The sequence below is a fragment of the Hymenobacter terrenus genome, from assembly GCF_000972495.1.
GTDB lineage: Bacteria > Bacteroidota > Bacteroidia > Cytophagales > Hymenobacteraceae > Hymenobacter > Hymenobacter terrenus.
Genome location: NZ_LATM01000029.1, coordinates 1 through 55,805 on the forward strand (window position 1 = coordinate 1; position 55,805 = coordinate 55,805).

Annotated in this window: 52 protein-coding genes and 3 pseudogenes; 36 read left to right on the forward strand and 19 right to left on the reverse strand. The window is 57.6% G+C overall.

Going from position 1 to position 55,805, the window contains the following annotated elements; all coding sequences use genetic code 11:
• Nucleotides 1-394: 394 nt before the first annotated feature.
• Complete coding sequence (locus WX88_RS32180) at nt 395-580, reverse strand: helix-turn-helix domain-containing protein (RefSeq protein ID WP_072053081.1); 186 nt, start codon at nt 578-580, stop codon at nt 395-397.
• Between the two features lie 995 nt (nt 581-1,575).
• On the opposite strand from WX88_RS32180, the gene WX88_RS22210 reads away from it, so the two are divergent.
• From WX88_RS22210 to WX88_RS32185, 9 genes and pseudogenes are all read left to right on the forward strand, one after another.
• Entirely contained in the window at nt 1,576-2,412 is an 837-nt protein-coding gene (locus WX88_RS22210) for an AraC family transcriptional regulator (RefSeq protein ID WP_046246628.1), read from the forward strand.
• Between the two features lie 341 nt (nt 2,413-2,753).
• Nucleotides 2,754-3,491, forward strand: a complete 738-nt coding sequence (locus WX88_RS22215; protein ID WP_046246629.1) for an SDR family oxidoreductase — start codon at nt 2,754-2,756, stop codon at nt 3,489-3,491.
• 128 nt (nt 3,492-3,619) lie between these two features.
• Entirely contained in the window at nt 3,620-4,501 is an 882-nt protein-coding gene (locus tag WX88_RS22220) for a helix-turn-helix domain-containing protein (RefSeq protein ID WP_046246630.1), read from the forward strand.
• A gap of 130 nt (nt 4,502-4,631) precedes the next feature.
• The gene (locus WX88_RS22225) at nt 4,632-5,369 is read left to right on the forward strand and encodes an SDR family oxidoreductase (protein WP_046246631.1); all 738 of its coding nucleotides are present in this window, start codon (nt 4,632-4,634) and stop codon (nt 5,367-5,369) included.
• Nucleotides 5,370-5,614: 245 nt separating this feature from the next.
• Nucleotides 5,615-5,752: a hypothetical protein gene (locus WX88_RS30380; RefSeq protein ID WP_156176348.1), complete on the forward strand. Its 138-nt coding sequence runs from the start codon at nt 5,615-5,617 to the stop codon at nt 5,750-5,752.
• 77 nt (nt 5,753-5,829) lie between these two features.
• Nucleotides 5,830-6,096, forward strand: coding sequence for an MDR/zinc-dependent alcohol dehydrogenase-like family protein (locus WX88_RS22230; RefSeq protein ID WP_046246632.1), 267 nt, complete (start codon nt 5,830-5,832; stop codon nt 6,094-6,096).
• Complete coding sequence (locus WX88_RS22235; protein WP_046246633.1) at nt 6,097-6,459, forward strand: zinc-binding dehydrogenase; 363 nt, start codon at nt 6,097-6,099, stop codon at nt 6,457-6,459.
• Nucleotides 6,460-6,894: 435 nt separating this feature from the next.
• Entirely contained in the window at nt 6,895-7,521 is a 627-nt protein-coding gene (locus WX88_RS22240; protein ID WP_046246634.1) for a TetR/AcrR family transcriptional regulator, read from the forward strand.
• Nucleotides 7,522-7,952: 431 nt separating this feature from the next.
• A pseudogene (locus WX88_RS32185) lies at nt 7,953-8,297 on the forward strand (TolC family protein); the annotation flags it as partial.
• Nucleotides 8,298-8,300: 3 nt separating this feature from the next.
• Here the strand turns inward: WX88_RS32185 and WX88_RS32190 are convergent.
• The 3 genes from WX88_RS32190 to WX88_RS22260 all read right to left on the reverse strand — a co-directional run bounded on the left by WX88_RS32190 (nt 8,301) and on the right by WX88_RS22260 (nt 11,289).
• The gene (locus WX88_RS32190) at nt 8,301-8,660 is read right to left on the reverse strand and encodes a transposase (protein ID WP_156176349.1); all 360 of its coding nucleotides are present in this window, start codon (nt 8,658-8,660) and stop codon (nt 8,301-8,303) included.
• Nucleotides 8,661-8,911: 251 nt separating this feature from the next.
• A complete protein-coding gene (locus tag WX88_RS22255) occupies nt 8,912-9,610 on the reverse strand; it encodes a LytR/AlgR family response regulator transcription factor (protein ID WP_046246637.1) in 699 nt (232 codons plus the stop codon).
• Nucleotides 9,607-11,289, reverse strand: a complete 1,683-nt coding sequence (locus WX88_RS22260) for a histidine kinase (RefSeq protein WP_052732984.1) — start codon at nt 11,287-11,289, stop codon at nt 9,607-9,609. The genes WX88_RS22255 and WX88_RS22260 overlap by 4 nt, the downstream gene beginning before the upstream one ends.
• A 111-nt stretch (nt 11,290-11,400) precedes the next feature.
• Here WX88_RS22260 and WX88_RS22265 point away from each other — a divergent pair, with 111 nt between their 5' ends.
• Nucleotides 11,401-13,794: a TonB-dependent receptor domain-containing protein gene (locus tag WX88_RS22265; RefSeq protein WP_046246638.1), complete on the forward strand. Its 2,394-nt coding sequence runs from the start codon at nt 11,401-11,403 to the stop codon at nt 13,792-13,794.
• Nucleotides 13,795-13,819: 25 nt separating this feature from the next.
• On the opposite strand, the pseudogene WX88_RS22270 reads toward WX88_RS22265, so the two are convergent.
• The 3 genes and pseudogenes from WX88_RS22270 to WX88_RS22285 form a co-directional block, all read right to left on the reverse strand.
• Nucleotides 13,820-15,253, reverse strand: a pseudogene (locus WX88_RS22270) (APC family permease).
• Nucleotides 15,254-15,421: 168 nt separating this feature from the next.
• On the reverse strand, nt 15,422-16,000 hold the full coding sequence (locus WX88_RS22280; protein WP_046246641.1) for a YdeI/OmpD-associated family protein: 579 nt from the start codon (nt 15,998-16,000) through the stop codon (nt 15,422-15,424).
• Nucleotides 16,001-16,096: 96 nt separating this feature from the next.
• Complete coding sequence (locus tag WX88_RS22285) at nt 16,097-16,660, reverse strand: Crp/Fnr family transcriptional regulator (protein WP_046246642.1); 564 nt, start codon at nt 16,658-16,660, stop codon at nt 16,097-16,099.
• Nucleotides 16,661-17,053: 393 nt separating this feature from the next.
• On the opposite strand from WX88_RS22285, the gene WX88_RS22290 reads away from it, so the two are divergent.
• The 11 genes from WX88_RS22290 to WX88_RS22330 all read left to right on the forward strand — a co-directional run bounded on the left by WX88_RS22290 (nt 17,054) and on the right by WX88_RS22330 (nt 25,836).
• Nucleotides 17,054-17,638, forward strand: coding sequence for a TetR/AcrR family transcriptional regulator (locus WX88_RS22290; RefSeq protein ID WP_046246643.1), 585 nt, complete (start codon nt 17,054-17,056; stop codon nt 17,636-17,638).
• Nucleotides 17,639-17,759: 121 nt separating this feature from the next.
• Nucleotides 17,760-18,389, forward strand: coding sequence for a pyridoxamine 5'-phosphate oxidase family protein (locus tag WX88_RS22295; protein ID WP_046246644.1), 630 nt, complete (start codon nt 17,760-17,762; stop codon nt 18,387-18,389).
• Between the two features lie 11 nt (nt 18,390-18,400).
• Complete coding sequence (locus WX88_RS22300; protein ID WP_197076898.1) at nt 18,401-19,393, forward strand: alpha/beta fold hydrolase; 993 nt, start codon at nt 18,401-18,403, stop codon at nt 19,391-19,393.
• 91 nt (nt 19,394-19,484) lie between these two features.
• Entirely contained in the window at nt 19,485-19,907 is a 423-nt protein-coding gene (locus WX88_RS22305; RefSeq protein ID WP_046246645.1) for a nuclear transport factor 2 family protein, read from the forward strand.
• 230 nt (nt 19,908-20,137) lie between these two features.
• Nucleotides 20,138-20,995 (forward strand): alpha/beta fold hydrolase, encoded by an 858-nt coding sequence (locus WX88_RS22310; RefSeq protein ID WP_046246646.1) that lies wholly within the window; start codon nt 20,138-20,140, stop codon nt 20,993-20,995.
• 79 nt (nt 20,996-21,074) lie between these two features.
• Nucleotides 21,075-21,869, forward strand: coding sequence for a sulfite exporter TauE/SafE family protein (locus tag WX88_RS22315; protein WP_046246647.1), 795 nt, complete (start codon nt 21,075-21,077; stop codon nt 21,867-21,869).
• A 166-nt stretch (nt 21,870-22,035) separates the two neighbouring features.
• Nucleotides 22,036-22,620 carry a reprolysin-like metallopeptidase gene (locus WX88_RS29025; RefSeq protein ID WP_072053082.1) on the forward strand — a complete coding sequence of 195 codons (585 nt, stop codon included), beginning with the start codon at nt 22,036-22,038 and terminating at the stop codon, nt 22,618-22,620.
• Nucleotides 22,621-22,670: 50 nt separating this feature from the next.
• Nucleotides 22,671-22,922, forward strand: a complete 252-nt coding sequence (locus WX88_RS30395; RefSeq protein ID WP_156176350.1) for a hypothetical protein — start codon at nt 22,671-22,673, stop codon at nt 22,920-22,922.
• Nucleotides 22,912-23,652 carry a peptidase inhibitor family I36 protein gene (locus tag WX88_RS22320; RefSeq protein ID WP_052732987.1) on the forward strand — a complete coding sequence of 247 codons (741 nt, stop codon included), beginning with the start codon at nt 22,912-22,914 and terminating at the stop codon, nt 23,650-23,652. Before WX88_RS30395 ends, WX88_RS22320 begins: the two co-directional genes overlap by 11 nt.
• Before the next feature lie 460 nt (nt 23,653-24,112).
• Entirely contained in the window at nt 24,113-25,072 is a 960-nt protein-coding gene (locus tag WX88_RS22325; RefSeq protein ID WP_046246648.1) for a GlxA family transcriptional regulator, read from the forward strand.
• A gap of 23 nt (nt 25,073-25,095) precedes the next feature.
• Entirely contained in the window at nt 25,096-25,836 is a 741-nt protein-coding gene (locus WX88_RS22330; RefSeq protein WP_156176351.1) for a hypothetical protein, read from the forward strand.
• A gap of 473 nt (nt 25,837-26,309) precedes the next feature.
• Here WX88_RS22330 and WX88_RS22335 read toward each other — a convergent pair whose 3' ends face one another.
• Nucleotides 26,310-27,047, reverse strand: coding sequence for a LytR/AlgR family response regulator transcription factor (locus WX88_RS22335; RefSeq protein ID WP_046246650.1), 738 nt, complete (start codon nt 27,045-27,047; stop codon nt 26,310-26,312).
• Nucleotides 27,037-28,083, reverse strand: a complete 1,047-nt coding sequence (locus tag WX88_RS28180; protein ID WP_197076899.1) for a sensor histidine kinase — start codon at nt 28,081-28,083, stop codon at nt 27,037-27,039. Before WX88_RS28180 ends, WX88_RS22335 begins: the two co-directional genes overlap by 11 nt.
• Nucleotides 28,084-28,251: 168 nt before the next feature.
• On the opposite strand from WX88_RS28180, the gene WX88_RS22345 reads away from it, so the two are divergent.
• The 4 genes from WX88_RS22345 to WX88_RS22355 all read left to right on the forward strand — a co-directional run bounded on the left by WX88_RS22345 (nt 28,252) and on the right by WX88_RS22355 (nt 33,051).
• Nucleotides 28,252-28,959, forward strand: a complete 708-nt coding sequence (locus WX88_RS22345; protein WP_156176352.1) for a hypothetical protein — start codon at nt 28,252-28,254, stop codon at nt 28,957-28,959.
• A gap of 68 nt (nt 28,960-29,027) precedes the next feature.
• Nucleotides 29,028-30,101, forward strand: a complete 1,074-nt coding sequence (locus tag WX88_RS22350) for an alpha/beta fold hydrolase (RefSeq protein WP_046246652.1) — start codon at nt 29,028-29,030, stop codon at nt 30,099-30,101.
• A 373-nt stretch (nt 30,102-30,474) separates the two neighbouring features.
• Nucleotides 30,475-30,609 (forward strand): hypothetical protein, encoded by a 135-nt coding sequence (locus WX88_RS31840; protein ID WP_262489856.1) that lies wholly within the window; start codon nt 30,475-30,477, stop codon nt 30,607-30,609.
• A 1,500-nt stretch (nt 30,610-32,109) separates the two neighbouring features.
• On the forward strand, nt 32,110-33,051 hold the full coding sequence (locus WX88_RS22355) for a replication initiation protein (protein ID WP_077068281.1): 942 nt from the start codon (nt 32,110-32,112) through the stop codon (nt 33,049-33,051).
• A 186-nt stretch (nt 33,052-33,237) separates the two neighbouring features.
• Here WX88_RS22355 and carB read toward each other — a convergent pair whose 3' ends face one another.
• The 7 genes from carB to WX88_RS22395 form a co-directional block, all read right to left on the reverse strand.
• Nucleotides 33,238-36,480 (reverse strand): carbamoyl-phosphate synthase (glutamine-hydrolyzing) large subunit, encoded by a 3,243-nt coding sequence (gene carB, locus WX88_RS22360; protein WP_046246653.1) that lies wholly within the window; start codon nt 36,478-36,480, stop codon nt 33,238-33,240.
• A gap of 120 nt (nt 36,481-36,600) precedes the next feature.
• Nucleotides 36,601-36,924: a DUF7677 family protein gene (locus tag WX88_RS22365; RefSeq protein ID WP_231590768.1), complete on the reverse strand. Its 324-nt coding sequence runs from the start codon at nt 36,922-36,924 to the stop codon at nt 36,601-36,603.
• Nucleotides 36,925-37,187: 263 nt separating this feature from the next.
• On the reverse strand, nt 37,188-38,267 hold the full coding sequence (carA, locus tag WX88_RS22375) for a glutamine-hydrolyzing carbamoyl-phosphate synthase small subunit (protein WP_046246672.1): 1,080 nt from the start codon (nt 38,265-38,267) through the stop codon (nt 37,188-37,190).
• Nucleotides 38,268-38,401: 134 nt separating this feature from the next.
• Nucleotides 38,402-39,625 carry a 5-(carboxyamino)imidazole ribonucleotide synthase gene (locus tag WX88_RS22380; RefSeq protein ID WP_156176353.1) on the reverse strand — a complete coding sequence of 408 codons (1,224 nt, stop codon included), beginning with the start codon at nt 39,623-39,625 and terminating at the stop codon, nt 38,402-38,404.
• A gap of 23 nt (nt 39,626-39,648) precedes the next feature.
• Complete coding sequence (gene purE / locus WX88_RS22385) at nt 39,649-40,182, reverse strand: 5-(carboxyamino)imidazole ribonucleotide mutase (protein WP_046246656.1); 534 nt, start codon at nt 40,180-40,182, stop codon at nt 39,649-39,651.
• 53 nt (nt 40,183-40,235) lie between these two features.
• Nucleotides 40,236-41,513 (reverse strand): dihydroorotase, encoded by a 1,278-nt coding sequence (locus WX88_RS22390; protein WP_046246657.1) that lies wholly within the window; start codon nt 41,511-41,513, stop codon nt 40,236-40,238.
• A 101-nt stretch (nt 41,514-41,614) separates the two neighbouring features.
• Entirely contained in the window at nt 41,615-42,595 is a 981-nt protein-coding gene (locus WX88_RS22395) for an aspartate carbamoyltransferase catalytic subunit (protein ID WP_046246658.1), read from the reverse strand.
• Between the two features lie 775 nt (nt 42,596-43,370).
• Here WX88_RS22395 and WX88_RS28185 point away from each other — a divergent pair.
• Entirely contained in the window at nt 43,371-43,733 is a 363-nt protein-coding gene (locus WX88_RS28185; RefSeq protein WP_052732989.1) for an SDR family NAD(P)-dependent oxidoreductase, read from the forward strand.
• Between the two features lie 84 nt (nt 43,734-43,817).
• On the opposite strand, the gene WX88_RS28190 is transcribed toward WX88_RS28185, so the two are convergent.
• Entirely contained in the window at nt 43,818-46,001 is a 2,184-nt protein-coding gene (locus WX88_RS28190; protein WP_197076900.1) for a T9SS type B sorting domain-containing protein, read from the reverse strand.
• A 737-nt stretch (nt 46,002-46,738) separates the two neighbouring features.
• On the opposite strand from WX88_RS28190, the gene WX88_RS22410 reads away from it, so the two are divergent.
• From WX88_RS22410 to WX88_RS22425, 4 genes are all read left to right on the forward strand, one after another.
• Nucleotides 46,739-47,524: a helix-turn-helix domain-containing protein gene (locus WX88_RS22410; protein WP_197076901.1), complete on the forward strand. Its 786-nt coding sequence runs from the start codon at nt 46,739-46,741 to the stop codon at nt 47,522-47,524.
• A 52-nt stretch (nt 47,525-47,576) separates the two neighbouring features.
• On the forward strand, nt 47,577-47,966 hold the full coding sequence (locus tag WX88_RS22415) for a VOC family protein (RefSeq protein ID WP_231590769.1): 390 nt from the start codon (nt 47,577-47,579) through the stop codon (nt 47,964-47,966).
• Nucleotides 47,963-48,346: a VOC family protein gene (locus tag WX88_RS22420; RefSeq protein ID WP_046246660.1), complete on the forward strand. Its 384-nt coding sequence runs from the start codon at nt 47,963-47,965 to the stop codon at nt 48,344-48,346. The genes WX88_RS22415 and WX88_RS22420 overlap by 4 nt, the downstream gene beginning before the upstream one ends.
• A gap of 121 nt (nt 48,347-48,467) precedes the next feature.
• A complete protein-coding gene (locus WX88_RS22425; RefSeq protein WP_046246661.1) occupies nt 48,468-48,845 on the forward strand; it encodes a hypothetical protein in 378 nt (125 codons plus the stop codon).
• A gap of 292 nt (nt 48,846-49,137) precedes the next feature.
• Here WX88_RS22425 and WX88_RS22430 read toward each other — a convergent pair whose 3' ends face one another.
• Complete coding sequence (locus WX88_RS22430; RefSeq protein WP_046246662.1) at nt 49,138-49,515, reverse strand: VOC family protein; 378 nt, start codon at nt 49,513-49,515, stop codon at nt 49,138-49,140.
• A 181-nt stretch (nt 49,516-49,696) separates the two neighbouring features.
• On the opposite strand from WX88_RS22430, the gene WX88_RS22435 reads away from it, so the two are divergent.
• The 6 genes from WX88_RS22435 to WX88_RS22460 all read left to right on the forward strand — a co-directional run bounded on the left by WX88_RS22435 (nt 49,697) and on the right by WX88_RS22460 (nt 54,805).
• Nucleotides 49,697-50,548: an AraC family transcriptional regulator gene (locus WX88_RS22435; RefSeq protein WP_046246663.1), complete on the forward strand. Its 852-nt coding sequence runs from the start codon at nt 49,697-49,699 to the stop codon at nt 50,546-50,548.
• 589 nt (nt 50,549-51,137) lie between these two features.
• Entirely contained in the window at nt 51,138-51,725 is a 588-nt protein-coding gene (locus WX88_RS22440; protein WP_052732992.1) for a Crp/Fnr family transcriptional regulator, read from the forward strand.
• 79 nt (nt 51,726-51,804) lie between these two features.
• Nucleotides 51,805-52,263 (forward strand): tautomerase family protein, encoded by a 459-nt coding sequence (locus tag WX88_RS22445; protein WP_046246664.1) that lies wholly within the window; start codon nt 51,805-51,807, stop codon nt 52,261-52,263.
• 4 nt (nt 52,264-52,267) lie between these two features.
• A complete protein-coding gene (locus WX88_RS22450; protein WP_052732993.1) occupies nt 52,268-53,278 on the forward strand; it encodes an MFS transporter in 1,011 nt (336 codons plus the stop codon).
• Between the two features lie 186 nt (nt 53,279-53,464).
• A complete protein-coding gene (locus WX88_RS22455) occupies nt 53,465-53,773 on the forward strand; it encodes a hypothetical protein (protein WP_052732994.1) in 309 nt (102 codons plus the stop codon).
• 807 nt (nt 53,774-54,580) lie between these two features.
• A complete protein-coding gene (locus tag WX88_RS22460) occupies nt 54,581-54,805 on the forward strand; it encodes a hypothetical protein (RefSeq protein ID WP_046246665.1) in 225 nt (74 codons plus the stop codon).
• Nucleotides 54,806-55,033: 228 nt separating this feature from the next.
• Here WX88_RS22460 and WX88_RS29635 read toward each other — a convergent pair.
• Nucleotides 55,034-55,678, reverse strand: a pseudogene (locus tag WX88_RS29635) (IS5 family transposase); the annotation flags it as partial.
• Between the last annotated feature and the right edge of the window lie 127 nt (nt 55,679-55,805).

The window sequence follows — 55,805 nt, forward strand, 5'->3', positions numbered from 1 at the left end:
CAACGCAGTGTACGCGAATACATCGCCTTTGCGACGGCCTTCTAACAACACCTACGTGCCCCTACTGGTGGAAACGAGCCTGCTGGACCGTGCTACCTGGGATCCTCTCAGGAAGCGGAGAGTATAGCACGTTAAGCGATGGCAGTTCGCTTGTTAAGAGCAGGTTATTGCAACGCGAAACGGCCGTGGCTGTTGCAGAACTCTGCAAAAAGCCTCACAAAGTGGACTGCCGCACTCGTAGGTGCCTGAAAGGGCCTTATTCCAAGTCTTTTTAGCGGCTTAGCACCTGCTCAAGCGGCTTTTCAGACTCCCGATGGAGTTCGGCAACAGCCACGGCCGTTATGCTGCGCCATTTAGCTGGTCCCTTTTTGCAGGTCGATGACCGTAAAACAGTTCAGAGAACCTGGTTACTTTTTTGGACGGTCTCGGGCAGCTTCGGCGGCCGGTCGGCGCGATGGCCTTCGGCAAGGCCGACTACGCCGTGTTGCTGCCAGGCCCCGAGCCAGTCGTAGACCGTGGCGTAGTGCACGGCGAACACGGCCGCCAATTGGGGCAGCGACTGGCCTCGGTGGTGGCCCAAAATAGCCAGGGCCCGCTGCCGCTAGCGTGGGTGCAGTCCGCGTAAATTATTGACAATAAGCGGGTTGACTGGTAATAGCATGGTCCAAAACTGCTCTACAAGCACTACACGGTTACTTTTGCTTGACTACTCAATGGTGCTGTTGACGCAGCAAGTTAGCCTATTGGCAGATGACAGAAACCGAATTTGAGCGGGAACTGATTCGAGAGGGTACCCCCGCCGAGTTAGCATCTGTCCAGGCCTGCGGCTGGGTAGAGGGTCGGCACCAGGGGCTTTCCGAAAAAGCCGAGCACTTGGCCATCATGGCGGAGACGCTCTATTGCGAACGGAAATTGGGAGTGAAAGAGATTGCCCAGCTTTTACGCATCCCCAAGGCGACAATCTGCCAATATAAAAATTTGTTTCACAGTAGTTTTTTCATCCACAGCTGTCGCGGGCAAATTAACCGGGCAAATTCTTTAACGTGCCACATTCTCCGTTTTCTGAGAGGATCTTTAACAACTCCTTGTCCTCGGTCCTAATTTTTTGGTGCTGCGGTAAAGCCGGCTGCGCCGGGACGTATCGACCAGTGGCTGGTACTAGTGGATACCTGTTTCAAGCACGTAAGAACCACCGTTATCGACCCAGTAGCCACCCATTCCGCCGAAACGTCGATGGTCACCAGGTCACCGTGCAGCAGCATACGGCCGATAACGAAAGAGCAGCCAGCTCGGCGCTAGGGCAACTGACGAGCCTGTTCCTACAGGTAGGCTGGGTAGCTTTAGTAAACAATGTGCTTTATAGGCTGGCGTTTCAAGTCGCGGTTACCACCTAGGTGGCACAGGTGGCGCCCCGAAATGCTTGTTTGCCGCCTCTCCACTGATCTGGACTATTGAGTAAAGCATATTCGGCCTTTTAAACAAAGCCCCCCCGTGCTGGGCGGCCTAATTTTGCTTTGTCAATCAATGCTTCACACCGGAGCAAGCTGCCGAGTAAACCTCTAATCGCACTCCTCTATGACCTCAAAGCAATTAAACCGTTACGCGGAAATAGTGGCGGTTTGTAGCGGCGACCAGCGTTACGGCGGCGAGTTGGCTCCCGATGACCACATTCTGGTGGGGGTCCTGGCAGGCGAACTGAAGGTGGTCCAGTCCGACCGCATGTGCTACTGCGGACCAGGCGAAACGGTGCTGTTGCCCCGCAAGCAGCCAGCTACTCTGCTCAAATATCCCAAGGACGCCGTCGCTTACCAAGCCGTGATCCTGAAGCTGCCCACGGCCCTGGTGCGGGCGTATTACACGGAGAATGCCCCGGCGCCGGCCCGGCCGGCGGGTCCTGGCCTGCTGCACTTTCCGAAAAGCCCGCTGCTAGCGAGTCTGTTTACCTCCCTGCTGCCCTACCTGGAACTCAAGCAGCGCTTGCCGGAAAAGCTCCTGGCCGTTAAAATAGCCGAGGTGATGGAAATATTGCGCAGCCTCGACCCACACAGCGATGGGGTACTGGCCGACTTCTCCGAGCCCGGCAAACTGAACCTGGTCGAGTTCATGGAGGCGAATTACATGTTCAACATGCCCTTGGCCAAGTTCAGCTACTTGACCGGCCGCAGCCTGACTACCTTCAAGCGCGACTTCAAGAAAGCCTTTCAACTGAGCCCCCAGCGCTGGCTCACCCAGAAACGGTTGGCGTTGGCCCATTACCAGCTCGCGGAGAAAAGCAGAAAGCCCGTCGAGCTGTACCTGGAAGTGGGTTTCGAGAACCTGGCGCACTTCTCCTACGCCTTCAAAAAGCACTTTGGCTATTCCCCGTCGGCCCTGGCAGGGTCACGAGTCCACCATCTAGCAACGACCGGCTGAGCCGGTGAGGCTCCGGTCGCCAAAGTGCTCCGACTACTAACCGGCAGCAACAATAGCAGCAGAAAGTGTGGTTGCCGGTGGCTCTTCTCCGCCAGTCGCTGGTTGGTGGCCAGCCAGGGCCAGTACCCCAGCCTGAGGCGCTACTCTCGCAATTGTAATGCTTCCCGCCCTCTGAGAGACGAAGCCCGTCACGCCGCGCCTTCGGGACACGCTGCGCACTTTTAAACCTGTCTACATCACTGCATAAAAACCTTTATGTCAAATACTTACTCGCAATAAAATAAACCATTCAGAATAGTTCTGCTCGTTACTTTTTCTCCTACATTTCATTAATCAAGCACATGAAGTCAGCATTAATAACCGGCGCGAACAAAGGCATTGGCCGGGAAGTCGCCAAACGACTCGCTCAGCAAGGGTATTTCGTGTACATCGGCAGCCGCGACCTAGAAAACGGACAAGCCACGGTGCAAGAGCTTAACGCCGCCGGTCTCACCAACCTCGAAGCCGTGCAATTGGACGTCACCAGTCCCGACTCCATCCGGGCGGCCCGGGCGGCGATTGGCGCAAAGACGCCGATGCTGGATGTGCTGGTTAACAATGCCGGCATCTCCGGCGGCATGTCCCAATCGGCGCTGAACGCCACGTTGGAACAGTTCCAGACCGTGTTTGAAACCAACGTGTTCGGCGTGGCCGGGGTCACGCAGGCGTTCCTCGACCTGCTACAAAAATCGCCGGAGCCGCGCATCGTCAACGTGAGCACCGCCATGGCGTCGCTGACGCTATACGCCGACCTCGATAACGCAAATTTCGCCTACCGCTTCCCCGTATACCAAGCCTCAAAAACGGCCTTGAACATGTACACCGTCAACCTGGCCTACGAGCTGCGCGACACTCTCTTTAAGGTCAACGCAGTGTGCCCGGGCTATACCCAAACCGACTTCACTGGCTACCAGGGCACCAGCACCGTGGAAGAGGCCGGGCAGCGCATCGTCAAGTATGCACTGCTGGGCCCGGATGGCCCCACCGGCAAGTACTTCAGTGAAGAATACTTTCCCGCCCCGGCAACGTGCCCGTGGTAAGTGACAAGAGCTGAATCGGTTATGTATCGGCGGGGGCAGGCTACCCGGCCAGGCGGCAGTTGAACAAGCAGCGCCGATTGCGGGTAGACCAACAGCCGGGCAAGGTTTGATTTTATTAATTTTGTCGCATGAAAACTAACTCACCCGCCGATAGTCTTGCAGTTTACACCTCGGATTTACAATCCAAAGGATTCAAGGTCTACGAGATGGAGGGCACCGTCAGCCCCACGCCAACCCAAGGCCGGCGGGATTTTTATAAGATAGTGTTGGTAAACGGGGAACTGACCATTCATGCGGGAGCGCAAACCATCGAGGCACAGGGGCCCTTCCTGTTTTTAGCCAATCCCCATGTGCCCCATTCGGTGGTAGACCGGTCGGCGGGCGGCAAGCGCTATGCCTGTTTGTTTACCGAAGCCTTTATCGCGGGTCGGCAGCGGACCGAGTTGCTGTACGATTCCCCGCTGTTTCGCGTCGACGCCGTGCCCGTAATTCCCCTGACCAGCGAACAGGCTGGATTTATGACCAGCATCTTTCAGCAGATGCTGGCCGTGTACCGGGGAAACTATGCCCACAAGAACGGGCTGCTCCGCACTTGCCTGGAACTTATTCTGCACGAGGCGCTTCTCATCCAGCCAACTCCCGAAGGGAACAAGAAAAAGAATGCCGCTAAGCGCATCACCCAACTTTTTCTGGAATTACTGGAGCGCCAATTTCCCATCGAAAGCACGGCTAAACCACTCCAGGCCCGCACGGCCCAGGATTTTGCGGCCAGTCTGGCCGTGCATGTCAACTACCTCAACCGCGCGGTGAAGGAAGTGACTGGCAAGCCAACTTCTGTCCATATCGCCGAGCGCATTGCCGCCGAAGCCAAGGCCCTACTGCAGCACACCGATTGGAGCGTCGCCGACATCGCCTACGGCTTGGGGTTTGACTACCCCACCTACTTCAACAACTTCTTTAAGCGCGTGACCGGCCGGATTCCTAAAGCATTCCGAGCAAATAAGGTTTGATTATCATACTTTATGGTTTGATTGTCTTTACGCGGCCCTCCCAGTTGAGCGGGAACTTTGTCGTATCAAAAAGCGGACGAGGACGGCCATGTCGGCTGGTCGGGTTTCCGCAATTTTAATGATAAGGACTATGAAAACCGCATTGATTACCGGGGCCAACAAAAGCATCGGCTTGGAAACCGCCCGCCAGCTCCTGCAGGAGGGCTTTCACGTGTTCATCGGCAGCCGCAGCTTGGCAAACGGCCAGCAGACCGTAGCAAAACTGAGGGCCGAAGGCTTGCCCGCCGCCGAAGCCGTGCAGCTAGACGTTACCGACGCGGAGTCGGTGCAGGCCGCTCGCGTCACCATCGGCCACAAGACCGAAGTGCTGGACGTGCTCGTCAACAACGCGGGCGTCAACGGCGGCCTACCGCAAACGGCCACCGGCGTTGCCATCTCCACGTTTGAAGCCGTGTACGCGACCAACGTGTTTGGCGTGGTGCGCGTCACACAGGCTTTCCTCGACTTGCTGCAAAAGTCCGCCCAGCCCCGAATTGTGAACGTGAGCTCGGGCATGGGCTCGCTCACGCTGCATAACGACCCTACCTGGAAATATTACCGCAACAAGAGCGCCGTCTACCACTCGTCCAAGGCGGCCCTGAACATGTACACCATCATCCTGGCCTACGAACTGCGCGAGACGAAAGCGAAAGTCAACGCCGTGGACCCCGGCTTTACGGCCACGGATTTCAACCACCACCGCGGCACCGGCACCGTGGAGCAGGCCGCCACCCGCCTAGTGAAGTACGCTCTAATCGGCGAGGACGGCCCAACCGGCAAATTTTTCAGCGAGGAAAACAACCCCGAAACCGGCGAAATCCCCTGGTAGGAGGGTGTCGTTCAGCAGTCACTGCCTGAAGAAGTCAACTTCGAGGTATGGCTTGAGTGCAAGTGAACCGGGCAACGGCGTCAATATCGCATCGAAGTATTCTGATAAAAATTAGAACAGAATTGGGCCTGGCGCTGGTGACCAAGCCAGCATGAGTAAGGATTCAACTTCTATCGAAAGGGCTATTACTTCAGTGTATTGATGTAATAGTCCAGCATTTATAAGCTCACTTTATCAATAAATCCATGGAAATAGTACAATTTACCGAATTCGGCGCCCCCGAGGTCTTACAGCTTGTGGAAGTGCCTACGCCCCGGCCAGGAGCAGGCGAAGTCTTAATTAAAGTAGTCGCTGCCGGGGTAAACTACGCCGACATCTACTAGCGCAAAGGGACCAGTAGACGGTCTATTTCGCTGCCCTACGTGACTACACGGAGTACGCCCTTGCCCCGGCCACGCAGGTGATTGCGCTGCCGACCAATCTGGGCGAGGCCGAGGCCACAGCACTACTCTCGCAGGGGCCCACAGCGGTGGGCCTGCTCAACATCAACACTTACCCATCGGTGCTGGTGCTGGCTGCCCGCGGCGTGGGCTCGCTGCTGGTGCAGGTGGGCAAAAACCGGGGCCTGCGCGTGATTGCCGCCGTGGGCAGCGTAGAAAAGAAAGCCGCCCTGGCCAGCGGGGCCGACGTGGTAGTGAGCTACGTCGAGACCGATTGGGTGCAGTAGGTGCGCGCAGCCACCGATGGACAAGGCGTGGCCGCTTCGTTTGACGGCGTGGGCGGCCGGGTAGGGGCCGAGGCGCTGCAAGCCCTGGCGGTGGGCGGTATCGGGGTAGTGTACGGCGAGGCCAGTGGCGAGCCCACTCAGCTGATTGCCCAACAGTTGCTGTGGCAGCATCAGGCGGTGCGGGGCTATTCACTCTTTGGCGAAATGGCCCATATCGGGTTCTATATCACCGAGTTGCTCGGCTACTTCCAGGCCAGCCAGCTGCAACTACCCGTGCAGACTTACCCGGTGACCGAGGTTCAGACGGCTCAGCGGAATATGGAGTCGCGCCGGACGCAGGGCAAAGTGGTGCTACTTTTTTAGTTGTTGGAGCAGCCGAAAAGCAATTCTTTGGCCGGGTATTACTGAACAGTACCGAGCGTGATTTTGCCCAAGGCAAAGCGCATCTTGACTAAAGTAGGCCGACCGGTTGGGGCGACATTTACAGGGTCATCAACCAGAAAAGATTACCATGAAAGCACCCAGAGTTTATGCCTTTGACGAACCCTCCCCGGCGACGGCAGGTACGCCCATTACTGCGCGGCCAAAGGCAGCAAGTTTGCCCTAAGAGGAAGTAGAATGAGTTAATCGTCAGGTTCTGATATTGGCCTCACTTAAAATTTTGACACAAAAATTTCATTGATACGCTACAGTTTGAATATAATTATTCGCTCAAGTGGTGCGAGCAAAAGGATACGTGGTATCATAATGTGAACGCTGTTCATTATATTTGCATCGTAAACTGGCGAACCCTATTCTGTGGGCATCCGTGAACGTAAAGAGCGCGAGAAAACCGAGCGGCGGCAGGCCATCCTGATGGCAGCGCAGCGCCTGTTCAACGAGCAAGGATTTGAGAAGGTCAGCATGCGTAACATTGCTGAGACCATTGAGTACAGCCCGGCTACTATCTACTTGTATTTCAAGAACAAGAACGAGCTGCTGTTTGCCCTGCAAAGCCAGGCGTTTGGTCAGCTGGCTCGCTCATTTGAGTCGGTTTTTGCCATCGAGCACCCGGCTAAGCAGTTGGAGGCTGTAGGGCATAAGTATCTGGAATTCGCATTTCAGCATCCCGAATTGTTTGAGTTGATGTTTGTCATGAACGGCCCGATGCAGGCCGTGGAGGCGCGGGGTGAAACCACGCCCTGGGCCAGCGGTCGGGCGGCGTTCGAACGGGTAGTACAAGTGATGCAGCACGGCATCGATGCGGGGGTGTTTACCCGCACCGACAACGCCGAAACCGCCGCGCTGATGGCTTGGAGCCAAGTGCACGGTTTGGCTACACTGTATTTGCGCAAGCGGATGATGATTTTCCCCGAAGACCGCCGCCAAGCTATCATGGAAGAAGTCATGGCATTGTTCGCGCAGGTTCTCCAGCACGGTCTGTGACCTTTTTTTGGCCTATTCATGAACACTGTTCACATGTTTACCATTGGTAATAAATATTGTATTTGGTGGCCTCTGGCCAGCGTGCTATTCGCATTGATACTTCCGTAGACAGCGGCTACACAACTAGCCAACCGCACGCTGCAAGCTTACATCGACACCGGACTAGCCCAAAATGTGGCCCTGCGCCGGGAGGGCATTGCCGTGGCCACGGCCGCCCAGCAGGTACGCCAAGCTGCTGGCCTCTACCAGCCACAGGTGCAATTCAATGCCTCGTACACCCTGGCCAACGGCGGGCGCACCATCGACATTCCCGCTGGTGACTTGGTCAATCCTGCTTACCGGGCGCTGAACACACTGACCGGCACCAACAGTTTCCGCAGGTCGCCAACGTCTCGGAACAACTGCTGCCCAATAACTTCCAGGAAACCAAACTGCGCATCATTCAGCCGCTGTTCAACACCAATATCTACTACAACTATAAGGTCCAGCAGGAACTGCTCTCGGTGCAGCAGGCGCGGCAAGCCGCCTACCACAACACCCTACGCCACCAGATTGAGGTGGCCTACTACCAGTACCTGCAGGCCGGCGCGGCCGTGGCCGTGTACCACACCAGCGCCCAAACGCTCGCCGAACTGCTGCGCGTGAACGAGACCCGCCTCCACGAGGGAATCAGTACCTACGACGCAGTGTATACCACCAAGGCTCAGCTGGCCGGCAACCAGCGCGACCTGGCCACGGCCGCCAACCGCCGCCAGCTGGCTCGCACCCAGTTCAATTACCTACTGGGCCGGCCCCTTGACAACAGCATTGCCGTGGAAGAACCCACCGTCAGCATCCTGCCCACGCCCGCCGGTGTCGCGGCTGAGGTGACGCACGTGGCGGCGCAAAGCAGCGAGCAGCTTATCCCAGGTGCCGTCCTCCCGCCAGGCCGCAACCTGCTTATACACCGTGCACCAGGGCGGCAACTCGTGCGGCATCAGGTGCCAGGCACCGCCCGCCCGCAACTGGTAGAAAAGGGCGTTGAGTACCGCGCGTTTACGGTGCAACGGCGGCCGGCCGTAGCCGCTCGTACGCACGTAGGGTTCCACTAGCCCCCATTCAACACCTTTCAAATCAGTGATATAGACTCTGCCTGACATGTTTCAAAATTACATAGCGCTTTCATTTCCCTACTTCCTCTGAGAAGCCAATTGCCCCGGCGGCCCGGGCATGTAAGCCAACTGGGCAGCAGTTGGGCTGGCTAGATGCGATGCGATAGCACTAGTCAGCGGCACACAGAATCCTGCATGCCTTTGCTCTTTGGTCGCTCGCTTAGAGCGACGGTTGTAGTTGACTGTTGCAAGCGCCGTGTGGCCCGGGATTCGTACGCCTTGTCCAGCGGCGGAAATCCTTACAGCAACCGGCCTTTCAGCTCTTTATACCTAGACCGACCAATGGGCACCAGCTCACCATTCTGTAATTGAAGCTGGTACTTGCCGCCTTCCTGCACCAGGATTTTTGCCGCCTGCTCAATCGGGACGATGTAGGATTTGTGGATGCGCTCGAAGGAAGCGGGTAGCAGTTGCTCAAGCTTTTCCAGCGACTTGTCGTGCAGCTCCTTGTGGCCGTTTTTGAGGTGCAGTTCCGAGTAAATGCCGGCGCTTTTGATGTAGCGCAGGTCCTTGATGTCGATTAGGACGATGTTGCCGTGCTTTTTTACGGCCAGGAATTTTAGGCCGCTGTCCTGCTTTTTGACGGTGGCGGCTACGCGGGCAAAGGCTTGGGTTAGCCGTTCTTCGGCAAAGGGCTTGGGCACGAAATCCAGCACGCCGTGGGCGAAGGCGGTAATGGCCTTCTCGGCGTGAGCCGAGATGATGATGGTGTGAAAGGCGCCGGCGCTCACGCTTTCCAGCAGGCCGAAGCCGTCGTTGCCGTTCAGGTTCAGGTCGAGCAGCAGCAGGTCGGGCGCGGCGGTTTCCAGGGCGTGCAGGCCCTGGGTTATCGATTCGCAGGCGACCAGGTGCTCCAGGTCCTTGCCGAAAAACGCCCGCGCCATGCGCTCGATGCGGCGGGCGATGCGGGCCTCGTCTTCTACGATGACTATCCTCATGGCGCTTGGGCGATGGTGATGGAAGTGAGCCAGCCCTCCGGCACGGCGGCCGAGTGAAACGTGTAGCCGGTGCCGTAGCTTTCCTGCAAGCGGGCCCGGATGTACTGAAAGCCCGTGCCGCTGCCCGCTTTGCCGCCTTGCTCGGCGGGCCGGGCGGGGGCGCAGGCCAGCAGCCGGTAGTGCTTGTACTTGCCAGCGCGTTCGAAACTGAGCTTGAACCGCAGGCAGCCGTCGGCCGGGGGCAGGCTGTGGGTGATGCCGTTTTCGAGCATGGTGTGGAAGATGGCCGGCGGAATCTGGTCGGTGGGGTCGATGCCGGACTGCTCCAGCTCGTAGCGGATTTCCTTGCGGAACTGCATCACGTGCAGGTGGGTCTGACACAGCTCAATTTCCTGGCTCACCGGAATAAGAGTGGCTTCGGCCATGTTGTTGAGCAAGTCAAACTCCCGGGCCAGGGCTTGGATGAATACGGCGCCCTGCTTGGGCGATTCTTCCACCCAATCCAGCAGCGAGGTGAGCGTGTTCTTGATGAAGTGGGGCTGGATGTTCTTCTTGAGCAGCTCCAATTTCAGCCGGGCCGAGAGCAGCAGGGCGGCCTCCCGCTCGTGGTCCAGGGCCCGCACCCGGTTGGTGTGCAGGTAGAGCATGCACAGCACGATGATGGTGTAGGTGATGAACAAGGTGTAATCGTAGTGCAGAAAGAAGCTGCTCACGGCGCTGGCCAGCAGGCCGGCCAGCACCAGCGCGCTGCCTTTGGCCCGGCGCCGCAAGGCCATGACCACCACGAACAGCGCCGCGACCCACATGGCCCAGCTCAGGCGTTCAGCCGTCAGGTCGTACTCGGTGTAATAGGCAATGTAAATGGCAATTAGCACGACCAGCAGCACGCCGGCGAACAAGCCCTTGCGCCGCAGGTCGAACTGAATGGCGAAGTACAAAGGCACCAGCAGGGCAATGGCGAACGTGAGCCAGCCAATGATTTCGAGGCGAGAGTTGAAATAGCTGTAGGGAATTTCCAGGTACACTTTGGCGTACTCGGCCATCAGCAGGGCGAAGCAGAGCAGACAAATAACGCTGAAAATCAGCGTACCATACTCTCGTTGGCGGCTGTTGCCGAACAGAAACGCGTAGTACAGCGCCGCCATCAGCAAGGCGCCGGCCATCAGGTTGACGAAGGCGGTGACGATGAGGGGCTCGCGCAGCAGCCGCGGGTAGCTCTGCAGCTTCACCCCCACAAAATGCAGGTCGTCGCGCAAATAGCCTTGCGTGGTTCGGAGCGCCAGTTGGTGCCAGCCCCGCCCGGCCAAAGAATCGGGCACCAGATGGTAGCTGATTTCGGTGCCGGGCACTTCGGGCCGCGTGCGGGAGCCCAGCTGCCCGTTCCGGCTAATCAGCGTGCCGTCCCAGTACACCTCGAACGCGCCGAAGGCCCGGAGCTGCAAGCCCAACGGCTGCGTGCTGTCGCGCTGCATCAGGATTATCTTGCGGCGCACCCAGAATATTCCTCGGTTGACGGTGTCGCCTTGGGTTTGCCAGCCAGCATCGTCGTACCGTGAGGTGGCCCAGCGCGGGTCGTCGCCGGTGCGGTAGAGCGCGTCTTCCAAATCGTACAACGTGTCGCTGGGCCGACAAGACGCCATTGCGAGCAGCAAAAGCAGAAACGAGAGGAGCCGGAACATGCCCGTAAAGGTATGGTTGTCCCTCCCCGGGTTTCGTGTCGTTCACTAGGCCCTGGAGCCGTTGGCAAGGATTTACGCCGGGTCGGGTTGAATGCCCCCTAGCCTTGTGCCATGAAAGCATGGCTCATTCTCTGTTTGTCGGTTCTATTCGGTGGCCGCGCCGCCGCTCAGCAGCCCGCCGCGCCCGGCCCGGGCCACACCGTTAGCGGCAAGGTGCAGGACCGCGCCTCCGGGGCGCCGATTCCGTACGCCACCATCAACGTGAAAGACGCAGCCGCGCAGCCGGTGGGCGGCGGCATCAGCGACGAACAGGGCGGCTTCCGGCTGGAAGGCATTCCGGCGGGCGAATTGACCATTGAGTTCCGGTTCATGGGCTACCAAACCGTCAGCCAGCCCTTGGCGGTGGGCGGCAAGGTTGACATCGGCACGGTGTCGCTCCAGGTCGATGCCACGCAACTGGCCGAGGTGACGGTGACGGGGGAAAAGCCCGGCGTCAGCCTGCAACTCGACAAAAAGGTGTTTGAAGTGGGCAAGGACCTGATTTCCCAGAGCGGCTCGGCCAACGACGTGCTGGGCGGGGTGCCGTCGGTGGCGGTGACTTCGACCGGGGCCATCAGCCTGCGCGGCAACCCCAACGTGACCGTGCTCATCAACGGCCGCCGCTCGGGCCTGACCCAAACCAACACCCTGGACCAGATTCCGGCCGGGCAAATTGAGCGGGTGGAAGTCATCACCAACCCCTCGTCGCGCTACGATGCGGCTGGCAGCGCCGGCATCGTCAACATCATCCTCAAGAAAAACAAGCAGCCCGGCCTGGGCGGGCAACTCCGCGCGGTGGGCGGCCTGCCCAACGACTCGCGCCTGAACGCCAACCTGAGCTACAAGTCCGACAAGTTCAACGTCTTCGCCAACGCCGGCCTGCGCTCATCGGACTACCTGGGCCGCTACCGCACCAACCAGGTCACCAACCTCGACCGCCGCCCGGCCTACCTGAGCCAGCGGCAGCGCGAAGACCGGCACGACGGCAGCCGGGTGCTCTACCTCGGCGCCGACTACTACTTCAACGAGCGCAACACCCTCACGGCCGCCTTCTTCAAAGACGAGACCCGCGACCGCGACAAAACTGCTTTGCGCTACGACTACACCAACGCGCAAGGCCAAGCCGACAGCACCCTGCAACGCGACGGCACCTCGCGCGAAAACCGGAGCTACAACCAGTTTGAATTCAACTACACGCGCCTATTCGAGCAGCCGGGCCGCAAGTACACCGTGGACGTGCAATACGACTACTGGAACAGCACCAAAGACTGGACCCTGAACACGCTCCTCCTCTCCCCGCAAAACCTGGCGCGGCCCGGCATCCGCAGCCGCTCAATAGGCGCCAGCAAGGACCTGCGGGCGCAAACCGACCTGGTGCAGCCGCTCAGCGAGCGCACCACGCTGGAGCTGGGCGTGAAAGCCGAGGGCCGCCAAGTGACCAGCGACTACCTCGCCGAAGAAGAGCGGGACGGCGCCTGGGCCGTGTTCCGGGGCATCAACAACCAGTTGCGCTACGACGAGCTCATCAGCAGCGGCTACGCCCAAGTGGCCAGCAAGGTTAAAAGCCTGTCGTACCAAATCGGCCTGCGGGCCGAACTCACGCGCATCGACATCGCCGACCGCGAAGGCAGCTTCTCCCGCCAGAAGAACTACAACCGCCTGTTCCCGACCGTGAACCTGAGCTACCAATTCAAAGAGGGCCTGACCACGCAGCTCAGCTACAGCAAGCGCATCAACCGCCCCTCGCTGTGGCTGCTCTACCCCTTCAACGAGCTGACCGACTTGAACGCGCAGCAGGTCGGCAACCCAGACCTGAACCCGTCCTTCGCCGACGTGGTGGAGCTGGGCCTGCTGCGCCAGTGGGGCCCGCTCACGCTCAACCCCTCGCTCTACTATCAGCACACCGCCGGCATCATCCAAACCTACACCTACCGCGACCCGCTGGGCGTGTTCATCAGCACGCCCGTGAACCTGAGCCAGGAGGTCCGCCGCGGCCTGGAGCTGGCCCTGACCTATCAGCCCGCCAAATGGCTGCAGCTGAACAGCGAGTTGAACGCGTTCAATTTCCGACAGCAAGGCCGCGTGGCCGAGCAAAACTTCGATTTCGAGGGCCAGGCCCTCACCGGCCGGCTCATCACCAAGTTCAAGCTGCCGGCGAAGTTCAACCTCCAAGCCCGCTACGACTTCAGCGGCGCCCAGCGCAACGCCCAAACCCGCGTGGCCGCCATCCACGTGGCCAGCTTCGGCCTGAGCAAGAACCTGCTCGCCGACAAGGCCACGCTGTCGCTCGACGGCAGCAACATCTTCAACACCAACCAAACACGTACCCAAACCACGGGGGAAGACTTTGTTTTCAACCAAGTCAATAACCGCAACGCGGCCCGCTACCGGCTGGGCTTCGTCTACCGCTTCAACCTGAAGGAAGGCCAGGCCATCCGGCAGGCCAAAAGCAGCAACCGGGACTAGGTTTAGCTTGTCTTATTGCGGAAAACTATATCTCCTGGCTGGGTTTGCTCTTCGGCTGCATTCGGGCCTTTTGGCGGAAATACGCATAAAACGGCAAGCCGGTCAGAATCAGCCCCAGGCCCAGGAGCGACTGGGTGGGTTGCGTAATTAAGGTGTGGCCGGTGAAGATGAGGGCGAAGAGCAGCAGCACGATTTGCACGTACGGGTAGCCCGGCACCGGGCCCGGAATGCGCCCCTGGCGCTTCATTTTTATCACTGCCACGGCCAGCAGGCCGTAGAACAGAAAGGTGGCGAAGATGACTAAGTCGGTCAGGCGCTCAAACGAACCGGAGACAATCAGCAGGCTGCTCCAGGCCAGGGTATAGAGCAGGGCGCGGTGGGGCGTGCGGTAGCGGGGGTGCACCGCCGCCGCCGATTGGAAGAAATACCGCTCTTGCGCCATGCGGAAATGAATGCGGCTGTGCGAGAGCATTACCGCGTTCAGCGTGCCGAACACGCTCATCAGAATCAGGACCGTAACCCCCGTTTTGCCCCACCGGCCCAGCAGGGCCTCGGCGGCCGTGGCCGCTCCGATTTCGTTCGGGCCCACGGCCGCCAGTTGGGCCAGGGGCAGGGCCCGCAGGTAGGCGTAATTAACCAGCACGTAGAGCACTACGGCCACGCTCACTCCGCCGACGATGGCGCGCGGCACGTTGCGCCGCGGTTTTTTGATTTCGCCCGTCACGAAGGAAAGGTCCACCCAGCCGTCGTAGGCCCAGAATACGCTGAGCAGCGCGCCAAAAAATGCACTGGTCAGCGAGACTTCTTGCGGCGGCACCACAGCGGCCGAGGTGCCGCCGGGGTTCGGCGAAGCCAAGAACAAGCCCGCGAGAATGAGCAGCAGAATGCCGCCGATTTTAGCGGCCGTGAAGACGTTGCTGAGTTGCCCGCTGCCGCTCACCCCGCGGTAATTTACCCAGGTGAGGGCCGCCGCCGTGCCGATGGCCAGGAGCTTGATGCCGGAGTCGGCAAAGGGATAAATCAGCCCGCCAATTGAGAGCTGCGCTCAGTCTTGGAGCGGGTTGGGCAGCGGCAGCAGGGCGTTGACGGATTGAGCAAAAATGAAGGCCAGCGCGGCCACCGAAGCGGAGCCGATGATGGCAAAATCCGTCCACCCGAACAGGAACGAGGCAAAATTGCCAAACGAGAGGCGCAGGTACTCGTAGACGCCGCCAGACTCCTCCGTGAGCGAGGCCATGCCCGACAAGTTCAGGGCGCCGCACAGCGTAACGAAGCCCGTCACCACCCAAGCCGCCAGAATCCACCCTTCGCTCAGCCCACTTTGCGCCAGGGGCACAATCTTTTTAAAAACCCCGGACCCAATCACAATGCCCGCGACCAGCAAGGTCCCGCTGACGGCCCCAAAGGCCCGAACCAGGGTGACGGGGGCAGCGGCCAGCGGCTTTTCTGAAACGTTCATTCCCCAAGGTAGCCGGTTTCGCGGCTAAGCAGCGCGGTACCGACTTGCCAGTGGCGCAGCCGTAGAGGCCTGACTTAGGCCTCGAATCCGGCAATAAGCTGTACTGGGCAAACTTGTGCTGGTTTTAAAGACAAAGAGCACATCGGTGCCGCCGCATCGGCCCTTCCGCTAGTCGTTCAACCCCCGGCCGTTGAAAATGTGCGGCACCGATTTATCAATCCGGGCCTTCCGCGTTTTGGCTTGCTTAGGCGCCGAGAAATAGAGCAGGTACGCCCGTTGACGCCCGGGCGTCAGCGCGTGAAAAGCGTTTTGCAGCGCTGGGTTTTCGTGTAACTCGCTTTCGAACTCTTCCGGCCGGATGAACTCATCGGCTTTTTTGAAGGGCACTTTCAGCCCGCTTTGCTCTACTTCGATGGCCTGCTGAAGGTGGGCCTTGAGGGTGGCTTCTCTCGCCACTACTTCTTGGGCAGCAGTGAACCGAAGCTGACGCGCGGCCTGCGAATTCTCCGTTTGCTGAACCAGCAGGCCCTCGTCGTCGCGCAGCAAAGCGCCTTTGAAAAGCAGCACCGCGCAGTAGTCTTTGAATACGTGCAGCAGCGCGATGTTCCGGTTTTCGAACGTGTAGCAGGGCACGCCCCACTTCACTTCTTCGGTCAGTCCGCAGTCCAGAACGTAGGTTCGGAGTTGCTCCAGTGCTTCCAGCCACTTTCCGGCTTTGTTGAAATAGAAATCAGCCTTGGGGTTCATTGCTTTCACTGATTTGGTTGTGGATGATTGAGTTGCGGAAGTTTTCAGCAAAGCTACCCGCCGGCCTCATCCGGTCTTTTAACAAATGATAAAAAGCTACTGCCCGGCCCGAATGCGGCTCAGCGACACCTGCGTGATGCCCAGATAAGCCGCCAAATCGCCCAGGCTGATGCGTTGGAGCAGCGGCCCTCGCTCCCGCAAAAACAGTTGGTAGCGCGTGGTGGCGTTTTCCTCCAGCATCTCGCTGATGCGCTTCATCATCCCAACGGAGGCAAAGGCCAGCAGCTGCTTAAACAGCGTCTCGACGGCGTGGTGCTCGCGGCAAAGGCGCTCAATGTCCGGCCGCGCAATGCTGTGGACGATGGTTGGCTCCAGGGCCAGCAGTTGGTACTTGGACGGCGCGCTGGTCAGGTAGCTGTTGACCTCTGTAAACAAGATGTTCTCCTTGAAGAAGTTCATGATGAACTCCTTGTCTTCCTTGTAGAACGAGGATTTGACCAAGCCCTGCTCGATGAAGTGGTAGTGCTGGCTCGCTTGCCCGGCCCGCAGCAGGCGCGAGCCTTTGGCAAACTCCTGCCGCACGAAGGCGCCCAGAAACTCGTCGCGGGCCGGCGCCTGGAGTTTCACAATTCGGTCGGCATAAGCCAAAACAGGGTGCATGGCGGCAAATTTGGCAGAATAGTCAGCAAGTGCGAAAAGAGCAAGGCCTAGCGCTTACCACCGGCGTATCACGCTCTGCTACGATAGCGAACCGTAGTTTCAGACGCCTCTATTACATAAATCCGATTTCGGAGTCACTGCCGAGGAATATAATGGCCGATAAAGATTGAATACTATTTTTAAGTGAGATTATCGCGTCTTTCGCCTCTATTGAGTGGCCCATCAGTAACGAAGAGGACCCTTTCTCAGCCTAATACCTGACAAAGGCTCGCATGCTGTCGAGTAAGAAAAGCCCAATACAGTCGCGGTCTGAAAAATAAAATGGACATAATACTTGACCGAATGGTAAAGTATATTACCTTTGACCCATCAAACGTTAAAACCTCCCTAACTGTGGCTGGCCGACCTAAAGAATTCGACGAAGTGGACGCACTCAGCAGAGCCCAGGAGCTATTTTGGCGCCAGGGTTACGGGGCCACGTCTACTGAGGATTTGTTGGCGGCTATGGGCCTGCGCAAGGGTAGCCTATACCATACATTCGGCAGCAAGCGAGGCGTGTTCGTACAGGCCACCAAGCAGTTTGGTCACGAATTCCTGCGGGCGCTGCGGCAGGCCCTGCAGCAAGGCTCGGACCCGCTGGAAGTCCTATGTCAAACCTTTCGGGCGTTGGCAGACCCGAGCCACGCGGCCGCGGTAGCGGCCAAGGGCTGTTATTTCGGCAACACGCTCGTGGAAATGGCTACACTCGACCCCGAGATGCAGCACCTTGCCGCTCAGGGGCTGATGGCCGTCGAGCAGGTGTTTTATGAAGCACTGAGTCAGGCTCAACAAGCGGGCCAGCTCTCCCAATCGGCCGACCCCCGCGCCCTGGCCCGCTACCTCATCAACCTCTGGAATGGCCTGAACATTTCCCGCCGCATGTACACTCCGCAGGATTTAATACCCATCATTGAAACTGGCCTGCAAGTGTTGGTTTAATTTTTTTGACCAATAATTGACCAATTGTTTTAGAATAGATTCCCGCTCTTTCTCCCGGTTAGCTGGCGCGAATAGCTATCGAAATCACTTTGCCCAAATCTCACCCTTACTTCCTTATCCAATGGCTACTTATGCCGCCCTGGCTTTTACCGAACCAGTTAAGCAACTACAACAGCGCTATGGTAGCCGTGCGGCTTATGCACGGCAGGAGAACCACACTTATACTGCGGGGCTTACCGAGCACGAAGCCGCGTTTCTGGCCGAACGCGACAGCTTTTACCTAGCCAGCATCGGCGAGAATGGCTACCCGTACGTGCAGCACCGGGGTGGGCCGAAAGGCTTCCTGAGAGTGATAGATTCTCACCGCCTCGGCTTTGTCGACTACACGGGCAACAAGCAGTACATCTCGGTGGGCAACTTGCTCACCCACCCGCAGGTGTCTGTGCTGCTGATGGATTATCCCCGCCGAACCCGACTGAAAATCTACGCCAATGCCCGCATTGTGGAGCTGAGCGAAGAGCCGGCGCTGTTCGCCCAGCTTGACCCCGCCGACTACCCACACCGGCCGGAGCGAATGCTGGTGTTGACCGTGCAGGCCTATGACTGGAATTGTCCGCAGCATATCACCCCGCGCTACACGGCCGAGGAAGTAAACGCCGCCCTGGCCGAGCAAACCGCTTACGTCCGCCAACTGGAGGGGGAAATAGCGCGGTGGCGCCAGCAAGCGGCCGATTCTCCGCCGGCTCCTTAGCCTTTCGTCCCTTGTCTACACACTCGTCCCTAATCCGGCGCTTGGCTGTGCTGCTGCCGCTGCTGCTGGCCGCAACCCTGGCTGTGGCTGCGCCGCCTACCTCCACTCCTCCCGTTATGGTCCGCTATTCATTTGCGACTGTGCGCGGCGTTCGGCTTTTTTACCGCGAAGCCGGGTCGCCTACCGCCCCTACTGTGCTGCTGCTGCACGGGTTCCCGTCCTCGTCCTTCATGTTCCGGAACCTGCTGCCGGAGTTAGCCGGGCAGTACCATGTGCTGGCGCCCGACTTCCCAGGCTTCGGCTACACTGAAGTGCCAGCGTCAGCTGCCTTCTCTTACACCTTTGCCCAAGTGGCAGAGCTGTTGAACGACTGGCTCGACCAGCTTGGTGTTGCCCGCTGCTCGGTGTACATCTTCGACTACAGTGCCCCTGTTGGCTTGCGCATGCTCACCCAGCGCCCCGAGCGGCTGCAATGCCTCATCGTGCAGAACGGAAACTTGTACGCTGAGGGGCTTGGGCAAATTCTGCGCGACACGCGGGCCAACATCGAAGCTGGTACCCCCGAAGCCATTGCCCGGGTCATGACGCAGTTTGAACTGCCTTACACCAAGTTTGAATATTTGCACGGAGCGTCCGACCCGGCACGCATTGCCCCGGACGGATATACCCTGGACCAGGCCCTGATGGACCGGCCTGGCAATAAGGCCATTCAGTTTCAATACAAAGTCGACTACCGTTCCAACCCGCCGCTTTACCCGGAGTGGCAGGCCTATTTGCGCCGGATTCAGCCCCCGACGCTGGTGGTGTGGGGCGAAAATGACCCCGTGTTCACCAAAGCGGGGGCACTGGGCTTGCGCCGCGACGTGCGCGACCTGGAAATGCACTTCTATCCCACGGGCCACTTTGCGCTGGAAGAGTTCGGGGAACCAATGGCTGCCGTTATCCGCAGCTTTTTCGCCCGTAAGCTTCCGCCCACTCCGGCCCACGCTTCTCCCCGGAAGTGACGCTCCGGGCCGTTGCCTGGCTCCGTCAGTTGTCCCCAACCGCCCTCTTAGTTCTGTTTCTGATTCGCTCCCCTTATTTCCATTTCAAAACATGGCAACTCCCCTGCTTCCCCCATTTACCGTTGAAACGGCACGCGCCAAAGTGCAAGCGGCCGAAGATGCCTGGAATTCCCGCGACCCCGAGCGCGTGGCTCTGGCCTACACCGAAGACTCGGAGTGGCGCAACCGTGGCGAGTTTTTTCGCGGCCGCGAAGCCATCAAAGACTTTCTGCGCCGCAAGTGGGCCCGCGAGCTGGACTACCGGCTCATGAAAGAACTGTGGTCTTTCACCGACAACCGAATCTCAGTTCGCTTCGAGTACGAGTACCGACCGGCCGACAATCCCTCGCAGTGGATGCGGGCCCACGGCAACGAGCATTGGGAATTTGACCAGCACGGGTTGATGCGCCGCCGCGACATGAGTGCCAACGATTACCCCATCCAAGAGCGCGAGCGGCGCTACCGCCTCGCCTAGTCTCCTAAACTAACTCCTGCCCGCCTGCTACTCTAGCAGCAAAAAACCGCCTGTGCAGGCGGGCAGGCCTGCTTGTGCTTTAACACCAGCCCAATTTCTTTCTTCATAACGCTATTTATCAGATGAATATGAAGCGCGGCAGCGTCTAAACCTGCTGCATTCAGCTAGTCCACCGCGACTGGCCACTTCTTTAAAAACCGCTTTTTATCACCCATTCAACCTCCATTCTCATGCAGTACAAAACAGTCAAAATCGACAACCTCGACATCTTCTATCGCGAAGCCGGCGACCCAACCCGGCCTACCATTCTGCTCTTGCACGGCTTCCCCACGTCCTCGCACATGTTCCGCGACCTGATGTCGGACCTCGAAAGCCGCTACCACCTCGTCGCACCCGATTACCCCGGCTTTGGCAACTCCTCATTTCCGCCCGCCGACCAGTTCGAGTACTCATTCGAGTCGCTCTATAACGTGGTGTTGAAGTTTATCGACACAGTGGGTCTCAGCCGTTTCTCCATTTACATCCAAGACTACGGCGCCCCACTCGGCCTCAAGCTCGCCTCGCGCCACCCCGACCGCATCGAAGCCATTATTAGCCAGTCGGGCAATGCCTACATGGAAGGCTTCACGCCATTTTGGGAACCCCTTTTTGCCTACGCCACCAACCCCAGCCCCGAAACCGAGCCCGGCGTGCGGGCCTACCTAACACCCGAGGCCAACCAATGGCAATGGACCCACGGCACTCGCCAGCCCGAGCGCATCGCCCCTGACGGCCACACGCTGGCCACAGCCAACATGGACCGCCCCGGCAACCGCGAAGTGCAACTCCAACTCTTCCACGATTACCGCCTGAACCTCGACAGCTACCCGATATTCCAGGAGTACTTCCGCACCCGTAAACCTCCAACGCTGCTGGTGTGGGGTAAAAACGACGAGATTTTCGGGCCGGCCGGGGCCGAGGCTTTCAAAAAAGACCTGCCTGATGCCGAACTGCACCTGCTCGATACGGGGCACTTTGCCTTAGAAGAGGACCATGCGCACATCGCCGGCCTCATCGACGCTTTCCTAGCCAAAAACGTGCAGCAATAAGCCTTGAATGCGGAACGAGAGACCCTGGGCACGCCGACGCGGCCAGGGTCTCCCTATTTTTTGCTCTGACGATTCTTCGATGACTGTTTCTGAATCTGGTTTTTTGTTTGCCGCCGCCACGGCCGCTAGTGCCCTCAATGCCGTGGCCGGGGGCGGTGGGTTTCTGGCGTTTCCGGCCCTGGTGTTCACCCGCGTGCCGCCGCTGCCGGCCAACGCCATGACGGCCGTTTCGCTTTGGCCCGGTTCGCTGGCCAGCGTGGCCGCCAACGCCGGCCCATGGGCGTGGCCCGACCGGACCGTGACTGCGCTACTGCTGGTTACTAGCATCGGGGCAGTTGCCGGTGCGGGCCTGGTGCTGCGCACCCCGCCCCAGATATTTCTGCGCCTAGTGCCTTTTTTATTACTTGGAGCCACGCTCCTATTCGCGCTGAGCGGGCGGCTGGTTGCTTGTCCAACGGCCGTCGCAAGGGAAGGACATCCTAATCTGGACCAAACAGCCGACAGCTTGCCCCCACTCTCGGCAGGGCTACTCATTGGCCAATTTCTAATTGGGGTGTACGGCGGCTACTTTGGGGCGGGCTTAGGCATTATGCTGCTCGCCGCGTTGGGCTTGGCCGGGATGCGTAACCTCCATGCTATGAACGCCCTAAAGGTGCAGCTCGTTACCTGCAACAACGCTGTATCGGCCAGCATTTTCCTGTTTTCGGGGCTAGTGCTATGGCCCCAAACGCTGGTCATGATGGCCGGCGCGGTGCTTGGCGGCTGGGCGGGCAGTTGCTACGGCCGCCGAGCACCGGCAAACCGCTTACGGTGGGGCGTAGTGGCCGCCGGGCTGCTGATGAGCATTTATTTCTTCTTCAAAACCTACACCTGACTCGCTATGCCGACACATTCCAAGTGGGTGTCTTAGCCGGCGTGACTGCCATTAAGAGCTTCAGCGTGTCGACAGCCGGCAATATGCATCTTGCTGCTCTTAGGTTATTCGACTCTGCCATAGCCTGTGCCTTCGACTAACCGCAGGAACGTGTATATAACAATTTGTGCTACTGGTCCGGCTGGTGCTGGTCGGAAACAATGACCAACTGGTCTATACAACCGCGAATGACCCCTACACGAATGGCAATGACGGTGCGATAATTAATGAAAACGCCACGACGCTCAACTCGGTAATAGGTGGTGCTAACTATGATACAGGCCACGTGTTCATAACCAGTCTCAGCGGACTTGCTGCATTGGGCGGTGTGTGTACCGCAAATAAAGCGCGAGGTGTATCAGGGCAAACTACTCCCGTCAACGACCCTTTTGATGTTGACTTTGTAGCCCACGAAATAGGGCACCAATTTGGTGCACGGCACACGCAAAACAACGATTGTAACAGGGAGCCAGCAACAGCGGTCGAACCAGGCAGCGACTCCATTATTATGGGGTATGCTGGCATATGTGCGCCTGATGTAGCCAACAATTCCGATGCTACGTTTCATGGCATCAACATTCAGGAGATAACGAACTTCATTAGCAATGGAGCCGGCAATAGCTGCGCCGTCCGGACGCCACTCGCCAATAACATTCCACTGCCAACGCCGGCAACGATTTCACCATTCCGCGTGGCACGCCCTTCACGCTGACGGGCACCGCCGCCGACGGCACGGCCGGCCTGACTTACAGCTGGGAGCCGATGGACAACACGGTTACGGTGATGCCGTCTTCCACAACGTCCACTACCGGGCCCGCTTTCCGGGTCTTCTTGCCCACCACTAGCCGTTCCCGCACTTTTCTCCGCCTGCAGGATATCCGCAACAATACCACGCCCACTTGGGAAGTGCTCTCGAACGTAGCCCGCTCATACCGGTTCCGGTTCGTGGTGCGGGATAGCAATGCTGGGGGAGGGTTCACCAACCAGCGGCTACGAGGTATAGTTGTTCGCTGACGACAATTTTCAGGGAGAGTATATCACGGCCGTCGGTACCAACGACTGCCTGGATGGGCGTAGCTTCAATGACCGGGCTTCTTCCCTGCGAGTGCGCCCGGCAGGCACGATGACGCTGTACCAGGACTGCTACTACGGGGGCTATGCGCGAGCCTTGCCGGCAATAGGTGGCTACACGACCAACCGACTGCTTGCCCTGGGCATCGACAACAACGACATTTCGTCGTTGCGTGTCAACAGCGGCTATGAAGTGGTGCTCTATGACGAGGACGACTACCAGGGCACCTCAATTACCATCAGCGGCAGTAATGATTGTTTGGTGACCAGCGACTGGAACGACCGCGTGTCGTCGGTGCAAGTGCGCACGGTTGGGGCTCCTTCGGCGGCGCTGCCGAGGAAGAGCGAGGTAGACGTGTATCCTAATCCGGTAGTGGACAAGCTGCATTTGAGCGCGGCCGCCGCGCTGACTGGTGGCCAGTACCGCATTCTGAACGGCTGGGGCAAAGCCGTGGCTAGCGGCCGGCTCACTCATGATATTGTGGATGTGGAGGCGCTGCCCACAGGCATGTATACATTGGTTCTAGTCGCCAAAGACGGGCAGACCGTAGCGCGCCGCTTTGATAAAATAGCCGTGCTGAACGTAGAGAGAAAAAGGCTGCCCGATGAGCAGCCTTTTTTATTGCGAACCACCTCTGCATCTCTTGTCAATGGCCGGCTACACGCACAATAGTCAAGCTGACATAAATAAAGACGTCGTTACTTGACTGAGTTGATGAATTCCATACTTTTCGTCAACAAAGTCCTGCTCCAATGGGCGCTTTAGCTAGCGTTGCTGGAAAGGAAGAATTTTATAAATATTTTTTCTTCTGGATAAAGAAGCAGTACTACCAGAACTAGAGCTGTGTGTGCACTTAGGCAGTGGCGACGCCTGACCTTGCAGATTGGTAGGCGCTGGGCAAGTTTGCTCACCCCAAATTTTGGCACGCAATAGCTGTTTACCAGCTACTAATCATTTTATGGCAACCAGGCAAGGTGCTTGTACCGGACTCTTGTTCTCGGCAACTGAGCGGGGGGCGGGGCCCGGCCAGGTGCTTCCGCGGAAAGCTAGAAAGTTGGCTCAAAATGTCCGCTATTTGGCCCGCTGGGAACACGGCTTGCGGGTACCTTTGTCACTATAAAACTCAATAAAAATGAGCGATTTACCGCAAATCATCTTTACCGTTCCACCGTTTGTGCAAGTGCTGGACCTGACGGGCCCATTGCAAGTTTTCTATGAAGCCGCCGATTATGGCGTCACGTACCGCCTGACATACTGCTCCTACCAAGGTGACGTCACGAGTGCGACGGGCTTGGGCTTTACCCAGTTGCTACCTTTTGAGCGCGTCACGGCCGAACCCGGCGACCTGGTATTCGTTCCCGGGCTGGACCACCAGTACGTGCAGTCAGCCGCATTTCGAGCCGAGGGCCAGGCCTTTTTTGCCTGGCTGCGCGAACTAGATGCTCGGGGCGTGCGGCTGTGCGCGGTGTGTACTGGTGCCTTTCTGCTGGCGGAGGCCGGGCTGCTGGACGGCAGGAAATGCACTACCCATTGGAAAAGGTTAAACGAATTCCAAGCTACCTACCCTACTGTGCTTGCCCAGCGCGACACGTTATTTGTCCAAGACGGCACGATTTATACCAGCGCCGGTATTACGGCCGGCATTGACCTAGCACTATACCTGCTGGAGCAACAGCACGGGCCGCTGTTTGCCACCCAAGTGGCCCGGGAACTCGTCGTCTATACCCGGCGCGGGGGTGAGCACCCTCAAACTAGCATTTATCTCGCCTATCGCAACCACCTCAGCTCCGGCGTACACCAAGTGCAAGATTGGCTTATTGCTAATCTGGCTCGCGGTGCTACCCTGCCAGAACTGGCCGAAGTCGCTAACATGAGTGCTCGCAACCTGACTCGCACGTTCCGCAAGGAAACAGGCCTCACCATTCACGAATACACCACGAAGCTGCGGCTTGAGTTGGCGCGCACTCTGGCCTACGACCCAAGCTTGACTGTTGAGGCTATTGCCGCACGCTGCGGCCTGCAAAATGCCCGACAATTGCGGCGCATCCAGCGCCAGACCGATGCAGTGGGTGCAAACGAAACTTCTCACTAGCCGTCCCGCCGTACCAAGTCTTTATGTACTCCCCGCTCCTGTTACCCAATTCATTCAGATTCCGTTTGCTGCTGGGCTGTCTGCTGCTGACGCTAGCGGCGGGCTCCGCCTGCCCGGCCTTTGCGCCGGGACAAGCCCCCATTCCGCGGTCCGTCAACCTGAGACAACGGCCGGGCTTAGCGCCGTTGCCCCGCGCCCAGGAAATCGAACTGGCGTTGAGTGCCGCGCCCGCCCATTTGCGTGCGCAAGCGACTGTGTATGTATATGGGGCACGGGGCTACGAGCGGGTGCGGTCGGGTACGAACGGCTTTACCTGCTTGGTCAACCGCGACGGTGTGCAGCACGGCGACTCCACGCTGCACCCCACCTGCTGGGACCCCGAGGGCACTGCCACCATCCTGCCCGTGGTGCTGCGCGTGGGCCAGCTACTGGCCCGGGGCAGCAACGCCTCAGCAATTCGACGCAACGTCGAAGCCAGCTTCCAAGCTGGACGGTTTCGCAGCCCGCGCAAAAGCGGTATTGCCTACATGCTCGGTGGCGACGTGCAGGTGAACAGCCGGACCGGGCAGGTGGTCACACGGACCTTTCCCCCGCACTACATGCTTTACGCGCCCGGGCTGACGAATGCGGATATAGGAACCACAGAAGCAGCATTCCAGGCCAACCAGGCGCTGCCCATTGTGTACGACGGCTATTCCGGCGGTCCCCGAACCGCCTACATTATTATCATCGCCGGGCAGGGCCAGGGACACAACGGGCACTAACGAGGCGACAGGTAGCGTGGGGAAACCCGCCATTGTGCTCGATAGTGCCGATGACGACCGGACTTGGGACCATGCCTCTAAGTTCACTTCGAGCGGGTAATGCTATAACATTCATTCAAATCCGAGCAGGACTATCAAGAAATGAAAGTCGAATCCGCCGCCCGCTACCTTGATTTAAGCCGCACTATTTTCAATGGTCTCATTACCTGAAGGGCTTGCCAGTGCCTGTCATCTGTGATTTTCTGAGTTGGGAAGGTTGCTGGGCGCCTGAGGACTGATTGTCGAGCACTTATGCTATTTGGAGCAGCTGCCCAACGAAGGCTTTTACTTCACGGCCGTGCCGCCCAAAATGGCGGGCATGGGTACATTCCTCGTGCCCGTCTTCACCAAAATAGCCGCAAAGGCAACTATTACCCCAAGTCTGCTTTGAGTTCGTGCTAGTATAAATATCTGTGATCAAACGAATTGCCCATTCACGGAGCCATTTTACCAAAGCTAAGCAATCTGTTTTCCAAAGCCCGTCGGTAAGTAACTCCCACGGGTATTTGGAGTCCATTAACAAAAATCCGGCCGCCGTCCAGCTGCTGGATGACTGGCAGGGCCACGATGTATGATTTATGCACCCGGACGAAAAACGCCTCGGGCAATAAGCTGGTAAATCCGGCAAAAGTCTCGGTAATCAGCAGCATCCTCTGCGACTGGGTGTGCACCTTTACGTAGTTGCCAAACGCCTCCGCGTACAGAATATCGGAGAAAGACACTTTCACTTGACGCTTGTTTACTTTCAGAAACAAAAAGCCCTCCCGCCAACTGATCAGCTCCTGGTCCGCGGGCGGCGGTGGGGGCGGCAGAGTGCCAAGGCTGACCAGTGCCCGGTTTACGGCCAGTAGAAAACGGTCGAACGAAAAAGGCTTGCACAAGTAATCCACCACGCCCAAGTCAAAGGCCTCAACGGCGTGCTCTGAGAAGGCCGTGGTGAAAATTATTTTGGGTGGGCGGGCTAGGCTACGAACCAACTGCAACCCGCTTAGCTCGGGCATCTGAATGTCGGTAAACAGAAGGTCGATGGGCTGGCGGTGCAGCTCAGCAATGGCCTCGACCGCCGAGCTGTAGCACCCCACCAGCTCCAACGCCGGTAAACGGTCAATATAATGCTGCAACACTTCCTGGGCAGGCAGTTCGTCCTCTATAATCAGGCACTTACAAGGCATGCGAAGTGAGGGTTGCGGGCAGCGAGGAAACGGCGGCTTGGGACGGTGACAAGTGTATTTCTAGCAGCGCCTGAAATTCGTGGCCCTCATTTTCCAGGGAGAGCTCGTGGGCATTTGGATAAAGGATGGCCAGCCGCCTTTGCAAGTTGAGCAGCCCGGTTTGTAAAGTTGGCATTTCGTGGGTCTGGTGCTGAAAAACGGTGTTCGTCACCCTACAAATCAGCGTGTCGCCTTGCAGGGAAATATCCAGCACCACCCGCGCTGGTTGATTAGTTGGTGCTACACCGTGTTTGAAAGCATTCTCGACCAACGGAATCAGCAGCATGGGCGCGATGGTACCTTTGGCTACCGCGCCGGATACGTGCATGGCAATGTCAGCTTTTTCTCCGAGCCGCAATTTTTCCAGGGCGAGGTAATTACGCAAATACTCTAGCTCCTGGTCCAGGCTCACGCTGGGTAGATGCGTCTTTTCCAGCATGTAGCGCATCAGGCTAGCCAGCTTGAGGACTACTTCTGGAGCCTGCGCGGCTTGGTGCAGGGTAAGGGAATAGAGATTGTTCAGCGTATTGAACAAGAAGTGCGGATTCACCTGGTCGCGCAGTAGCTTGAGCTCAGTGGCCGTTTGCTTGGCTTGCAGTTCCTGTTCCTGGTAGTGGTGGGCCAGGCCGTCGCGGTAAAACCGGATGCCGGTTACCACCAGCAGAATCAGCAGCAAGCGAATCATCTCCACCCCAACTCCGTCCGGATTCTGGTAGATGGCCCTTCCCAACTGGTGCTGCGCCCACCCAAACACGAGCAGCAGCAGCAGCGTCAGGAGCAAGTAGGAGCCGTATCGGCGGTGGTGGAAAAAACGGTTGAGCAAGGTCAAGTGGAGGTAATACGGGACCATGGCCAAGGCCACCATGCCAAAGGCCCCGACGGCCAGCTCTAGAACCGTGTGCTGCTCCAAGCTACTGCCCAGGTCACTGAGTAAAAACACCAGGGCCAGTCCCAACCAGATGGCTAAGTCAATTCGCTGGTTGTAACTCCTTTTCATGCCACGAAGATAAGCTAGTCCAAAATAGCGTTTTGCTTTTTCTGACGAATGCAATTCGTCAGAATTCTGCTGCCTTCGTCCGATAAATTTCTGGCGCTTGCAGTGAGGCTTCACCTTTGTTTCGAAGTCAGTCAGAAAATCTGACGGCTGGTTGCTAAACAACATTCCATGATGGGTATCCTGAACCACAAAGCCTGTGTGCTAGCCGCCAGCTGCTTAGTAGCTCCTCCCTTTTCCGCACGCGCCCAAGTCACCCGGCCCGATACAACGCAAGCAACTCAGGCGCCGCAAACGGTGCAGTTGCCACTATCCGTCCAGTTTTCACTGGTGGGAGCCGTGTTTTACCCAGGGGTGCGGGCTGGCGTGGCTTATCCATTGCTAACCAAAGAAATTACCAAGGTGAGAAAAGCCGGCCAGCGCCGCATTCTACTCAAGGACCACGCGCTGGCGGCCAACCTGGGGTGGTACCATCATGGCGGCTACCACGATAATGTTTTTCTGACCGTGGGTTACGACATGCGGCGCACGCGCCCAAGCGGGTTTTTTCTGAACCTGGAGCCTCAGCTAGGCCTCAGCCGCACCTTCCTGGGCGGGACCACCTACGAGGTTGCGGCCAATGATGAAGTTAGGCGCGTGTCGGCGGCGGGCAGCTTCTACTTCGCACCAGGTTTATCCTTCGGGCTAGGCAAGGATTTATCGAAAACGCGGCCCGGTTTGCTACTGTCAGTGTATGGCAAAGGCACGCTCCTGTTTCTTCTGCCCTACAACAACTTCTTGTATTTCCGGCCCATGCTCGAGGTCGGGGTGTCGTACCGGCTTAACCGCTTCAGACAAGTACGGGTCCGGTCAGTAAAAAAGACCACGTCCCGGTCGTAGACTGACTATAAACATAACCTGACCAATTCAGGGGAACTTCCCACACTACTTCCTTAAAAACACTTAAAATGGCAATCCATAAACTGGTCCGCTTGGTAGGCCTAGCCGCTGGACTCTTGGTAGTATTGGGCAGCTGCCAGCGGGAGGATATTTCGGTAGCGACCCGGGCCGATGATGCTTTTTACGTCCGCAGCAACGGCGCGGATATGCCGGTGCGGGTGAAGGGCAATACGGCTTCTCAGACATTCATGCTGATGATTCACGGCGGCCCCGGCGGCAATGGGGCCTTTTTCGAACTCAACCGAGACGCCGTTAGGCCTTTGGAAGAAAAAATGGCGGTAGTATATTGGGACCAGCGCTTTGCCGGCTCCTCGCAGGGGAATCCGTCGCGGGCGACGGTGACGGCCGCCCAATACGGGGAGGACGTCAGAAAGGTATTGCTGGTGCTAAAAGCTCGCTATGGGGCCGATAGCAAGTTATTTATTCTCGGGGAAAGCTGGGGCGGCTTTGTGGCGCCAGCTTTTATGACCGCAGGCAACAACCAGGCGCTGGTGAAAGGCTGGATTCATTTAGTGGGCGGCCACAACTTCCGCTTACAGGATTCGCTGACTCGGGAAATGATTCGGGAATATGCGGGCGTGGAGATTGCCAAAGGCAAAAAGGTGGGCCAATGGGAGGAATTGGTCAGGAAGGCCAATGCCGTCAACTTTCAACAATACAATTTGGACGTATCCAAAACCATGAGCTTATTGGGCGAGGATGCCACCGAACTAACGGAGGAGTACCAAAACAAAGTGACGGTAGACGGCATCGTGAACGTGCCCTCGTTTTTCCGGCGAAATGACTTCTCTAGCATCGCTAATTTGCTTTCGTACGTTAATCCCTCGCGGGACGATGCCAACACTGTGGCCGTCAGAAACGAATACAGCTCTAAGCTGCACCTTGTGACCGTTCCAGTATTGATCATGAACGGAAAATACGACTTCCTGGTACCACCCAAACTGGGAGAAGACGCCCTTCGAAACCTGGGCTCAGTGCACAAAAAGCTACTTATTTTCGACAAAAGCTCCCATGACTTGATAGCGCAGGAGCCCCGGCGGTTTCATCAGGAGGTTCAAGCTTTTGTCGAAGAATTCAAATAGCATGCTATGGTTAGGGTAAGCCACAGGACCGCTAATTCCATCTGCTTGCCAATGGCGTTGTAGCCCTTTTTACCACCTGTGCGCACAGATTGCGAATCGATGGGCTCCGCTTTGTAGGTGAGTTGGCGCACCGCCCGACATATACCGACGAACCAGCTTATAAAGCTGCTATCTATATTTATTAGTGTATAATTAATTCCTATTAATAAATATTTTTTTTAATGGCAGTAGTTTAAACTAAGATGATTTAGGTAATCTGTTTATAGTCACGACAATTCACACTTGCGCCCAATGCGGCAACGTAGAAATTCGCCGCAATGGGCACAGCGGCGGTTATGCCCGCTACCAGTGCAAAGCCTGTAGCTACCAGGCGTTGTTCGTTCCTGCCGCCGTGGCCAAAGCCGCGCAGTACGCCCAGGTCGAGGCCTTGTTGGTCGAGCGCACTTCCCAGCGCAGCATTGCCCGCGTCACGGGCGTGGATGACGATTGCCGCCGCGGTTACGCCTGAAAAAAGCGCAAGATTTGCCACAGTCAAATTTTATTAGCCAATTTTGCAGGGGTACAGTCACTATTGCGTTAACAATCGGCAGAATACAGGGTGTTGTAAAAGGTACGGCGTAAGCTAATCTGGGGAAGCCTAGGAGTTGATGGGCATAGTGCTGGTATGTCTTGTAGTGTTTCTGTCCGGTGGAGGTAATTTGCTAGTGTCGCTCGGTCGAGTATATGCTATCAGTTCCTCCCTCTTGGCCTGCTGTATCTTGCAAACTGCATTGTTGAACTAGTTAGATGAGTTCGAAAGCATCCGCTCACTTCGTCTGTGGTGTGTTGGAATCTTATAGACTTCTGTGACTAAGGGTAGGTCCTGGCCGAGGCCATTGTCTGCATGCCGTCCGTGAGTTGAAATTTTTGGAGATGGCTCTAACCAGTAGTTTCCTTTTTCGTGTAAGTGGACCTCGTCTTGGGGCGTAGTAGGGAATGGTAAAATTCACGGGTGGATAAGGACCTGCCGAACTACGGTGTCATACTCTCACATTTTATAAGCTGTTCTTTCCAATCGTTGGTGTTGTGGTAGGTTGGGAGACAATGAACTGCTCGCCATCTCTCACATTTTATAAGTAGCTCTCATAAAATAGCTTTTGGGAAATGTATAGTAGTATGTGTTTTTTGCTTCGATACTGCTAGCTCCCTCATGAGCCCCCTCTGATATATTTCTGATTTTCAAGATATTAAACAGTATCGACGAAGCAATTAGTGTCTAATGGATTGTGCTATGATACTTCCATTAATCCGTTGGGTGGTTGAGTCGTTTTATGATTAGAAGAAAAGGTTGGGAATTGCCGCCAGCGGCAATAAATGGTGTATTTTCAGCAGATTTCGCATAGTATAGAAGAGATTTCGCTACGCTTTTGGATAGGCTTCACTTATAAAACGTGCTAGTTCATGTCCACAGAACTAATCTGACTTATAAAAAGTGGTAGTTCATCAGTGTTTGAAATCAGTGAGTATTCTCAGGAAATCCAATGGCGATTATAAAGAGTGGTATAGAGTCAAAAGAAATTGCGTTACTACTACAGATACTTATAAAACGTGGTTTCAAGCTATTTTAGTCACTTCCTTTCTTGTATAAATGCAATGCGTTGAGTCGCTAGACTATGCCTCTCTTTTTGTTGCTTTCTGTTTGTTTCAATGATAGGTTGAGTCACCTGCCCTTAAAAGCTATTCTTATTGTGCATCAACAATCCTTGTGAGTTATTTGGTATTACTTGTTCTATTTGTAGCATTCATAACTCTCTTATATCTAACGCTATACAATGCTTTGAAACCACGTTTTATAAGTTAAAAACCACCTTTTATACTTCTTGCCACCACGTTTTATAAGTGAGCTCTCACGTTTTATAAGTTTAAAGACCACGTTTTATAAGTGAGAAACCACATTTAATTACCACCGTGGTTTTTTATCATTCATGCTGTTATATTTGTTTTATCCCTACGTACTTATTTTAAGTCTATGAAACCTGAAGAAGCCGCTATGGTTGTGGAGCCTACTCCCGTTGTCCGTCAGCATAATGCAATTACTCAGGCTCGCTATGACTATACCGCCTGCCAACTGGATATCTTTTTTTACCTGCTTTCCCGGCTGCGCCGGGATGATACGCCGGATCGGGAGTATACTATTTATGTTAAGGACGTGGAAGCTCTGACCGGGCGGCAGTGGAACTACCAGCAGTTGCGTGAAGCCACAGCCGATATGGGCTCGCGCATGTTCGAGGTGGAAAACGAACGGACTTACCAGCAGTTGTGGATGTTTCAACGAGTGGAGTACATCAAAGGCAAAGGCTGCCTCCAGATTCAACTGGCGGCGCCCATCCGACCCTACCTGTTCAATCTGAAAGAAAACTTTACTTCCTACCAACTGCATTCGGCCTTGAAGCTGAGCAGCAAGTACGCCAAGCGCATCTATCAGCTCGTCAGTCAATGGAAGGACAAAACGTCGACACGTACTTATCCGCTGGATGAGTTCAAGCAGATGTTGCACCTGAAGGACCCTAAGGGCAAGGAACCGGAACTGTTTCAGAATATTAGCCAACTCAAGGCTCGCGTGCTCGACATCGCCATACGCCAGGTCAGTGAGCATACGGACCTCAAGATTGACTATACCTTAGTTAAGAAGGGGCGAGCCTACGACGCAGTGCGCTTCACTATCGCTCGTCAGCAGCCACAGCAGCTGCCGATTCCTTTCGAGCAACCTGCTGAAGACGCCCGCGCCTTCTCGGCCCGGCAACACCTCGAAGCGCTGGGTATTACCCAACCGCAGTTGGTGGCCACCATCCTCGATGAGCCCAAGCACTTGGACCAGCTCTTTAAGTTCACCTATCAACTCAAAACCGATAAGGTCAAGGCTACTAAGAATCCGGGGGGACTGTTTCTAAAAATTTGCGGCCTGCGTTAACTCCGCAACGCTATTTAAGCGGTGCAAGCATTCAGAAATCCTGAATTTTAGAAGTCTCTTGATGCTTCCTTTCCCACTCAGATATGGTTAGAGCTTCAATTTCCAACGCTCTGGTAATTCTGAGCTTTGCGTAATATTGAGTTGTACGCGAACTACAACTGAAGGACAGCGAAGTTAAAGTCTACGCTACATCGCTCTATACTCGTTCCAGCTCTTGATCTTCAAGTCTTTTATCGCCAGCGTGCAGAAGGCCTGAATAAAGGCCCGCGCTAACCGCGCATTCGTCACCAAGGGCACGCCGGAATCCACGGCGGTGCGGCGGATTTTGTAATCGTTGTCCAGCTCGCCTTTGGAGAGGTTTTTCGGGATGTTGATGACTAGGTCGATTTTCTTCTCTTTCAGATACGTCAGCACGTTGGGCTCTTGTAGTTCATCGGGCCAGAAGAGCAGGCTGCTGGGGATGCCGTTTTCGGCGAAGAAGCGGTGCGTGCCCTGGGTGGCGTAAATGGTGTAGCCCCTCTGCACCAGCATTTCCACGGCGGGGAGCAGGGCCACTTTGGAGAGGATGGGACCGCCGGAAATCAGCACCGATTGCTGCGGGATTTTGTAGCCCACGCTGAGCATCGACTTCAGCAGGGCTTCCTCGGCGGTGTCGCCCAGGCAGCCCACTTCACCGGTGCTCACCATGTCGACGCGCAGCACCGGGTCGGCGCCGGGCAGGCGGGTGAAGGAAAACTGCGGGGCCTTCACGCCCACGAAGGGCAGGTCGTACACCCGCTCGCTTTCGTCGCGCTCCATCTTCTTGCCCAGTAGCACTTGGGTGGCCTTTTGGATGAGGTTGTTGCCCGATATTTTTGATACGAAGGGAAAGCTACGGGAGGCGCGCAGATTGCACTCGATGACGCGGATTTCGCGGTTTTTCTCTAGGAACTGGATGTTGAATGGCCCGCTGATAGCCAGACGCCTGGCGATTTTCTCGGCAATGACTTTCAGCTTACGGATAGTGCCCACGTACACGCGCTGCGGCGGGTAGTACATGGTGGCGTCGCCGGAGTGTACGCCCGCAAATTCCACGTGCTCAGAAATGGCGTAGCTTACAATCTCGCCGTGGTCAGCCACCGCGTCCAGCTCGATTTCCTTGGCTTCCTGGATAAACTCCGACACGACCACTGGATACTCGGCACTCACCTCAGCGGCCAGTTTCAGGTACTCCTCCAACTCCTGCGGGTTCAACACCACGTTCATGGCTGCGCCCGACAGCACGTAACTCGGCCGAATCAGCACCGGGAAGCCTACCTGCTTCACGAAGTCGTAGATGGCCTCCATGGTGGTCAGTTCGCTCCAGCGCGGTTGGGCAATGCCCAGCTCGTCCAGGATGCTGCTGAACTTGTGGCGGTTCTCGGCTTCATCAATGTGCGCGGCCGTGGTGCCCAGAATGGGCACGCCGGCCTGTTCCAGGCGGGTGGCGATGTTGTTGGGAATCTGCCCGCCGGTGCTCAGAATCACGCCTTCGGGCTGCTCAAATTCCAGGATGTCCAGCACCCGCTCGTAGCTCAGCTCGTCGAAGTAGAGCCGGTCGCTCACGTCGTAGTCGGTCGAGACGGTTTCGGGGTTGTAGTTGATGATGATGGACTTGTAGCCTTCCTCGGCCACGGTCTGCACGGCCTGCACGCCGCACCAGTCGAATTCCACCGACGAGCCGATGCGGTACACGCCCGAGCCCAGCACCACCACCGACTTGGCCGTTTCCGGCGCCAGGTCGTCTTCCGTGCCGTGGTAGGTGAGGTAGAGGTAGTTGGTGCGGGCCGGAAACTCGGCGGCCAGCGTGTCAATCTGCTTCACCACGGGCCGCACGCCCAGAGCCTGGCGGCGAGCGCGCACCAGCAGCTCGTTGGCTTTGACGTTGTTGGTAGCGGTGTTCTCGCCCAGCAGCAGCACGGCAATCTGCTGGTCCGAGAAACTGGCTTTCTTGGCCTCGCGCAGCAGCTTGGTTTCCAGCGCATCGGGGCCGGCGGCGCGACCGGCGGCCAGCTGCTGGCCCAGCTCGAAAACGGTGAACAGGCGCTGCAAAAACCAGTGGTCGATTTTCGTCAGCTGGTGCACCTGCTCCAGCGTGTAGCCGGCCTCGAAAGCGTGGTTGATGGCGAAGATGCGCTCTTCGTTCGGCTCGCTCAGGAGCTTGTCAATCGTGTCGCGGTCCACGGGCTCGGGCCGGTTGGCCACGAAGCCGCGCTTGCCGGTGTCGAGCATCCGCAAGCCCTTCTGAATGGCTTCCTCGAACGATTTGCCGATGGCCATGACCTCGCCCACGCTCTTCATGGCCGAGCCAATCTGGCGGTTTACGCCCGAGAATTTGCCCAAATCCCAGCGCGGCAGCTTCACCACCACGTAGTCGAGGGCGGGCTCGAAAAAGGCCGTCGTCGTCTGCGTCACGCTGTTTTTGAGCTCGGCCAGCGAGTAGCCCAAGCTCAGCTTGGCCGCCACAAACGCCAGCGGGTAGCCCGTGGCCTTCGAGGCCAGCGCCGAGGAGCGCGACAGGCGGGCGTTCACCTCAATGACGCGGTAATCCTCCGAAACCGGGTCCAGCGCGTACTGAATGTTGCATTCGCCCACGATGCCCAGGTGGCGAATGGTCTGGATGCCGAGGCTGCGCAGCTTGTGGTATTCGCGGTTGCTCAGCGTCTGCGACGGGGCCACCACGATGCTCTCGCCGGTGTGGATGCCGATGGGGTCGAAGTTCTCCATGTTGCAGACCGTGATGCAGTTATCAAACTGGTCGCGCACCACTTCGTATTCCACTTCCTTCCAGCCCTTCAAGGACTCCTCCACCAGAATCTGGTCCGACGTCGTGAAAGCCTGCCGGGCCAGGGCGCGCAGCTCGTCCATGTTATTGGCGAAGCCGCTGCCCAGCCCGCCCAGCGCAAACGCGGCCCGCACGATGATGGGAAAACCGATGGTTTCGCCGGCGGCCAGGGCGTCGTCCAGCGTCGTCACGGCCACGCTGCGGGCCGTGAGCACGCCAATCTGGTCGAGCTTTTCCTTGAAAATCTCCCGGTCCTCGGTGTCGATGATGCTCTGCACGGGCGTGCCCAGCACCTGCACGTTGTACCGCTCGAACACGCCGGCGCGGAACAGGGCCACGGCGCAGTTCAGGGCCGTTTGGCCGCCAAACGCCACCAGAATGCCATCGGGCTGCTCTTTTTTGATGACCTCCTCCACGAAGTAGGGCGTCACGGGCAGGAAGTACACGTCGTCGGCCATGCCGTCCGACGTTTGCACGGTGGCGATGTTGGGGTTGATGAGGATGGTGCGGATACCTTCCTCTTTCAGCGCCTTCAGGGCCTGGGAGCCGGAATAGTCGAACTCGCCGGCCTCGCCAATTTTAAGCGCGCCGGAACCGAGGATGAGAACTTTCTGTGGTTTGTTCATGCGTGTGACCCCACCCCCAGCCCCCTCCCAAAAGGAAAGGGAAGCCGGACGATTTGTGGGCTTATTCAAGAGATAAAAGTCAAGTAATTGAATCCGGTCTTATTTTCAAGAATGGCAAGGCTAGATTTTATCCTGCAGACTAGGTGGCTCGTGTAGCTCCAATTCCCAGCCTTGATAAGGCGGTTCGGCTTTGAAAGCCGAGTCGCAGTAAGAACGGATATAATCAGCAGCTCTTTTTTGGACGTATTGAGCATTAAGTACTTGCCCGTTTTCATCCAGTTCGATTACATTGGCGAAGATGGCGTAAGCTTGCTCAATTGCACTAGGTTCTTCTCCGTACAGGTCAAGGTAGTTTACTCCTTCGAGCATGTAGTGAGAGCCACTTGCCATGAAGTAGGCGAATGTTCTTAAAGCACCGCTGAACGAGTTGCTAAGCTTCATCATTATTTATCGTAAAGGCCCGAACGCAAGTGGCATATTACTCCAATCTGGCGAGCCAAGTAGACAAAGCGTGCAGCTTTTCCTGTATCATTCGCTTCAAATTCAACGGGCCATTTAGGCGGGGAATACAGTCTGTCAATGTCCTCGCGGGCTCGCAGCAGAGAAGAGCCAAAAACCTCCATGTGCAGCTTGATAGTCACTATCATGTTAAAGCCATCCTCCTTTCCCGTTACAACTACAAAAGCCATGCGCCGTTGACGTGGTTATCAGTGAGTCGATTTATATTCTGCCACCGACGTCAAAAATTGGTCAAACAGAAACTCGGTGTCCTCGGGGCCGCCAGCTGCTTCGGGGTGAAACTGGGTGGAGAAGAAGGGCTTGGTGCTGTGCTGGATGCCTTCGCAGGTGCCGTCGTTCAGGTTCTCGAACAGCATGTTCCATTCGGCGGGCAGCGTAGCGGTGTCGACCGCGAAGCCGTGATTTTGGCTGGTGATGTAGCAGCGCTGGGTGCCGGAGAGCTTGACGGGCTGATTGTGGCTGCGGTGACCGTATTTCAGCTTGAAGGTGTCGCCACCCGCCGCCAAGCCCATGAGCTGGGAGCCCAGGCAGATGCCAAAAATGGGCTTGTCTTGGGTTAGTGCCTTTTGCAGGTGCTGGATGGTGGCCGCGCACATTTTGGGGTCGCCGGGGCCGTTGCTCAGGAACAGGCCGTCGTAGTCGATTTGGGTGAAATCGTAGTCCCAAGGCACGCGAATCAGCTCCACGTCGCGCTCCAGGAAGCAACGGATGATGTTGGTTTTGGTGCCGCAGTCCACCAGCACGATTTTGTGCTGCCCGCTGCCGTAGTGCTGCACGCCGGGCCGGCTCACCTGAGCCACCAGGTTGTCGAGGTTGGGGTCGTGTAGGGCAACATCCTCGTCGGCCACGATTTTGCCCAGCATGGCGCCTTGCTCGCGCAGCTTCTTAGTGAGCAGGCGGGTATCGACGCCGAAGATGCCAGGGATGTTGTATTCCTTGAGCCAGTCGCCCAGGCTTTTGGCAGCGTTCCAGTGGCTGTGCTCCTCGGAGTAGTAGTTAACCACGAGGCCGGCAATGTGGATTTTGTCGGACTCAAAAATTTTCGAAATCGAATCGTATAGTTCCTCGCCGGGCACGCCGTAGTTGCCCACCATGGGGGTGGTGAGCACCAGAATCTGGCCCGCGAAGGACGGGTCGGTCAGGTTTTCGGGGTAGCCCGTCATGGCCGTGCTGAACACTACTTCGCCCGCCACGGACGTGTAGGCGCCGAAAGAAGTGCCCTCGATTTCAGTGCCGTCTTCGAGGATGAGTTTTACTGTTTGGGTCATGTTCTGGCGGTTCGCCTTACCCCTGGCGCGCTCTCTTTGGAAGAGGGGAGCCAAGGCGGCACAACTAGATATAGAAGCTATGTTGGGAAATCAGAAATCAAGAGAACGGTCATGCTGAATGCTTCAGGTGGCATTCAGATGTCGTCCAGCCCCGGCAAGCCGAGCAAACCAGCGGCGCGCCGCGCCACGGTTTTGACACTGGCGACGTCCGAGCCGGTGATGGTCAGGTGGCCCATCTTGCGGCCTACGCGCGCGTCCAACTTGCCGTACAGGTGCAGGTGCGTTCCCGGCAGGCTCAACACGGTTAGCCAGTCGGGTTCTCGCCGCCCGCCGTTGCTGTCAAACCACACATCGCCTAGAAGGTTGAGCATGATGGCCGGGGAATGCTGGCGCGGCGTCGGTAAGGGCAAGCCCGCCATGGCCCGGACCTGCATATCAAACTGCGACACATCACAGGCGTCCAGGGTGTAATGGCCGCTGTTGTGCGGGCGCGGAGCCATCTCGTTGACCACCAGGCTGCCGTGCTCGCTGCCGCCTTCCACCACAAAAAACTCGACGCACAGCACCCCAACATAGCCGAGATGATGCGCGATGGAAACGGCAGCATCGCGGGCACTGCCAGCCAGGGCGGGCGGCATATTTTCTTCGTACGCGTGGGTCACGGCCAAAATGCCATCGACGTGCACGTTGCGCTGCGGCGCGAAGCTGACGACTTGCCCGTCCCAGCCGCGCGCCACCAGCACCGAGCATTCGGCGGTTAGCGGCAGCATTTTTTCCAACACGCAGGCGGCGCCGCCCAACTCCGCCCAGGCGGCGGCCAGTTCCTCGGCAGTCTTGACGCGAACCTGGCCCTTGCCATCATAGCCCATGCGCGCGGTTTTGAGGATGCCAGGCAGCAGATCAGCCCGGTCGTGCTGGACGGCCTGCAGCTGGGCTGGCGTTTCAATCACCGTATAAGGCGCGCAGCGCACCCCCGACACGTCGGCGCAGGCCGTGAAGTGAGTTTTTTCCTCGATGCGGTTTTGCGCAATGCCCACCACGGCCGCGCCCGGCGCCACGGGTCGAGTCAGCGCCAGCGTTTGCAGGGCCTGGGCAGGCACGTTTTCAAACTCGGTGGTGACGGCCTGGCACAGCTGGGCCAGTTGCGCCAGCCCAGCCGGGTCGTTGTAGTCGGTCTGGATGTGGTAGTGACTCACCCGCCCGGCTGGGCTTTGGGCGTCAGGCTCCAGCACGGCGGTGAAGTACCCCAGACGCTGGGCGGCATGCACAAACATGCGCCCTAGTTGGCCACCACCCAGCACCCCCAACGTCGCCCGCTGGCCCGCGGAGTCCACACTGCCCGGGAGAACAGGGGTCATTGCTACATCGTGCATGCTGTCGTTCATACTGGCAGCGTCATGGCGCGAGCGGCCTCGGTTTGTTCGGCGCGAAACGCCTGCAGCTTGGCAGCTAGGCCCGGGTCATGCAGGGCCAGCAGGCTGACCGCGAACAGCGCGGCATTGGCCGCCCCGGCATTGCCAATGGCAAACGTGGCCACGGGCACCCCTTTGGGCATTTGCACGATGCTGTGCAGCGAGTCCACCCCTTGCAAATGGCGACTGGCCACCGGCACCCCCAGCACGGGCAGCGTGGTTTTGGCGGCCATCATGCCCGGCAGGTGGGCGGCGCCCCCAGCACCGGCAATGATAGCCTGCAAGCCGCGTGGGCCGGCTTGTTCAGCGTAGGCAAACAAGTCGTCGGGCATGCGGTGGGCCGACACTACGCGCGCTTCGTGGGCCACGCCAAACTGTGAGAGAATCTGCACGGCATGCTGCATGGTGTCCCAGTCGCTGCTGGAGCCCATGACAACGCCGACAAGTGGCTTGCCCGAGACGGCACTGGAGTTGGGGGTGTTGGTTGAAGAAAGGATACTCATGAGTGGCCTTGGAGGAATGCTGGATATCTCCGGGTAGTCAAAAAACGTGGTTATTAGCGCTCCAGTAGGATTTCTGTACCTAAAACCACCAGGTCTACCCGGCCTTTCAACGTCTGGTTGATGAAGGGCGTGTTCTGGGATTTAGATTTCATGAATTCCTTCGTGAAGGTTGTTTCCGCTTCGGTATCGAACAAGACGCACTCGGCTGGTTGGCCGACTTCGATGGCGGCTACGGGCAGGCCCATCAGGCGGCGAGGCTCAGCCGAATAGCGCTTCACCACCAAGTCCCACCCAAATTTTCCGGGCCCGACAAAGTGGTGGTAGAGCGACACCAGGGCCGTATCCAGGCCGGTGATGCCGTTGGGCGCGCTGATGAAATCCTGTGCTTTTTCGAACGGCGTGTGCGGCGCGTGGTCCGTGGCAATGAGGTCAAATACGCCTTCAATCAGCCCTTCGAGCAGGGCATCGCAATCGGCCTGCGTCCGCAGCGGCGGGTTCATTTTATAGTTCGTGTCGTAGTCGCCGATGTGCTCGTCGGTGAACATCAGGTGGTGCGGGGCCACTTCCGCCGTGACCTTCACATCGCCGCGGGACTTCCACCAGCGGATGGTTTCCATGCCGAGCTTGCTGGAAACGTGTTGGATGTGAACGTGCGCGCCCGCCGCCCGGGCCAAGCGAATGTCGCGGTCGATGATAATTTCCTCCGCGCACGCCGGGGAGCCCTTGATGCCGAGCCGATAACTCATCACCCCTTCGTTCAGGGCGCGCGGCCCGGCCAGTTCCGGCACCTCGCAGTGGCTGGCGAAAAACATCCCAAACTCGGTGGCGTACTGCATCGCCCGCAGCAGCACCGCCGGGTCGGCCGTGGTGTCCCCGTCGTCGGTGAGCATCTTCACCCCGAGCTCGCGCATGCCTTCGATTTCCGCCAGTTCCTTGCCCTCGCGGTTCTTGGTGACGCAGCCGGAGGTGTACACCGGAATGCGGGACCGGTCCTTGGCATTTTCCAGCACGGTGGCCACCGAGGTGGCCGAGTCCAGGGCCGGGCGGGTGTTGGGCATCATGACCACGCCGGTAATGCCGCCATTGATGGCCGCTTCGCTGCCCGTGGTGATGGTTTCCTTGTTCTCAAATCCGGGGGCGCGGAAATGGACGTGGGCGTCAAACATGGCCGGCAGCAGAACCCGGCCGCGCGCGTCGATGACCCGGGCGCCCGCGGGAAGGGCCAGGTTGGGGCCGATGTCCTGAATTTTACCTTCGACAATCAGCACATCGCCGTCTACGAGCACAGGTGAATTTTCGGAGGCGATGCGGGCGTTTTGAAGGAGAAGCATGGATGGATGAGTACGGGAAACCGGCAAGGGGAATGGGGATGTGAAATTCTGGTTCTTGAAGAGGAAAAGACACGGGCGTAACCAGCCGCCGCAGGCGGCATTTAGGGCGTCACCACCGGTGCGGCAGCGCGCTGCGGTGCCGCATACGCTTCCTGCCGCGGGAATTCTCCGCCCGGCGTGAGCCAGTCGAGGACGGCCATGCGAACAGAAATCCCGTTTTCGACCTGGTTGGTAATCAGGCTGCGCTCGTAGTCCATGACGGCGTCGCATAGTTCCACCCCCCGGTTCACGGGGCCGGGGTGCATGACGTAGAGGCCGCGGTCGCGGATTTCCGCCAGCCGGGCGTTGGTGATGCCGTAGACCCGGTGGTATTCCCGGACGTTGGGGAAAAACTGCACGTCCTGACGCTCCAGCTGCACCCGGAGCAGGTACACGAACTCGGGCGCCCAGGCCATGGCCGCCTCGTAGTCGGTGAAGCGGCGGATGCTATCCGGGATGTACTTGGGCACCAGCGAGCCCGGGCCCAGGTACGCAACCTCCACGCCCAGTTTTTGCAGCAGAGTGCTGGTGGAGCGCGCAACGCGGGAGTGCAGAATGTCCCCAATGATGAGGACTTTTTTGCCTCTAGGGTCGGGAAACTTTTCCTTGATGGTGAAGGCGTCCAGCAGGGCCTGGGTCGGGTGCTCGTGCGCCCCGTCGCCGGCATTGATGACCGACGCCGTGGTTTGGCGGGCAATCATGCCGGGCAGGCCGGAGTGACTGTGGCGGACGACAATGTAGTCGGTTCGCATGGCCTGGAGCGTCTCTATCGTCTCGCGCACCGACTCACCCTTGGTGATGGAGGAATGGTCGACGTTGAAATTCGTCACCTCCGCCGAGAGGCGTTTGGCCGCGACCTCGAAGGAGGAGTGCGTCCGGGTGCTGGCCTCATAGAACAGCATGAGCACGGACTTGCCCTCGAGGGCGGGGATTTTTTTCACCGAGCGGGTGAAGAGTTTTTTAAAGGACGTGGATTGGTCGAGCAGGAACTCGATTTCCTCACGGTGCAGGGATGCGATGTCGAGCAGGTCTTTACGTGCCATACCGGAGAGAGGGAAAAAGAAAGTATGTGGTCAGTAGTAAGAGACGTGTAAGACTATCTGTTTTTGATGCTCTTACACCGCGTTTGAGTTATGGAGTATGAATGGGCCGCGGTGCGGCAGCCGACGAAATCAATGGACATAAAAAAACCGTTTCGGATTCCGAAACGGTGGTGGGGCAACACTCAGAAAAAACAACGGAAACACCAGAGGCAAAATCGGGAAAACCGATGGTGGTGAAGACCTTCCGGTCCACTCGCGGTTCCCTGACGAGTAGGGTCACGCGCTTCATCAACAAGTTTTTTGGTTGAAGCATGATGCAAAATTACGGCATTGTTACGCCCGGCAATTCGTTGGCAATGTTAATTTTTTTTTCGCACCGATTTTCTCAAATTTTATTTTCGACCTAACGGCCTAAACCACGCACTTTTTGTTATTCTCTGCGCCATCGAAAAAAATATGGCCCGCATAGCCAAGTGCTTTGCAAGCATAACACACCCTAACTTTAGCTCTTTATTCCGCAGCCTCAGCTGGCGGGCGACCACTCTCCGGTGGCAATCAGCCCATGAACTACTTAGCATTTCATGGGCTGCTTCGTCTTTGGTCGGCACAATTGGTATTGAAGTGGTCTGGTTAGGCCGGACAGCTTAGGGGGGTATCTTTCCTTCTTCACCATCAGCAAGCGCTTGCCCTTCCCGGTCGTGAAGCTGACCTTGCCCGAGGTGCCGGTTACGCTCCGGCAGTTGGCAACTGTCTTGTTCTAAAGATAGTTGACACTGTGGACGTTGTCAACATCGCCTCGGGCTTGGGCTTTATTCGGCGGGCTGTCACGCTAGTCTACAGTGCGACCGAAGCCGCGCTGCACTCCTACACGCAGGCGTTACGGCACCACCTCCGCGACACGGCCGTGCACGTGTTTGAAGTTGCCCCACCCAGCGTGGATACGGCCATGAACGCTAGCTCCAGCACGCAAGAGAAGCGGCCGTACGTCGGCATCGCCCCCGCCGAGTTTGCCACGGCGGCTCTGCAAGCCTTGCGTGAGAACCACCTCATGGCCCCCATCGGCCTGACCGCGGAGCTGCACCAGGCCTCCCGCGGTGATAAAGCCACCTTTGTATTTGGGCAGCTCAATGCCTGCTAACGTCTCAAGTAGCTCGTCTGGTTGCTCTGGCTGCTTTGAGAAGAATGCGCACCAAGGGAAGCGCTCAACAAAATCCGAACAGGTCTAGTGAATCACTTCGACCCACCCGTTGAATTGGCGGCCCGAGCGAGTATTCACCAAGCGGTAGTAGTAAACCCCATCAGGCTGCCCACTGGCATCCCACCGGTTGTCGTAGTGCTCTTGCTGATAAACGCGTACGCCCCAGCGGTTGAATACCTGCAGGCTTAGCTCCCGGTAGTCCAAGCCTTGCAGCACGAAGAAATCGTTAAAGGAGTCGTGGTTGGGGGTAATGATGTTGGGGATTTTATACGGGCAGTCCTCGCCATAGCGCACAGTGGTTTCAGCAGTGGCCGAGCAACCATTAAGAGTTGTCAACTTGACAGAATAACGGCCGGCCGCGACTACGGAAAGTTGCGAGCCCGTGCTGCCATCTTGCCAGCGGTAGGTGGTGCCGGGCGGCTGCGGGCCAGGGTCGAGCAAGAGGTTTGGCTCGGCGCAGATGATGAATTCAGGCTTCAATACGGGGGTGGGCCCGGCCTGGGAGGCTATCCGGATGGTATCAGTTATGGGACACTGTTGCGGCGGTGTTACCACGACCCAATACACGCCCGGGCTATTGGCCTGGAGTTGCGAAGCCGTGCTACCATCCTGCCAGCGGTAGACCGAGCCGATAGGCTGGGCCGGTACCACCGTGAGTTGCACGCTGCCTCCCGTGCACACATTGGCACTATTGACTTGCAGCCGCGCCTGGCCACGGGGCAGAATGCGGGCCGTTTGGGTGTACGTACGCACCGTGCCACTCACTTCGCGCATGGTCATGGTGATGACGTAGCTCCCTTGCCGCGCATACCGGTGCTGGGCGGTGGGGCCGGTGGCGGTATTATTGGGATTGGCTGGGTCGCCAAAATCCCAGGTGAATACGGCGTCGGTAATAGTCGGAAATACCGACGCCGTGACCGAGGTGACTTCGCCTTGGCACACATCGGTACCCAAAAGGCCGAAATTAACCAGCACATTATTAGGCACGGGCGGGCGCACCATAAGGTTGGGGAGCCCCAGCGCACTGCCCCGGTTATTGCCCCACGCTAGGCCATTAGCCCGATATCCACAGCCCACGCCGGGAATGTTGGGTGACTCGATTACACCTACGGGAGGGTAAATGGCGGTGCTTGTAGAGATTCTGTCAGCACGGGCTACGTATATTTTTTGGTCGGGGCCAAGCTGCAAGGCTCCGGTGACCCCGTACGGGTTAAGCAGGTCGATATCGGTACGGGTCAGCAAGTTGAATTGTCGAATTCGGCCATTAAAGCTGGCATAGAGCAGGTTGCCATCGGGCGAGAATTCGACGCCGTAAAACCCCGGAGCATTTGCCTGTTGGCCCAGCAGGCGGGGATTAGAAACAATGCCGGTCCCGTAGTTGAAGTCGAACAATTCGAGGTCATTAGTATTGTACTGTGCCACGGCCAGCTTCCGACCATCGCGCGAGACTTTCATGTAGCCGATGGCATTGTAGTCTCGACGAGGATTATAGCCCCCCTGGTGGATGGTGCCGCCGGCCGACAGTACCGGCGGGCCAACGATTCCCCTATCAGTAAGCAGGTAGCAGACAAACACATTGCTGTTCCAAGCGTGCACCATTATCCAGATGTCGCGCTGGTTAGCATGGCGTACCGCCAACAGCTTTTCGGTCAGGCGACCATCGCCCACGGGCACCGCCAGGGAAGTAGCTTTGCTTATTACCTCCCCTAGCCCACCCTGCCGGGCCATGTCGACCACCGAATAGCGGAGGCCACCCACCAAGCCGTTCTCTGCGGCATCGACGGTGAAAATGTAGTACTCGGTAGTGCTACCGGGCCGGGGCACAACTACCACCCCCTGGGTAGCCGAATTAGGCACCCATTCGGTGCGCGTACTGTCGCTGAAAGCCCCCAGATTGCTGCCATTTACCAGCCGGCGGTGCAGGCGATTCCAAGCATATACCCCATTGGTATAGAACAATAGGTTGCCTTGCGCATCAGAAATTGCCGCGCTGCTTTCGCCCGACGTCATCACTCCATCCGAGAGTGCGCGGGCGGTGCCCCCGACAAAGGAGATACCCGCCCGATACCCAAAATACCAGTTGTCAAACTCGCCCTGAGCAAGTGCCAACCGACCCGGAAGCCCTAGTGCCAGCATCGCCACCGATAATACCAGGGCCCGCCCCCAATTTAGCCGTCTTAGCTGGGTGAGCGCAGAAACTGCTAGCACGATGCATAGAACAATGAGTACAGAAGCGGCCATATTGGCTTTATGGAAATTAAGTAATAGGTATCAGTGAGGTTTCGCACAAAGATATAGGGACTTTTAGAGCCCCTATTGACAACTGAACTCGTGAGGCGTTTTGCCGCGTAGCCACTTGGCGCAGTTGTAGGCAAGCAAAAAGGGCTTGCAGAGGGGGCTGCTCTGATAGTGCTAATGATGCAAGGAGGACTCTTTCAGTGGGGCATCGAAGCATTCGACTTAGCCATTGATCTAGGAATAAGCAAATTGGGTCGGTGGTGCTCAATGCCATACCCGTTATACACGCAATCGAATGCCTGGCACCACAACGTGAACCTGAGCGCCGCCGTGGCTCGCTACGTGAGTGGCGATAATGCTCCTTGCTCCATCACGTCGGTGTAGCTTTTTTTGAGCCGGCTAGTATGCGTGGCCCTGCCTAGCTATATCAAGGTGGCGGGCCTCTCTGTCCTCTCCTGATGCTGGTTCGTAAGACATACGCTGGGAAAGTAGTGCGGTTAAGATATTGTGAATCAAATGGAATTGCTCTGTGTACGAAAACCGCCTCCCCGTTTGTCCGCCTCGCTAAGAATACTTCCCCCGAACGTGGGTTGAGCAAAAAGTCCGGTTTGTACAATACTACTTCGCCTGCCGGCGCCACTTTTGCACCCGTTCAGCAGCGAGCCTTGTTGTCGCTCACCAGGGTTTTCGTCGCCATCTGTTCCGCTATGATTGACCACGCATTCATCCGTCGCTTGTACCGCCCGCTGCAGCCAGATGCTGCAAGCGGACTTTTGCGGTACCGGGAATATGCCCCAGCCGCCGCCCTGCTGCCCTGGGTGCATTGTTACTGGACCTTGGCCGCTGCTTCCTTCCCGGCACAATACGCCGTAGTGGCAGACGGCTGCGTCGACCTCATCCTGAATTGTGCGTTCCCCTACGATGCTTGGGTGGCGGGCAGCGCGGCCACTGCCTTTCGCGTAGACCTGCCCACGGGTAGTAATTATTTTGGGGTGCGGCTGCTGCCTGGCACGTTCACGCGCTTGTTTGCCTGCTCTGCCGACGAGGTGGCCAACACCCTGGCCCCGGCCGAATTGGTACTCGGCCCGGTCATCCGCCATTGGGCCGAGCGGATGCAGCTAGCCGCCGACCCAAGCCAGCGCCTGACGCTGACCGACGCCTGGTTGCAGGAGCAACTGGCCGCCAGCGGGGCGCCAGCCCTGGACGCGCCGCTGGCCCGCGCGCTATACCACGTGCTCATCAGCCGGGGCAACGCCCGGATTGAGCACGCGGTAGCCGACTGGGTGGGCCCGCGCCAGCTGCGGCGGCTTTTTGCCCGGCACATTGGCTTGGCGCCGAAGGTGTTTGCGCGCATCGTGCGGTTCCAGGCGGCTCTGGATACTTTACGCCCCGCCACGCCGCCCGACTGGGCCGGTGCCGTAGAGGCAGCCGGATATTTTGATCAACCCCACCTGCTGCGAGAGTTCCGCCAGTTCTATGGGCGCCGTCCTTAGGACGGGTTGCTTTGCTCCACAAGCTTTGTCTCACCTAACTTATATCTTAACCATGAACCGCATGAAACTGTGTGCCGGGATTGTCACGACGCGCCTGGCCGAAACCAAGGCATTCTACCTCGCTCTGGGATTTCACATCAAATTCGAAGCCGATTGGTATCTGCTGCTGGAAGCACCCGGCCACGGGGATGAAATCAGTTTCCTGCTGCCTGGATTACCCGACCAGGCGGCCGTGTTCCGGCCGGCGTTCAGCGGCCAGGGGATTTTCGTCACCATTGAAGTGGAGGATGTGGATGCCGTGTACCGGACCTTCGAGCAGCTACCCGACCTACCAGTAGCAGTGCCCCTGCGTGACGAACCGTGGGGAGACCGGCACTTTGCGCTGGTGGATCCGAACGGCGTCGCCCTGGATTTTGTCACGCGTACTGAGCCGACGGCATGAGGCTATCTACCGAGATTTATACCCCGTACGTGGCGGCCTGCCGGGACTTCTACGTGCGCTACTTCGGATTTCGGGTGCAACAGGAGTTGACGGGCTTTGCCGTGCTGCGCCCGCCCGAGTCCGATGCCGTGGACCTGTTGTTTTGCGAACCTTACTCCGAATTTGTGCAGTCCGTGTTTCATCGGCCTTTCACCGGCGAGGGCGTGTTGTTGCAGTTGGAAGTCGAAGACGTAGCGGCGGAGTACCACCGCCTGCAGCAGCTTGGGGCGCCGTTTGCGTTAACGCTAGTGGAGGAGCCATTCAATGGCCAGCATTTTACCGTGCGTGACCCGGCGGGGCTACTGGTAGATGTTGTCCAAGCCGTCAGGGAGGTAACCTAGCATCAGGCACCTGCTCCTGCGTGAGAATTTCTGCCTTATCAGGAGGCTATTAACAACAGAAGCAACTTCCGATTCGTAGGTTTTCCTTACCAAGGGTCAACCGCTCGCCCAGCTGCTGTACATGGCCTATTTCAACGCGGGGCTGCGGGTGTTCAACGTCGCCAATCCGCGCCAGCCAATGGAAGTTGGCCACTTCCTGCCGCCGGAGCTTACCAAGCGCTACGGTCCCATGCCCAAGGGGCCACTGGTATTGCAAACCGAAGACGTGCTGGTGGACCGCCGCGGGTTCATCTACCTCACGGATAAGAAACAGGGCCTGTGGATTGTCCGCTACACCCGCTCTGTGCCGGAAGCCTCTCCGGTGTCAGCAGAAGTTGTTTTTAAGAGTGTTACAAACTGCGAAGAGCTCGAGCATCGACACTCCACTCTTCGCTACCGGTCACCTAACCATTTCAAAAATCATCTCCAAATCACAGCCGAAAGTGTTCGATATAATTAGACCAGCCCACCCCCTGGTGTAGCCATCTTCCCGGCAGAAGCACCCATGCCGGAAGCATGGGCCAACCAAACCACATGACGAACATTAAACAGGTTATTAGAATGCCAAAAGCTTCCCTCTGCTATCCTTTCCATACCAGCTTAGACCAAGCCCCGCTCGCCGAGCGAGGGACCGCGCAGCAGCCTGCTCAGCCCAACTTGAGCTTACGGAAACTTTATCCCCGGGCCGCTACAAAAAGCCGCCAGTAAAGCATGCTCCGCTGTTATCAGGTAGCAATGCACTACTACGGTGTTCAAACAGTCAGCTCCAGCAGATTGCCGTCGGGGTCAGCTACTACGCTCTCGTAGTAGCCATCGCCCGTCGTGCGGGGCTCGCCGATTACGGAGTAGCCTGCCGCGCGTAAGCGCTCGGTTAAGTGGTTTACCTGTGCGGGGCTGCCGGTGGCAAATGCCAGGTGGGCATAACCCAGGTGGGAGCCCGCCGCCACCGGCAGGGCCGGCTGATGCATCAATTCCAGCCGCGCCCCGGAAGCAAAGGAAAGAAAGTAGGAGGTGAATTCCCGAATAGGATTGTGGTAACGCGGACCGGCGACGGCCCCGAAAAAAGTGGTGTAGAAAGCGCAGGACCGCTCCAAATCGGGCGTCCACAAAGCAATGTGTGTTAAGTACATAGGAACTTGATGAAGGAAAACGAAAAGGCCGCAAGCGGCTCTAAGTAGCAGAAGAGCCACGGACAGCGCAAAGGTCCAGTCCTTATAGAGCCCCGGCTAAGCCGATGTTGACGTATTTGCATACCCTATTGCCTATTTTACCGGCTTGCTGCGGCCATTGTCCCCCTACGCGGTACATGTTATGAAACTGGAGCGGGAGCATATTCTTTTGCTGGGTGAGAGTTCCTTCCGGGCTTTTCGCCACGATGCTACGAACCCCTGCCGGATGCAATGGCACTATCATCCAGAATTCGAGCTATTGTACTTGCCAGGCGGTGACGGCCTGCGCCACATTGGCCAGCACCACGGGCGCTACGACGACGGGGAACTGTTGCTGCTCGGCCCCAATGTGCCTCACCTGAGCTACGGCTTCGGCCAAAGTCTTGCCTTCGAAGAGATTGTGGTGCAGTTTCCCGCTGGCCTGCTCAGCGCTGACCTGCTGGCTCGCCCTGAACTGGCGCCCATTAGGGAACTGCTTCGCCGGGCTGCAACGGGTGTGGTATTTCCGGCCGATGTGCATCGCACTGTTGGGCCCCGGTTTCGACCGCTGCTCACGCTTGCTCCCTGGGAGCGGTTCATCAGTCTGCTGGGCATTTTGCGGGAACTTGCGCTCGTTACCACGGCAACCAACCTGAATGCTGGGCCCCCAGTAGGCGGGGCATCGCCCGCCGACCAGCAGCGCCTGCAGCGGGTACTAGCGCTAGTAGAGCAGCGGTTGCCGGAGCCGCTCAACGTGGCGGAGCTAGCGGCCGAGGCCGCCCTGTCGGTGCCCGCGTTCTGCCGATTCTTTAAGCGTCTGACCCAGCGCACCACCACCCAGTTTCTCAACGAGCGCCGGGTGGAGCGTGCCTGCCAGCTACTGGGAGTGGCGCCCACCATCACGGAGGCCGCCTATGCCAGCGGCTTTCACAATCTATCTTATTTTAACCGCGTCTTCCGACAGCAGCTGGGCGAAAGCCCCTCGGCTTACCAACGCCGGGTTACCGTCCCATAGAGGGCTGCACTGCCTGCTTATAGTTTGATTATAAAAATTTTTCAAAGAATTCTGATTGATTCATATTTTCTGACCAAATCATATTTTCTGATTGAGTCATGCTGGTTGATTAGGGCTTGCCTTCACCGCAGCTATTTCAGCGGCTTGCCGCTGAGTGCCCGGCCAAGCCACTGTCTGTACCCGTCGCTCCCTCGTAAGGCGGCCACTTTGCACAATGAGCAATGCGAAAATCACGCGCTTTATCTCCAGTCAGTCGGTACCCCGCAGTAATTCACCCCGGTGACACCTCCTGTAAGCCGAGTCGAAGGCGGGGATGAATTTGAAATTTGGCGGGAACGTCAGGCAACGCTTTGGTGCAGCAGCGGAGGTACTGGTCAATAAACACCCATTTTCTGGTCTCCTTTCGACTATCGAAAAAGCAAGATGCCCTACATTCGTGTTTCGCCTCTTTTCGCTACCATCCCGCTTTTGCCCGTGAAGACTCGGCTACGTCTGGGTCAGCCCCCACGAACAGGTGCTGAGTCTGCAATGCAACGGCGGCCGCTCCTCCTCCCGTGATGTTTGGGTCTATTCCTAACGCAACCCCGATATGAGTGAATCAGTAGAGCAATACTTTCGCACGACGGCCGCCGTGCCGGCGGCCGAATGGGATTTTCTGGCCACGCGACTGCGCATCCAGACGTTGGCTAAACAAGAGCTTTGGTTACCCGCCGGCCAAGTGGACCGGCAATTGGCTTTCGTTGAAACGGGCGTACTGCGCTCCTTTCTCACCACCGATGAGCGCGAAATCACCAACGATTTTTTTCTGGCGGGCTCGGTGGCGGCGGCTTTCACGAGCTTCCTGACCCAAGCACCTTCGGCCTGGACGGTGCAGGCGCTGGCTCCTTGCCAACTGGCCACCATTTCCTACGAGTTGCTCCAGACGCTCTATGCCCGCCACAGCTGCTGGTTGCACTGGGGGCGGCAGCTGCTGGAAGCGCAGTTTTTGCACAAGTGCCGGCGCGAAACGGCCTTTTTGCGCGCCTCGGCCGCTGAGCGCTACCACACCCTGTGCCAGCAGTATCCCACACTGGAGCAGCAGGTGGCTCAGTACCACATTGCCTCCTACCTGGGCATCAAGCCCGAAACCCTGAGCCGGCTGCGCGCCGCAACAGCGGCCGTTCCACTCATTTCTTGATGTAGGTCAAGGCCTCGCATACGGGGGGCGGCGGACTTTTGAGGTATTGCTTTATTCCTCATTTAGTCTGTCACAGCGCATGCCTTTTCTGCACCTCACGCTTAGTGCGCCGCCCTCCCCGGCCCTTACGGCCCAGGTAGCCGCGGTACTTACCCAGCTCACCTCGCAGGTGCTGCGTAAGTCGCCCGAGCTGACTTCCATTGCCCTGAACTACGTAGACCCCACCCACTGGCTGGTGGCGGGCAAAACCCTGGCCGAGCAAGGGTTAGCCAGCTTCTTTCTTGACCTCCGGATTACGGATGGCACCAATACCAAAGACGAGAAAGCCGCCTACCAGCAGCAGGTTTTTGCCCAACTGGGGGAGCTGCTGGGGCCGCTGCATCCGGTGAGCTACGTGTGCATTCACGACGTGCGGGCCGAAGCGTACGGCTACGGCGGGCTCACCCAGGAGTTCCGCTACGTGCAGGGCAAGCTGAAGCCCGTTGCCGCCCCTTCCTCGCCGTCCCACGTCAGCAACGGCTTGCACGTACCGGCGTAGGAGCATGCAAACCGGGTTCTTTCGCGCTTTTCGAAGCCGCAACTACCGCCTGTTTTTTGCCGGTCAATCCCTGTCGCTGCTCGGCACCTGGATGCAGAAAACGGCCGTGAGCTGGGTGATTTACACGCAGACGCACTCTGAATTTATGCTGGGACTGAGCGTGTTTGCCTCGATTTTCCCCTCGGCCCTGCTTTCGCTGCTGGGCGGTATCGTAACCGACCGGTACCCGGCCTACCGCATTTTGCTGCTCACGCAGGTTTTGTCGATGGCGCAGGCCGCCCTGCTGGCCCTGGCCGTGTGGGTGAAGCCGCATGCGGTGTGGGAAATCCTGGGGCTGAGCGCAGTCCTGGGGCTCATCAATGCCTTCGACTTGCCCGCCCGCCAATCGTTGGTATACGGGCTGGCGGAGGACAAGCAGGACCTGCCCGCTGTAGTAGCCATGAGTTCGTCGATGGTTAATGCCGCCCAGCTACTGGGGCCGGTGGTGGCGGGCTTCGTGCTGGCGCGGCTGGGCGCCACCACCTGCTTTGGCCTCAATGCGCTCAGCTTTGTGGCCGTTATCGGGTCGATGGTGGCCATGCGGCTTCCACCCATGGCGGCCCCCGCCACAGGCCGCAACCTACGGGACGACTTAAGCGCCGGCTTCCGTTACTTGCAAGCCACGCCCGACATTCGCTTCATTATCGTGATGATGGCGCTGCTCAGCTTGTTGGTGCTGCCCTTTACCACCCTGCTGCCGGCTTACGCCAAAGACGTTTTCCAGGGTACGGCCACCACGCCACGCGCACGGCCACTTGCCACGCTGGTTCGGGCACGAGCTGGCCCTGCTGCCGATGCCAAGCATGGTACGCGATTGGGGCGACGTGCAAGACATAGCAGAATTGGTGCACGGGCACGTGGGCGGACCGCTGAGCGATGTGCTGATGTGCTGGTAGGCGCTCACCGGGCCGGCTGGCCGAGCCTGCGCGTCAAGCAGGCGCTGACCAAGGCTTTTTTTAAAATTAAGGTAGTTTAAAAGCTGTTTGAGTTAACTTCGGGTTACCCTTCCAGCCTTGTTTCTGCGGCCCGCAAGCGGTACAGTTCCGATTTGTCGCTCCGCGACTGGCAGCATTTAGCGCCGTTGTTCGTGGTAGAGCGACGGGGCAACTGGCCGCTTGCCGAGGTCGTTAACGCCATCTTCTACGTGCCTGTCTGAACGTAAGTGCCCGCAAAGGGGCCCAAAAAAGTGGGGTCCACGGCCGTGGTTATCGACACGCAAAGCGTGAAGAACGCAGCGACGGCTACGGGAGTAACCGTCGGCTTTGACGCGGGCAAGCTGGTGAAAGGACGCAAGCGGCCGGCGCTGACCGATAGGCTGGGCAACATCCTGGACAGCAATATGTTGCCGTCCAACAAATACGATGGCACAGCAGCCAGTGCTTTTGGGGACGAGGGAGTGGCCACTCACGAATTGCTGGGCTGGGTGCGGGTCGTCTTTGTGGACAGCACGTTTCATGGGATCTTCCGCTAACACTTGGCTCGCCGCTATAGCATCCGCGTGAAAAAACCGGCGCATGTGGCCGTCGAGAAGACGACTTTCTGTGTTCACGCGTGGCGCTGGATGATGGAATGAACTTTGGCGTGAATGAGCGCAAATTGATGATTGTCAAATAAATGAGACCTCAGCTTGCGCCACGCAAACGCGTGGATTACTCTCGCCAGCATCCGACGTGTCCTCAAATTTTGCTAATTCAAATAGCTTCTTAGGCATGACGTACAGAAGCAGGACGTATATCTCTTCTGTAATTGAGCTAGTTGCAGCCGGGGTCTTAATTGCCACGACCTAAGTCATTGACCGAACAAAAACAGCTATTCAGCGAGCACAATAGCCTGTTCGGCACGGGAGAAAGCTTGCCCCTTATCTGCACGGGTAAGTTTGTATCAAGTAAGTAATTGTACTCTTTGTTATCATTATGGATTATATGTACCATTATATCATTAATTGTTAACTGTGTTGTATCTGGCACGAATAATTATTTTATTACGATTAATTAGGTGAGATTATAGAATACAATCTTATGATAAAGTAGTCACGCCCACTAGTCGGCTCTTGTGGAATAGCAGTAGGGGACATCTCAGAAAATGGAAAACATAGTCCGTTCAGCGTCTCTACCCTAGCCGTGGGGGCTCACATTACGCGCTCCGAAAAAAAGCCTCTCAACTGTTGTTTTCGAGACCATAGCATGGATGCTATGGGGCATTCAAAAAAATTTGCTCTGAACGCAGGGATGTCCTACAAGCCTAGTCAATTTTAAACCAACTTTTTATTTTCCATTACATGCTTGACAAACCCCTTGCTTTGATGCAGCTCGCCTCTGTTGGTAGTAACGTCGTGGTTGATGCCAACACAAAGTCGGTACCGGAACTGATTCAGCTTGTGGGCGCCGTTGGGCGCCGGCAGGGTCACATCACCATCAAAAACGCGCACGCGAAATCGACGATTGACCTGATGACGATTGCCAAGGTGTACTTACGCTGCATCACCTTCGATTTTACAGCGTAAAGCACCTCTAAGGAACCGGTTTCGTTACGGTTTTTACTACTACCAGCGATGGTGGAAAGTGCCGGATTTAGCTTCCTCATTTCCGGACATTCTACCAGCCAGTGGCAACCGTGGCCAGTCGGTTAGACCTACTCGCTACAACGGAGCAAGAAATGACGGGAAAGGTCCTGCTAGGGTGTGAGGACAGTTAACGTTGCCAATTGAGCGCAGCGAGTAGGTGCGCAGTCGCTAAGCAGGAAACGGCCGTCTTGTCGTAACGTGTGGCAAAGCCGCTGGCTTCCGTGAGCCGCCCAAAGAAACGTTCGGCCTTATTGCGGTCGGCGTAGAGGTTTTGGTCGTAGGCGCGGCGCTCGGTACGGCTGGTTTTGGGCGGAGTGACTGTCTCGGCGTTGCGAACGGCAATGCGGCTAGCATGGCATTGGGATCGTAGGGGTTGTCGGCCACGACGGCCCCAGGTATGTGGCATAAGCCTGCCAACAAGGCCGGCAGCTGCGTGTAATCGACCCAGTGGCCCGGCGTCAGGACCAAGTGCAGGCAGTTGCCCAACGCGTCGAGCACGGCGTGCAACTTGGTCGAGAAACCGCCCCAACTGCGGCCGAATCCTTCGGCCGCGGCTTTGTGGGCCTTGACCGTGGTGGAGTTCACCAGCACCCAGGCGTAGTCGGGTTCGTGCACCGCTTGGTATAGGGCTTCCCACACCCCAGCTTGCGCCCAGTGCCGAAAGCGCCACGCGACCGTATTCCAGGGGCCAAACCGCTCGGGCAAGTCGCGCCAGGCTACGCCCGTCCGCACGCGGTAGAGCACGGCATTAACAAACAGACAGTTGTCGCGCCCTCGGCGCAACCGGCCCCATGTGAAGGGTTCGACGACTTTCCATTCGTGTTCACTTCATTCGTGGCGACGCATTCACCAAAACTACCCCTTACTGTCCACAATCGCTATAGGCTGTTATGGGCTTGTAGGCGAACTTAGCGGGCATGGAAGTCCCGCGCCATGCTTA

Bases quoted from the DNA above. Each gene is read 5' to 3' on its own strand.
- WX88_RS22415 (WP_231590769.1), top strand. From the start codon at position 47,577: ATGAACCGCATGAAACTGTGTGCCGGGATTGTCACGACGCGCCTGGCC.
- WX88_RS22350 (WP_046246652.1), top strand. From the start codon at position 29,028: ATGGCAATCCATAAACTGGTCCGCTTGGTAGGCCTAGCCGCTGGACTC.
- WX88_RS22305 (WP_046246645.1), top strand. From the start codon at position 19,485: ATGGCAACTCCCCTGCTTCCCCCATTTACCGTTGAAACGGCACGCGCC.
- WX88_RS22380 (WP_156176353.1), bottom strand. From the start codon at position 39,625: ATGACCCCTGTTCTCCCGGGCAGTGTGGACTCCGCGGGCCAGCGGGCG.
- WX88_RS22390 (WP_046246657.1), bottom strand. From the start codon at position 41,513: ATGCTTCTCCTTCAAAACGCCCGCATCGCCTCCGAAAATTCACCTGTG.
- WX88_RS22435 (WP_046246663.1), top strand. From the start codon at position 49,697: ATGAAACTGGAGCGGGAGCATATTCTTTTGCTGGGTGAGAGTTCCTTC.
- WX88_RS22395 (WP_046246658.1), bottom strand. From the start codon at position 42,595: ATGGCACGTAAAGACCTGCTCGACATCGCATCCCTGCACCGTGAGGAA.
- WX88_RS22445 (WP_046246664.1), top strand. From the start codon at position 51,805: ATGCCTTTTCTGCACCTCACGCTTAGTGCGCCGCCCTCCCCGGCCCTT.
- WX88_RS28180 (WP_197076899.1), bottom strand. From the start codon at position 28,083: ATGAAAAGGAGTTACAACCAGCGAATTGACTTAGCCATCTGGTTGGGA.
- WX88_RS22420 (WP_046246660.1), top strand. From the start codon at position 47,963: ATGAGGCTATCTACCGAGATTTATACCCCGTACGTGGCGGCCTGCCGG.
- carB (WP_046246653.1), bottom strand. From the start codon at position 36,480: ATGAACAAACCACAGAAAGTTCTCATCCTCGGTTCCGGCGCGCTTAAA.
- WX88_RS22355 (WP_077068281.1), top strand. From the start codon at position 32,110: ATGAAACCTGAAGAAGCCGCTATGGTTGTGGAGCCTACTCCCGTTGTC.
- WX88_RS22460 (WP_046246665.1), top strand. From the start codon at position 54,581: ATGCTTGACAAACCCCTTGCTTTGATGCAGCTCGCCTCTGTTGGTAGT.
- WX88_RS22255 (WP_046246637.1), bottom strand. From the start codon at position 9,610: ATGAGGATAGTCATCGTAGAAGACGAGGCCCGCATCGCCCGCCGCATC.
- WX88_RS22425 (WP_046246661.1), top strand. From the start codon at position 48,468: ATGGCCTATTTCAACGCGGGGCTGCGGGTGTTCAACGTCGCCAATCCG.
- WX88_RS22220 (WP_046246630.1), top strand. From the start codon at position 3,620: ATGAAAACTAACTCACCCGCCGATAGTCTTGCAGTTTACACCTCGGAT.
- WX88_RS22215 (WP_046246629.1), top strand. From the start codon at position 2,754: ATGAAGTCAGCATTAATAACCGGCGCGAACAAAGGCATTGGCCGGGAA.
- WX88_RS22430 (WP_046246662.1), bottom strand. From the start codon at position 49,515: ATGTACTTAACACACATTGCTTTGTGGACGCCCGATTTGGAGCGGTCC.
- WX88_RS32190 (WP_156176349.1), bottom strand. From the start codon at position 8,660: ATGTCAGGCAGAGTCTATATCACTGATTTGAAAGGTGTTGAATGGGGG.
- WX88_RS22285 (WP_046246642.1), bottom strand. From the start codon at position 16,660: ATGCACCCTGTTTTGGCTTATGCCGACCGAATTGTGAAACTCCAGGCG.
- WX88_RS30380 (WP_156176348.1), top strand. From the start codon at position 5,615: ATGGAAATAGTACAATTTACCGAATTCGGCGCCCCCGAGGTCTTACAG.
- WX88_RS22315 (WP_046246647.1), top strand. From the start codon at position 21,075: ATGACTGTTTCTGAATCTGGTTTTTTGTTTGCCGCCGCCACGGCCGCT.
- purE (WP_046246656.1), bottom strand. From the start codon at position 40,182: ATGAGTATCCTTTCTTCAACCAACACCCCCAACTCCAGTGCCGTCTCG.
- WX88_RS22210 (WP_046246628.1), top strand. From the start codon at position 1,576: ATGACCTCAAAGCAATTAAACCGTTACGCGGAAATAGTGGCGGTTTGT.
- WX88_RS22450 (WP_052732993.1), top strand. From the start codon at position 52,268: ATGCAAACCGGGTTCTTTCGCGCTTTTCGAAGCCGCAACTACCGCCTG.
- WX88_RS22260 (WP_052732984.1), bottom strand. From the start codon at position 11,289: ATGTTCCGGCTCCTCTCGTTTCTGCTTTTGCTGCTCGCAATGGCGTCT.
- WX88_RS22440 (WP_052732992.1), top strand. From the start codon at position 51,138: ATGAGTGAATCAGTAGAGCAATACTTTCGCACGACGGCCGCCGTGCCG.
- WX88_RS22265 (WP_046246638.1), top strand. From the start codon at position 11,401: ATGAAAGCATGGCTCATTCTCTGTTTGTCGGTTCTATTCGGTGGCCGC.
- WX88_RS30395 (WP_156176350.1), top strand. From the start codon at position 22,671: ATGGACAACACGGTTACGGTGATGCCGTCTTCCACAACGTCCACTACC.
- WX88_RS22335 (WP_046246650.1), bottom strand. From the start codon at position 27,047: ATGCCTTGTAAGTGCCTGATTATAGAGGACGAACTGCCTGCCCAGGAA.
- WX88_RS22345 (WP_156176352.1), top strand. From the start codon at position 28,252: ATGATGGGTATCCTGAACCACAAAGCCTGTGTGCTAGCCGCCAGCTGC.
- WX88_RS22410 (WP_197076901.1), top strand. From the start codon at position 46,739: ATGATTGACCACGCATTCATCCGTCGCTTGTACCGCCCGCTGCAGCCA.
- WX88_RS22325 (WP_046246648.1), top strand. From the start codon at position 24,113: ATGAGCGATTTACCGCAAATCATCTTTACCGTTCCACCGTTTGTGCAA.
- WX88_RS22225 (WP_046246631.1), top strand. From the start codon at position 4,632: ATGAAAACCGCATTGATTACCGGGGCCAACAAAAGCATCGGCTTGGAA.
- WX88_RS22310 (WP_046246646.1), top strand. From the start codon at position 20,138: ATGCAGTACAAAACAGTCAAAATCGACAACCTCGACATCTTCTATCGC.
- WX88_RS22280 (WP_046246641.1), bottom strand. From the start codon at position 16,000: ATGAACCCCAAGGCTGATTTCTATTTCAACAAAGCCGGAAAGTGGCTG.
- WX88_RS22295 (WP_046246644.1), top strand. From the start codon at position 17,760: ATGGCTACTTATGCCGCCCTGGCTTTTACCGAACCAGTTAAGCAACTA.
- carA (WP_046246672.1), bottom strand. From the start codon at position 38,267: ATGACCCAAACAGTAAAACTCATCCTCGAAGACGGCACTGAAATCGAG.
- WX88_RS22330 (WP_156176351.1), top strand. From the start codon at position 25,096: ATGTACTCCCCGCTCCTGTTACCCAATTCATTCAGATTCCGTTTGCTG.
- WX88_RS22365 (WP_231590768.1), bottom strand. From the start codon at position 36,924: ATGATGAAGCTTAGCAACTCGTTCAGCGGTGCTTTAAGAACATTCGCC.